Origin of the sequence: Corynebacterium sp. MSK297 (assembly GCF_030232885.1) — a bacterium.
In the GTDB taxonomy this organism is placed as follows: Bacteria; Actinomycetota; Actinomycetes; order Mycobacteriales; family Mycobacteriaceae; genus Corynebacterium.
The window spans coordinates 115343-161599 of record NZ_JASPGD010000005.1 but is presented as its reverse complement, the minus strand read 5'-3'; the positions used below and the strand labels follow the sequence as shown (position 1 = coordinate 161599).

Below are 46257 nucleotides of genomic sequence, written 5' to 3'. Positions count from 1 at the left end.
CCATATCTTTCTGACCTGGTCGGTCGTTATGGTCTCCTATGTTAAGTCATCCGGTCCGAAAAACCCCGCCCACACCACCTGCCCTAGTCGCCTGCCGACTGGAAAATTATTCCCGCGGCCAATATAATATTGAATTTCGCGATGCCTTTCCAGGAACACGCCGCCCATATTCCCCAACCGTCATTTCATACAAGTCACCGCCATTCTTAAGCATCACGTCCCCGGGTTTAATTGGTTGGCACTCGAAGCCTCTCAGCGTATCCTGCCCTTCAGTTTTATTCTCCCACGAATCTGGAATTATCTTAAATAAACCTCGAGTAACCCCTTTATGGACAGCAACTACATATTGGATATCATTTTTCTTAATCTTATTAATATCTATTCTCCACCATCCACAGATGGATTTGCTCATAGCATCAAAGCTGCACTGTCTCACAGCGCTAGTAAGCCATTCCTTTTTATACCCATACCCGTCCCGCGTTTTACCCACAGGCATCCCGTCTCGAATTTCCTCTCCAGGAATATCTTCAGGACACTCCTGCCAGTCTCCAAGTATAATCAGTAGCAACGGAATTCGAACTTGTAATTCTGGCGCAGTTTTGTCCCGGATTAGATCATCTAGCAAACTAATACCGTGACCCCTCGCAGCTTCACGACGAGCATTTGTCAATTGCTTTTTGTAAGAATCTGGAAAATTCACTGCTTCCTGGCTGATGGCAAACGGAAATGCACGAAGCAAATCTATCGCCGCAGCCTCGACTGCCGTATATTCGTTAACTGAATTCATTCCGTATCTCAGAATCCAGATCTTCGGTTCCAGGCCAGCTTCCCTTATTTGTTTAATGCGCTCGATTTTACGACTCTGATCTTGAGGGGCATCGGCGTCTTGAGGAAACTCAGCTTCTAATCCGTGGTCAGCAAAACGGCTTCCTTCGCCTTTGCCAACATAAAAAGGTAGGCCACATCGAGGATCAACCAGCATATACACATAGCGCCCGAGTTCCGCCCCGACTTGCTGCTGAATAGCCATACTCATTGAGTTCGAACGCAATGCGCCATCTTCATTTTCCACGTTAAAATCCATTTTTGACCAAATTCTCCCTTTAACCAATGAGTTTTGTCAGTCCTAGCATTCTTCTAGCCAAGACGACTACCGATTTCTTCACAAACAGAGTCACTTTCACCGTAAATAGCGTAAGTTTCATATCACCTTCCCCTCACCGCTCCGGTGGGACGTTTCCGGACATAATGACTTTCTGCTGGGCATCATCCCAGCGGAAACCGGCTTCCGTGGTGCCAGAACGATTCGCATTTCCCTCCCCCTCCCGCGGCCAGTGGTAGGTCACCGCTATTTCCGAGCTATTCACCCGCTGGACCGTCGGCATGAACCCATAGGCTTTGGCAGTCGCGGTACCAAGGAACTCACCATGATGAAACAACATAATGTGAAATGGTGACGAAGAAGTACCGCCCTCAATCATCACAGTCTGCCAAGACAGCGCAGCACACGGGTCATAGCCAGAAGAATCTATCAGCTCCCAGCCGAAACCTCCCCAACGATCTAACTGGGGCTCACCGATAGAAAACGCAGTTTGTGCATCGTTGCTACCGCAGGAATCACCGCCTCCCGATTTGTTGCTTGCGCAAGAATTCGAGTTTCGAGACTCCGAACAGCCTGCACCATCATCGGAATCAAGCACGACGTTCGGTGGAATCGGCTTAGAGTCGCCATCATTAAAACCGTCGGTCGAGGAATCCCAGGCCGTGCTGTGGGTTTCCGATTTCTTAGTTTCGTTCTCGTCGGTGCCAGAAGACTCTGCTGCTTCGATGTCTGAGGTGGGCTCAGACGTAGCAGACTGAGCACTAGAATCCGCCTGCTCGTCGCTACAGGCAGCCAACAGCGTGCACGACAGTGCAACACCCGCCATGAGGCCAAAGGCGCGTCGTCGACAAGCCTGTAAAGATTTAACCTGCAGCATTATCGCCGCTATTCCTTTCACTTAGTACACCGGATACGCGGGTGTTTAGCACGGATCCGAAAAATCTGCGTTGTTGTTTAACGATCGGGCATTTCCGCCATACTGGGATTTCAAACGACACGCCTCGTTCACGTCATTGCCAGCATCGAAATACACCGCGTAGACATCCTGGCCTTCATACTGCGAACGCATCGAACTACACGCATCACCCTTGATCACCTTAGAACCAGGGAATTTCTGCTGCACACGGTCCGTCTCCGGGTTTGGGTTTCCTCCCGGTGACACAAGGACTGTTTCCGCGATCATGATCCAACGGCCGTCACACCGCATGTTCGCGTAGCCAGCATTAGAGTTTCCGCTACCGGATGCGTTCGTCTGCTGACCCGATCCAGAATCTGCACTGCACATTTCTAACTGCGCCATTAGCTCTTTGGGGGCACCAGCATCTTTCAACTTGCTCCTGTCATAGCAATGCGCGGGGCCAGGGCCTGGATTTCCATCTGCGCTATACGCTTTCCACCCATTATCTTTGACCCAATAAAACACACCACGATTAGCCGAGTTATCTTCCGCTGCGTAGAGCCATTGCCCATCGCAATAAACTTTCAATAAATCCTGCCGAGAAATAGCAAGTTCATCCGCGTAGCGGCCACACTTTTGCTCGCGGGTAAGCACAATCTGCGCTGGCTCTGAAGATTTCGATTCCGAAGTATTTTCCGCAGACGATCCCGTGCTGGAGCTTGTAGATTTTTCATTAGTCTCGTCGGCGGGTGTGGACTCTTTAGTCGTGGAATCCGCAGCACCGGCGGCAGAATTATCCTCGCCATCCGAATCATTGAAGCCCACCGCAGCCCAAGTGATACCGCCAGCCAAAACCAGCACAGCAACAATGACACCGACAATCACCGCGATGCGCTTCCCCTTGCCCGCGCCCTGCGCATCATTGTTTTCTGCAAACTGCTGCACAGACGCTTTCCCAGAGGTGGCAGGCGCAAAGACGTCGGTTTCTGGGTGCGTCTGCGACGGGGCTGACTCGCCCCACGAATTGTTATTCGAGGACGGTCCAGACTGACCCCAGGAATTATTATCAACCAACAGCGGGCTCCTTCATGCGAAATTGACCTAGAAAACTTCTAAACATTTATTTTTGCTGCGCGTGCCTTAGCTGGAATACCCCACATCAGGCTTCGGTATTTCCCATGATTTTGCGGATCGTCCACACAAACTCCCCTAAAAGCAACAACAAAGGCGTCAGAAGAACTGCCCGTGCAGCGGAAACTCTGAAAGCATCACCCTTCTCCTCAAGCGGAGACGCACCACCAAGCTCGCCTACGATTTCAGCAAATACATCAGCCTCACTCGCCGCATTCGCAAGAAGCCAACCGCGAATACCGGCAATGATCCACATGAGCAGCAACAAACCCCACACCACTGCCCACATAATGGACTGGCAGCGCTGACGACGCGGAGCAACAGCAAAAGTCTTCGAGCTAAAGTCCACGGTCAGTTGCTTTTTTGACATATTGAGACTGGTATTACGCTTTACAGGTTCGCTGGTTGTCGATGTCTGCTGTGCATACTGCTGCCAACCAGAAGCCGAATCATCTGAACTGGAATTTTCACTGGCAGGTACAGCTTGTGCTGACTGCGTCTCATCCGGTAACTCAGCGATATCTTTGATTCGCGCTATGTTGACTTCCGGCCCAGAAGAATTCGCAATTTCTTCGTCATAATGTTTCCTGCGGTTGTGCGAAGCGAAAATCTTGCGCGCTGTATTTAACTCATCCCGCGCTACCTCGTCGTCAGGAGAAGTCTGCGCCAGTTTTCTATCGATTTCAGCTGTCAGCTCCGCAGAATCCGCCGCGGCATCCAGGGACAGGGAATCATAAAGGTTGTAATGCGGCATAAAAAGCCTTTCTAAAATCGACAACGTGTTTGGGTTATACGGTGTGTGGTCTATACGGTGCTTGAGCTATGCCATTCTCAGGCGTCAGCCCAGCACACACCATCGACAAGCATCAGGGATTAGCAAGGGTCAGAAGAATCAGAATCATTATTCAGCGAGCGGGCGTCACCTCCATATTTCGCTTTCAGACGGCACACCTCTTTCCGGTCATGACCGGCGTCAAAATAGACCGCATAGGTATAGCCACCATCAACATTGCCTTGTATCGAGCTACAAGCAGACCCGTTCACCACTTTTGATCCCGGGTATTCTTGCTGCACAGGCCGCGTTTTTAAATCTGGATTACCACCCAGCGGGACAATCACTGATTCCACAATGAGGATGTAACGACCATCGCAGCGCACGCCCCAGCCGCCATCAAGAGTATTTCCACCATCCGCCTCATAAATCTCGCCGCTATATTCGGTCGTGTCACACGCAGGAAGTTGCTCAATCAGCCCCTGCGGCGCTCCTGCATATTTGAGACTTGGGATGTCATAGCACCCAAAATTGGTCTGTTGCATGGTCCCATCCGGGTCATACAGTTTCCACCCGTCGGAAACCCAATAAAAAAGGTCATAAACAGCGCTCTGTTCCTTCGCTACAAACAACCAGGAAGAATCGCAATACTTTTGCAACATCTGGTCTGCATACTCTGTAGCCACTGCTGCATAGCGGTCGCATTTTTCATCCACAGAAACGGCATTCATCCTACCGAGACCCAACGAATCATACGACTTCGTGGGAAGAGTCTCCGAAGCCGCGGCAGTGCTTTCTACCGGCTGAGACTGAATAGTAGGGATTGAGGTAATAGGGCTTGAGGTAGTAGGCATCGACGAAGTGGAGCTTAAAGAACTTACGGCAACAGCATCTGGAGACTCTGTTTCACCGCCGCTAACAGCCACTGCCGCCCACGCAAGACCGCCGGCTAGTGCAACAACAGAAGCAATTGCTACAGCAATCACCCCAGCACGTTTACCCGCGCTGGTTTCTTTACGAGGCGCCAGACCCGAACCTGCGTGACCAGCAGTCCCCGGCGCCGCACCCCAAGAATCGTTTCTGGGCTGGCCACCCCAAGAATTGCGGTCAGTCAACTTCGAGCTCCTTCATGCACAACAACTACCGACACCGACGACAACCCCCATGAGAAACCAACATTGGCCTCTACAGATTATGCGATATTATTTCCCTGCGATTGACATATCTCATTGTAAAGATGCCGAATCAACAGGCAAACCCCAGAATCACTCTTATTTTTTATGTCACTCGTTTGTATTAATGGTGACATTTCCACGGCGGAATGGTTATCCTAAAATTGGCCATTACCAACAATTGAAACCCCCGCTGGAGTACTTTTAGCCAACTGTGTCTACACTGCACACCATTTTCGGACCATGCCGCACCCACCTCGTGTGGCGCTTAATCCCAGGCTTAGCCCAGCCCCCCCAAAAAACGCCCCACCCCCAATTAAGGGGGAGTACACAAGAAAGATACCCACATGCCAGTCAACCGCAACCTCAACGCAGCCGAATTGCACGCAACGAGAAATCGCATCAGCGTATCGCCGGATATCATCAGACGGCTAGGGGCCGCACTGGGTTACGCAGGCATCGAAGCATTCACCCCGGAAACCACTGCTCAACTCAGCACGGTCGTCGACTTGGGAGACATCATCGACCTGCAATTACTCAACCAATTACCCACCCTGGAAGTAGCGCCAAGCATAGAACAGCAACGTGAAGCAGATACTGCGCACCAGCTGCTCCACCGAATAAGCGCCGGAGATTACCTCACCCGGCAGCAAGCCCACGACCAACTGCCCCGCACCAACGTCACGCTGTTTCGAATGGGGCATCCACGATTATGGGCCTTTGCTGTGCGGCAACGGTTGCCACAAAATGCAGACCAGGCCATCCCCGCATCCTTCCACCGCGATATCACCGGCCCGTACACCACACCGGAAGAAGCCTGGTTGGGCACCTACGTCGCCGACGCGACAAACCTGGGCGAACTCACCACCCGGGTCGACGACGCAGGCCTCGACGACGACCGGCAACAACGCCTACGGCTAGGCATGAGCTTGGCCGATACTTACCGGCAAGTCTGGAGCTCAGCACGCGGCCACTGGAGAATCAGCCCCAACACGCGGTACATCGTTCCCTCACGCTTCGGTTACTGCCCATTCGTCTTTCGCGTGGCCGAAAACGGCTGGCGAGCCGATGCATTCCCCGGCAGTCACGACCGCCTGATGGCCACCGAAGGGTACTGGATCGACGTCGAGCGCAAGCGACTCATCCACCTCGGCGCACCCGACCCGAACGATGCATGGTTGCCTACGGTGCACGTCGCCAAGCAGGCCCCAACGGAAGAGGACCTGGCAGTGGCACGAGCCCTCTCCGGACAAATTATTGCGCTGGGTGCCGGGCAGAAAAACATTACGATCCGGCTGCGGCAAAGCAACCGGAGGTTGTCCTTCGACCAGTAGCCGTCGGCAAGCGGATAGCCACAGCTGCCACAAACCCGCCGAACCTAGTCCAGGATCTGCTCCCGCAGAATCGACATCGGGATCGAGCCATAGCTCAACGCCTCCGCGTGGAACTGCGGCACGCTCATGCCCTGCGCCACCACGGCATCGCGCAAATCCGACCACATGCGCTGGCCCAACGCATACGACGGCGCCTGCCCCGGCCAACCCAAATACCGGTCCAGCTCAAACGTCAACGTGGCCTCATCCAACGCGCAGTTATCACGCAAGAAGTTCTTGGCGTAACACACATCCCAGTGGCCCGGACCATCCGGCACCTTCTTGCCCAGGTGCATACCAATATCCAGCACCACACGGGCCGCACGCAGACGTTGCGCATCCAACATGCCCAGACAGAAGCCCGGATCATCCAAATAGCCCAGGTTCGCCATCAGCTGCTCGGCGTACAACGCCCAGCCCTCACCGTGGCCAGAATTCCAGCACGCCACGCGACGCCACAGGTTCAGGTTCTCCCGCTCCATCAGCGTCTGCCCCAACTGCAGGTGGTGGCCCGGAACGCCCTCGTGGTACACCGTCGTCAATTCCTGCCAGGTGTGGAAGGTGGTGGTTTCCTTTGGCACCGACCACCACATGCGGCCAGGCCGGGCGAAATCATCCGACGGCGGGGTGTAGAAAATGCCGCCGGTGCCAGCTGGATCAATCTTGCACTCGATGGTGCGCACCGGCTCTGGGATATCGAACTCCGTGCCGTGCAGCGCAGTGATCGCAGCATCGGCCTTCTCCTGCATCCACTCAACCAACGCGTCGGTGCCACGCAATAGGTACTTCGGATCTTGATTCAGCCGACGGAAAACCTCGCGACAATCCGTCTCGTCGTCGTAAATCTGCGCTGCAGTCTTGCGCTGCGCCTCGCTGATCTCCCGCAACTGCTCCAGGCCCCACTGGTAGGCCTCATCCAAATCCACGCTATCGCCGACGAACAACCGGGAAAAACGCTCATAGCGCTCACGGCCCACCCCATCGCGGGAACTGGACTGTGGCACCACTTCCAGCGTCAACCAATCCGCGAACTCACCAAACGCAGCCTTGGCATCAACCACTTCTTGGCTGTGCGAATCCAGCCCCAGCCCCTCCAACAGCGAACCCGGCTGCGCCAGATCCTCACACTGGTTCACCACAGCATCCACCTGGCGGTACTTCGGCGCATGCCCATGCGCGCAAGCATCCTTCAGCGATTCGCGGTACCCATCCAAACTGTTGCGCACCGAGCTCAACCGGGAACGCAGATTATCCAGATCCTCGGTGGATTCATGAGGCATGAGCACCAAGGTGTCGCGGATGGTCTGAACCGGCGAAGCGATATTGTTCAGCGCCGCCTCAGTCTCACCGGCATGGTGCAGGTCCAACTCCAACAGCAGCCGATCGCGCAATACATTCGCGGTAACGTAATCGACTTCGTCGAAATCATCGTCGTCATCCGACTCATCCGTGGCTTCATCGAGTGCGTTGACATCCTCGATCATTTCGCGGGTGCGGTCAGCGACAGCCTCGTAATACTCCGGGGAGAAATCCTCCAACTTGTCGTCGTAGCCCGCAATGCCCCACGCGGTGGCGTCAGTGGGGGAAAGTTCTGCTAAGTCATAGACAAAATTCTCGCAGGAAGCATCCAGCAAGGACGGCGGACGCGGCTGGGTGCGGTCCTGGGTCCACTGCTGCCCGGCGCGGTTTTCGCGCACGTCTGCGGTCGATTCGCTAGTCATAGCAGGTGAGTCTAAACCCATTTGCCTGTAAGTTTCCACCCAGGTTGGTGTTAGTCATCCCACCGTTTGACCTAGTAGCTCACCCATCGATTAACCCAGCCGGGGCTTTGTGGTGTTTTCCCCTGGTCAGTAGGCGCTTGGCAGGGTATTCATAGTATCCTTTACTGCCATGGATGCACCCGGAAACGCTACTGGTAAAGCGACTGGCAACGCTAGCAACGCTGGCGGAAGCACTGGCGAAAATGACGGCGGAGATGATGTCGCCGCGGCCCGCTCCGCAGCGGAATCTTTCCCGCAACCCCAAGCATTTGGCCAACCTGCCACCCCGGCTGCAAAATGCCTGTATGTGATCCGGCAGAACTCGGTGATCAGCCGCGCGGACTTGATCACCGCCACCGGTCTTTCCCAGCCGACGATCACCCGCGCGATCACCACCTTGATCGCCGAAGGCTACGTCGTCGCCCGGGAAGACCTTGCCCGCTCGCATGGCCGCGGCCGGCCCACCACCCCGGTGGAACTCGCTAAACCACAGTGGATGCTCGCGGGCATCGCGGTGGGCACGAAAGAGACGTTCCTGTCTGTTTTCGATATCCGTGGCCGCACGATCCGCGAGTCCACCATCGACACGCCCGTCGCCCAGTTGAGCGAAAGCGACTTCATTCAGCACATCATGGCTGGGCTACACCGCTTGGTCACGGGCTTGGAGCACACGTTGTTGTCCGTGGGCGTGACAACATCCGGCCAGGTCAGCCGCGACGGTGTGGTCAGTGCGCCGAACCTAGGTTGGGAAAAGGTCGACGTCGCCGCCGCGTTGCGTTATCAGTTCTCGGTGCCGGTTTCGGTCTCGTCGGCGGTGCCAGCAATCCTGGGTTCCGAGATGCAGGCGGGTGACCTATTAGTGACGGACGACGCCAACCGCACCCTGGTGCTGTTTGCCGACGACTCCCTCGGGGCCGCATCCACCAACACCTCGGGCGTGCACCCCATCGAAACCTTGCCGACGCTCAGCGATGACACACTCGGGTTCGCGCAAGCCGCACCGGAAAAATCGCTGATCACAGGCTCCATCCTGGCGCGCATCACGGAGAAATTCCCGGAGTTAGATCCCGCACCGACCACCCTGGCGCAGGCTGTCGCCATGGCGGCGGACAACGAAGGTGTGCGGGAAATCCTGGATGCCCGCGCTAGTGCTTTGGCGCGGCTGACGGTGGATTTGGTGGAAAAATACAGAATTTCCACCGTGGTGGTGGCTGGTTCGGCTTTTGTGGATGATTCACGTGCGCCGAAGCTCTTTGCCGCCACCGTGCGCGAGATCATGACCACCGCCCAAGCCCCGAAGATGCGCATGATCCCCACCCACGAAGAGGTGGTGCGTTCGATTACGCGGGCGGCTGCGCTAGACCAGATGCTGCGTGAACCGCTGGATCTGGTGCCGAAAGACAACGTGAACTAACACAGCCGTCGGGCTAATTAGCTGTAGCGGACTTCCTCGAGCGAGAGCCCAGTGCCCTCACCGTTGATGTCCTTGTGCACCGCGGCGGTCTCGACATATTTCGCGGCGTGCGGGATAAACGCTTGGGATTCGTCGTCGGCAAGCTCCCGGCGCACCTTCGCGGGTACGCCGGCGGCCAGGACTTTGTCACCAATTTCGGCACCTTCCAGCACCACTGCACCAGCGGCGATGAGCGAACCCGCGCCGATCACGGACCGCGATAACAGCGCGGATTTCATGCCGATCAGCGTGCCGTTACCCACGCGCGAGCCGTGCACCAGCGCCATGTGACCGATGGTGACGTCGTCGCCAAGCACGCAATCAGCGTGGGCGTCGACATGCAGCACCGAATTGTCCTGGATATTAGTGCGTGCCCCGACCTTGATGCGGTTGACATCCGCGCGCAACACACACCCGTAAAACACGGACGCATCCGGGCCGATCTCCACATCACCGATCAGGGTGGCATTCGGCGCGATGAACGCAGACTCATGCACGCGCGGGGTTGCGCCGTTGAAAGGGAGAATAAGTGCCATGCCACTATGCTAATGGGGCTGTGCTTGCCGACGCCGGGCCGTCGCACACCTGCCGGAGGACTCCCGCTTGCCGACGCCATGTTTAACGTGAAACATTGTCCACTAGCTCGCAGAACTGGCCCACCCCCAGATACACCCGCGCGCGCATCCCGAGACCCGAGGCAGCCGCCAGGTGCCCCTCGTTGGAGCTAATAAACATGGTTTCGCGGGCATTGGCGCCCATCGCGTCGACGGCGACTTCCAGCATGCGTTCGTCGGGAAGCGCCACCCCGATATCGCCGGAAAGCACCAGCGCATCCAGCTCTTCCAACTGTGGATACTGGCGACGCAGGTTCTGCGACTGGCTCAAAGAACAATTCGCGGTACCACCGACGGAAATGTCGGCATCCAGCAGGCTATCGATGCAGCCCCAAACCTCGGTATCCAGCTGGCTGCGCGGGTGGGTATCAGCGGCGATGGCCTCGGCAATATCGCAGTCCTCCAGGCCCACGCGGGCGATCATATACTGCCAAAACCGCTGGTCGCCAAGGTCGCCACTGAAATATGCGGGGCGGAGCTCGCTGAAAACCTGCCAGAATTTTTGTGCCTGCGGGGCGGCTAGATCGTAAATACCAGCAGCGCGCAGCAATGCTTGATCGCGAGGCTCACGCGGAGTGCGCACCAGCGTGCCTGGCAAATCCACCAGCAGTTTCATCTGTGCCATGCCCTCCCAGTATAGAGCGGCAAGAAAACAGGCGCCGAGGGCACTTAGTCATTGCGGGGTTGGTACAGGGCTAGTGCAGGTCCCTGCCTCTGCCCTGGTGGGTGGGCCCACCTTCTGCATTGTCTTGCGTAGGATGATGCAGAAAGGATCTGTGTAATGAGTATCGTCGATATTTCCGGCCTGAGTGTGAAAATTGGCCATAAGACCTTGCTGCGCGATATCAACGTGCACGCAGAAGCCGGGCAAGTTACCGGCCTGATCGGCCCGAATGGTGCGGGTAAATCCACGTTATTGGCCGCAATGTGCGGTGATCTGGAGACTACAACTGGCAGCATCAGCTTGGCAGGCGTCGATCCGGCACAGGCTTCACCTAAGGAATTGGCGCTGATCCGTGCAGTGATGTTGCAGGATGTTTCAGTTTCTTTTGAGTTTTTAGTCCGCGATGTGGTGGCCATGGGGCGGCGCCCATGGGCAAAGCAGGTGGAGCCGCACGTCGACGAGCAAGTCATCGATGCCGCACTTGCAGCCACGGACACCACGCACCTTGCAGAACGCGATATTTCCACGCTTTCTGGTGGTGAGCGGGCCCGGGTGGCATTGGCACGCGTCTTGGCGCAGCAAACTCCCATCGTGTTTTTGGACGAACCCACTGCCGCGCTGGACATCAGCCATCAAGAACAGGTGCTGGCGTTGGTGAAGAATCTGGCGCATGAGGCCAATATCGCGGTTTTTGTGGTCATGCATGATTTGAATGCGGCCGCGGCCTATTGTGATCGCATCATTTGTCTTGCCGACGGCACCATAGCTGCCAAGGGCGAGGTTTCTGAGGTCTATACCGATGAAATTTTATCTTCTGTCTATCAGTGGCCTATCGAAGTCACCTCGCACAATGGGCACTATCTGGTGAGTCCGGCGCGCCAACACCCCGCCCCCGAGCAGGATGATTTGGTCCGGTTATTGGGTGCTCGTTAAACGCTTGCCGACGGCGGTTGCGGCATGGTGAGCTTGTGTAAAAACGAATACTATTTCCAGGGTCTATTCCAGGGAAATCTAAAAATCCCAGTCATCATCTTCAGTTTCCTCGGCCTTGCCGATGACATACGAGGAGCCAGAACCAGAAAAGAAATCATGGTTTTCATCCGATCCCGGGGTGAGCGCGGCCAGGATCTCCGGCTTCACAGTAGATTCTTCATCACTGAAACGTTGCTGCAACCCCAAATTCATCAGCGCCTTATTCGCGTTGTAGCAAATGAACTTTACGACGTCGTCGTAAAGATCCAAAGGACGGTAAAGTTCCTCAGAATAGCTTAGTTCCAGCTCATAGAGTTCGTCGAGAAGCTCATACACAAACCCTGTAACCTGCGCTTGCGTCGCAGCATCGTAGGTTTCTAGGCCCCGCTGGAATTTATAGCCCGAGTAATAGCCATGCACCGCCTTATCGCGCAGAATGAGCCGAACCATGTCTGCAGTATTGGTCAGCTTGCCGCGGGCTGCGAAATACAGTGGAAGATAGAACCCGGCATACAATGAAAACGACGACAACAGGGTGGCGGCCGCCTTGCGCTTGAGGGTGTTATCGCCGTAGTAGTGCTTGAGCACGGCTTTCGACCGGGCCTGCAACACGTCGTTGTCCACGGCCCACTGATAAGCCGCATCGATTTCTGCAGTGTTCGAGAGCGTGGAAAACACGGAAGAATAGGATTTCGCGTGCACGGCCTGCATGAACGCAATATTGGTATAAACAGCCTCTTCGTGTTCGGTGCGCGCATCCTGAATCTGGCTGACTTCCCCGACCGAAGCCTGCACGGTATCCAGCATGGTCAAACCAGTAAATACCTTCATCGTTAATTCACGCTCAAGCTCGCTGAGATTGCGCCAATCAGAATGATCATTGGACAGCGGCACCTTTTCTGGCAGCCAAAAATTGGAGGTCAGACGGTTCCAGACTTCCAAGTCCTTCTCGTCCTGGGTCCGGTTCCAGTTCACCGGCCGTAGGCGCACCTTGGGGTCGTCGCGAAACGCCGTTGGGGTGGCGGAATAGTCATAAATGGTCATTAACTACTGCTCCTTCCAGAATTTATCCAGGCCTTCGCGCACGACTGCAGCGTCGCGGTCTGTACCCAACAGCTCATAGTGGTAGAGCTCGGGGACCTGGCATTTAGATGAAATGATTGCTCCGGCAATGCAAAAATCGGAGCCAAAATTGGTGTTTCCCGACGTGATAACACCGCGGATGAAGCCACGGTTGGTTTCGTCGTTAAGAAACGCAATAACCTGCTTGGGTACGGCGCGACGACGATCGCCGCCACCGTAGGTCGGGGTGACCAGGACAAACGGACGCGAAACCCGAATCATGCCCTCTTTGCGTGGGTGTACGGGGATGCGTACTGCAGGACGGCCTAGTTTTTGGATGAACCGGTGCGTGTTTTCGGAAACACTGGAGAAATACACCAGGTCTGGCGATTCCTCCGGGGCGAGTTCGGCGAAAGTGAGTGGTACTTTCGCTGTGGAAGCCACGAGAAAACCTCCTCGAGATAGATATATAAGAATTTACTTACTAGTTTTTTGGTTTATGCAATAAGTATGGCAGACGTCGCTTGCATGCCACAAAAGCCCAGGCTTAGCTATCCCGAATAAACCGTCAAAGGGTTGCTGCCACAACTGTCATGCCGTGTCATACCCGTGCGATGCCCCTCACCTATTGCTCATGAACACAACGTAGCTGTAGAAAACATGGCAAGCAGCAGCAGAAGTTGTACGAGCTGGTAATTATTGGCCAGCTAAAGGCCAGGTAATATCCGCCTTAGTGGTGGCGTTAACGGTGTCCAGCCTGATACGTACTCAAATGGATATTCTTAGAGAGGAGTTATATGTCGTCTCGAAAAATATTCGTGCTAGCTTTCGCAGTGATATATACCGCTATTACCGGAGGCTACAGCGGTACTAAGTGGATAGATTCCTCTGGCCTTCACGAGGGCCTGCACCTCATTCTGTTTGCATGTGTAATTCTGACAGCGTCAGTAGCGGTATATCTGATAAATAAAAACCGACTGCTGCAGTGCTTTCTCGTCTCGGGTACAGCATTATCGTTTATTTATGCAGGTATTGCTGTGCTCTCCGCAGACTATAAAGGCTTGATTCTTCCTGCAGTGGTAGCCGTGGTATTTCTTGTGTTCCCCCAAGAAAGGCAGTGGATAGAGGCACGTTCTACAACGAGCGAGAACTAAACGTCAGGCTCAGTCCTTCTACACCGATAATGCGTACAAAGCGGGTCATACGACAAAAAGTGTGTCTGGTCGGGGCGTCGACCAGAATATGGTCCCGTTTTACAAATAGACCACCTGAAACCGGCCTTTTTCGTTCACTATTTGCAAAAGGGGCCACAGACATGACTACCGGCGACGGGCTACGCGGGTAACGAAGCAAAAAGCGGGGGATATGCGACAGCGTACAAAGCACACAAAAAGAAACAACCGCCGACTTACGCCGACGGTTGTTCCTATTCCCATGACTGATTATTTTAGATGGTTGAGCCGGAGCCTGCCCCTCCATCACCCCTTGAGGTAATCCTTACTTTAGACCCATAACTTAGGGTTGTCAACCCCTACTACTAAAACTTTCGTACTTTTTATTCAGCAGCAGGCTACACAAGGTGGACTCAGCACGTTTCCCCAGGCCAGCGCCATGACGAATGGCAGCTGCCTGCTTTCCGCACTTCGCACTACGCTCGGAACCTCGACCTCCCCCAAGCCTAAACGCACCCAAATCCTGACACCTTAAGCCTCGACACCGCCGAGCCTAACCGCACCCGAACCTAGCCACACTCGAACCTACAATGGAGCCATCTGCAATCCCAGGAAGATGGATATTCGATATGGCACACGCGGAACACAACACGGAATCCTTCACCGAATCCGTCAGCAATTCACTCACCCGGCTGAAAAACTCGCTGCGCAGGCACCTTAGCCAACAATGGACGGAACTGACCTCCCCGTCGTTCAGCGTGCCCGCCTCGAAACTCCCCGAACCACTAGCGCATCACGCCACGGAAGTCAGCGCCAGCAAGATCCCCGAAAGCGTCGTCACGGAGATCGCAGAATCACTCAACCTGCGCGGCAAACACGGCCACCATCACGCCGCCACCGACCACAAATCAGGAAACGCTCCAGAACCAGAGGATGCCTCACAACATGCAGAGGAATCCGACTATAATTTCGATACCTCCCGCCACCTGCCACTCGGTGCGCGCTTCAAACCACGCGGCGTCTTCGAAGACGATTGGTCTGACCGCCCCACCGCAGACAAGCCCTGGCCGGTGATCCTGATCCACGGCACCGTCGACACGAAAGGCGTGTGGCAAGAACTCGGCACCGAACTGCGTGCCGACGGCTGGTGCGTGTTCGCCCCGGACTACGGCAAGCGCGGCACCGCCGCCATGGAAGAATCCGCGGTGCAGCTAGGGGCCTATATCGAAGCGGTACGCACCATCACCGGAGCGGAGCAAGTCATCCTCATCGGGCACTCCCAAGGCGGCCTGCTCGCCCGCTACTGGATGCGCACCAGTGGCCACGCGCACTACGTCAAACACCTCGTGAGCCTCGGCGCACCGAACCACGGCACCACCATGGGCGGAATCTTGAGCCCACTGGTGACCAACAATCTGACAGAAAACATCATGCACTCACTGATTCAGCACTGGTTCGGGCCAGTTGGGTTTCAGCAGATCACCGGATCGGAAATCTTTGCGGTCTTCAACGACGGCGACGACGGCGGCGACGGCAACAGCGATGACAGCAGTCGCGCACATGAAAACGACAGCAGCACACACGGCAGCGGCGAGCTAGAAGACGGCGTCGACTACACCTGCATCGCCAGCCGACAAGACACCGTCGTCCATCCACCAGAAACCTGCTTTCTCAACGGTCCGGCACACCAAGTACGTAACGTCTGGGTGCAAGACATCATCCCGCGCGCCAATGTGCAGCACCAGGACCTGCCCATGAACAAACACGTCCGGGCGATCATCCGCACCGGACTGAAAAAGGGCGCCAGCGAGGCAAACCTAAAGCGCACAGCCCCAAAGCACGAAAACTAACCCCGGAATCTAGAGCCCAAGCGCATCCAATAGATCATCAAACGCCGGGCCCACCTGCGTGCGCCACAAAACGTTCACGCGCGCATCAGCCCTGCCCGGCCCACCATTGATCACCGCCACCGGGCGGCCCGATGCCAGCATGTCCAACACAAACCGGTAACCGCTCATCACCGCCAACGACGAGCCGACCACAAGCAACGACGCCGATTCCGCCGCCATCGCCCGCGCCTGCTGCTTGCGCGCCTCCGGAACAGCCTCACCGAAATACACCACATCCGGTTTCAGACGCACCGAACCACAACGCAGGCAGCCCACCATCTGAAACTGCTGCACCGCAGACTGCGGCAAATCAACGTCACCATCGGGGTTTACCTGCTTAACCTGCGATAACAACGCCTCCAAATACCCCGGGTTTGCCGCTTCCAAGCGCGTATCCAACCCGTCACGGTGCTCGCTAAAACCACAATCCAAGCACGACACCGTATCCAAATTCCCGTGCAACGCCACCACATTGTTGTGCCCCGCTTCCGCATGCAGCCCGTCGACGTTTTGCGTCAATACGCCGCGGACAAACCCGGCGCGTTCAAGTTCCACCAGCGCGTAATGCGTGCGATTGGGTACGGCCCGGTCCAGCTGCCGCCAACCAATGAAGCTGCGCGCCCAATACCTGTGCGAGGCCGCCGGATCGTGGCAAAACTCCTGGTAAGTCATCGGCCGGTGCGTGTTCATCTTGCCTTTGGGCCCGCGATAATCCGGGATCCCAGAATCAGTAGACACCCCTGCCCCGGTCAGCACCATGGCTGGGCCAAGGCGTAACTGGTCGACGATCTTGTCGACGACGTCTGGGTAGGGGTGTGGGGTGCCGGTTTCTTCCACCACCCGCTCCATTGAGCGAACCGCGCCACGGTGGGCGCGGTTGATGGCTTCGGAAACGAAGGCTGGTTGCGGGCGGAAATCCTGCGATAGTGAACTCACGCCCGCTAGTCTAAGGGCTAGTGCTGGATGCTGGAACACTCACGCATAAACAGCGGCTAATTTATCTCAGGCTGAAATCAGCCGCCGCTGTCCTGCACCTAGTATCCTGCACCTAGTTTGCGGCGCAGTTGGGCTTCGAAGATCCACTCGGAATCGACCAGCCCGTGCCGGGAGCATTCTGCATGCCAACCGTCCGGACGAATCTGGACCTTCATCCGCCGCCCGCACAGCTGGCAAAAACGGGGAGCATCGTAGCCGGCTTGCTGTGAGGGGCTCAGCCGGATTTCTTCGCCGCTGGCGATCTCCGTGCCGGTATTCGGGTGAAAGATCGGCTCATCGTCGCCACACATCGCCACCGCGAGCGGCGAGTTTTTCGTCTGCAGCGCGGGGTCTTTTGCTCGTGCCATTGTTGTTCGTGCCTACAACTCTATTTTCGGCCTACAGGGCCTTGATCGGCAGGTCGATGCGGTTCAAGGTTTCCATATCGGTTTCGATGCGTTCACCGAGCGTCGTCAAGTAGTTACCAGCGATGATCGCATTGATTCCGCCGAGCAAGCCCTTCTCGAAGCCTTCGGTGCCCAGCGAAAGCTCACGACCACCGGCGAAACGGATGACGGTGCGTGGCATGGCCAGGCGGAACATGGCGACAGCGCGCAGGGCTTCGCCGAGTGGAACCAGTGGGTAATCAGCAAACGGGGTGCCTGGGCGTGGATCCAGGAAGTTCATGGGAACTTCGCGTGGCTCGATTTCCGCCAGCTGGGCAGCGAACTCGGCACGCTGTTCCAGGCTTTCGCCCATGCCGATGATGCCGCCGGAGCACACCTCCAGGCCAGCGTCGCGCACGTTTTGCAGAGTCTCACGACGCTCTTCCCAGGTGTGGGTGGTCACGACGTTCGGGAAGTGCGAACGCGCGGTTTCCAGGTTGTGGTTATAGCGAGTCGCACCCGCGGCCTTGAAGCGTTCTACCTGCTCACGGGTGACGGTACCCAGCGAACACGAGATTTCGATATCGACTTCTTCTTTAATGCGTGGAATGGCGCGTTCTACCTGGCGCACCAGGTTTTCATCCGGGCCCTTCACGGCGGCGACGATGCAGAATTCCGTAGCGCCCACCTTTTGGTTGCGCTTGGCGGCTTCAATAAGCTCATTAATATTCAGCAGCACCGCACGCACGGGCGACTCAAACAGGCCAGACTGCGAGCAGAAGTGGCAATCTTCTGGGCAGCCGCCGGTTTTCAGAGAGATAATACCTTCGACTTCGACGTCGGGGCCGCACCATTTCAGGCGGGTTTGGTGGGCGATGTCAGCGATTTCTGTCAGAGTCTCATCATCAACCTGCAGAACCTGCAGTAACTCGTCCTGGCTCAGGCCGACGCCTTGCTCCAGTGCTTTCTCCCGGGCGATATCAACAATGCTCATGTCGTTATCCTAATCACATCCCTTAAACACCGTTCAATTCACACGCCCACTAGCCGTCGTAAAGCACCCCCAATTGTGTCCTAGAACAACTCAGGCGCATCTTACGTAAGCTAAATACTCATGAAATTAAAGAGCATTATCAACCCCGGAAATCGCACCGCAAAACCACTTTCGTTACAAAAACGATTGGTTAAACGCATGATGTCCAGCCCCGACAGCCTGCGGCGCATTCTCAACCTCTGGCCACCCCTCCGCGCCTCCGGAATCCGCATCGAAGAAATCACCGCCGATGCTTCCTATGCCAAGATCGTCTGGAATCGCACCTGGAAAAACGTCAACATGCACGGCGTTGCCTTCGGCGGCACCCTCTTTTCCATGGCCGACGTGATGGTCGGAACCCTGCTGCAACGTCGCATCGGCAACGGCTTCGAGGTCTGGACTCGCTCCGCATCCTTCCAATACCTCAAGCCGGGGCGCAACGGCGTCAGCATCGACGTTGAGCTTTCCGACGAGCTCGTCAACTGGGTCAAGCAGACCATCGACGAAGACGGCTACTGCAACCTGCCGTTTAGCTGCATGCTGAAAAACCGCGACGGCGAAGTTGCCGCCATTAGCCACCAAGAACTCCACGCCCGCCCGAAAGGTGGTGGCAAGCGCTCATCCAAACCGAAACACGCCAGCCAGCCACGCGGCTACATCCTGGAACACATGGCCACCGCCATCGCTTGGGCCGCCTTCCACGACACGCCAGAAACCTTGACGACGCTGCTTAGCCGCATGCGCCGGATGCCCAGCCAGGAAAAACAGCTAACCCACGTCTGCGCCACAGCGAAAGTCGAGGCCTCCTGGAACAACGAACAGCTGCAGAAATTCGGCGTACCAAGCAAATACCTGGATTAACCTGTAACCGCTACCCTGGCCCCTATGAGCCTGTACAACGACACTTTCACCCTGCTGCAAGAACTAATCCGCAACGGCTGCGTCAATGACCTCACCGCCGATTCCGGCACCGAGGAACGCAACGTCGCCACCCTGGAGAAGTTCTTCGCCGACACCCCCGGCATTTCCACCGAGAAATTCGAACCACACCCGCACCGGACATCCCTGGCAGTGACAGTGAAAGGCTCCGATCCGAACGCCGAGCCGCTCACCCTGCTCGGCCACATCGATGTCGTTCCCGTCGACGAGCCGAAATGGGCCACCAACCCGTTCGGCGCAGAGGTCATCGACGGTTTTATCTACGGCCGCGGCGCGATGGACATGCTGTTTATTACCGCCACCATGGCGGCAGTTACCCGGGAGATCGCCCGGCGCGGTCAACCCACCGGCACCCTGACGTTTGTGGCGCTTGCCGACGAAGAAGCCCGCGGTGGTTTGGGTGCCAAGTGGATTTCCGAGAACCAACCCGAAGCGTTTTCTTGGAAAAACTGCTTATCGGAAACCGGCGGTTCGCACCTGCCGGTGCGTGATGGCACGGATGCCATTGTCATCAACGTCGGAGAGAAGGGCGCCGGCCAGCGTCGCGTGTACATCAGTGGCGATGCCGGTCATGGTTCCACGCCGTATGGCAAGGACTTCGCCGTCGTCAAGATCGCCGAAGTTGCCCGTCGCATTGCCGCCATTACCCCACCGATGCTCGATAGCGAGACCTGGCAGGGTTTTGTGCGCGCGTTCCGTTTTGATCCGGACACAGAAAAAGCGCTTCTTGCAGGCGCTTCCGAGGAAGCATACGAGGCTTTTGGTGATCTCGCCGGTTATGCGCATGCGTTTTCGCACACCACCATTTCGCAGACCGTGCTGCGCGCCGGCGGTGCCATCAACGTTTTGCCTTCTGATGCCTACTTAGAGATGGATATCCGCCCATTACCCGGGCAAACCCAAGAAGATATCGACCAGCTGCTGCGGGAAGGTTTGGGTGATCTTGCCGACGACGTCACCATCGAGCACCTGATCGTCGAACCAGCCTCAGAATCACCCGCCGAGGGCCCATTGTGGGAGGCCATCGTGGAGACCATCGGCGAGTTTTTCCCGGATGTTCCGGTGATCCCGGTGTTGGCCACCGGCGGTTCTGACCTGCGCTTTGCCCGCCGATTGGGCGGGGTTGGTTACGGCTTTGCACTGCACGGGCGCGAGCGCACCCTGTTCGAGGCGAACAGGCAGCTGCACTCACACGACGAATGCTTGGCGGTGGAAGACCTGGACCTGACGGTGCGCGCGTACTGGTCGCTGGTCTCGAAATTTCTTGGTTCTGCTGTTTAAGCCATGCTGGCCACCAATCATTACGCTTGGCCCCTCCGCATCATCGCACGCAACAAAATGAAAAACGTCGGCCCGCCTACCAACGCGGTGAAAATGCCGATCGGCAGGTCCGCGAAAGCAATGATGCTGCGTGCAGCGGTGTCGGCCAGCACGATCAACACCGCACCACCGAGTGCCGAGGCCGGAAGCACAATCCGATTCGATGGCCCGGCCACCGTGCGAATGATGTGCGGTACCACCAGCCCAACAAACCCGATCAGCCCAGCATAGGCAACCGCACCAGCGGTCAGCAGCGTCGCCAACACCAGCGCATAATACCGCAACCGGGACACATCAATTCCGGTGTGCCCAGCCGCGCGATCACCGAGTGCGAGCACATCAAGCTTGCCGACGAGCAACAACGCCAAGGCAATACCAGCGGCGGTCAGCACCGCGACGACGGAAACATGCGCCCACTTGGCCCCGGACAACGAACCCATCTGCCAAAAGACCACCTGCTCACGCGAACTCGTCGGCGCGATAAAAATGAAAAACGAGATCAACGCCCCGGCCACCGCATTGACCGCGATGCCCACCAGCACGAGGTTCACTACCCGTATGCGTCCGCCCATTCGGGCTAGCTGGTACACCAACCAAGTGGTCAGCAACCCGGTCACAAACGCGAACGCCGGGACCGTCGTCGCACCAAACCACGTAATGCCCAGCACGATCGCCACGGATGCACCCACGCCGGCACCGGCGGTGACACCAATCACGGACGGTTCCGCCAGCGGGTTCGCGAACACGGCCTGCATCAGCGCGCCACCCACCCCCAGGGCAGCACCCACCAGCACACCAAGCAACAAGCGCGGCAAGCGGATCTGCCAGATCACGGATTCATCCATTGCCTGCGCACCCAACGGGCCCACAGCCAGAATGCGCGGCAGTTCAGCAAGCGGCACCCGGTATTGGCCTATCGCCAACGAGGCCAGCATGCCGCCGACGAGTACAACCGCGAGCACGACAAACAACAGCACCCGGTTACGGTGCCGGGTGCGCAAAACTTGGTGCGTGTGCTGACTATCCATCACTATTCGTCATGATAGATCGCCTTCGCAGTGGCCAACAGCAACTGCCCTGATTGTGGACCAAAAGCCAACGCCTGCCCGTCGGGAAGCGCAATCACTCGCTGTTTTTGCCCCGCGATGGTTTGCGCCACGCCCGGGCGATCCAGCAAGCCCTCAATATCGCCAATGGAGCGCAAACTGCCAGACATCATGATGTAAACCTCCGGGTTTAACTCCGCGAGGGCTTCCGGGCTGGCCGGAGACTGCGAACCAATACCGTTCGCCGTGGCCACATCAACACCACCGATACCTTCAATCAGATCATCGGTGCCGGAATCACGGCCCAAGATATAAAACACGCCGCTTTCCCCGCGGGCATACAAAAACGCCATACGCAGCGGGTCTTTCGGAGCAATCTGCGCGATCGCAGTTTTGGCGTCGTCCAGTTCTTCCTCGCTGCGCTGGGCGAGCGCCACACCTTCGTCGGCAACACCCAAAACCTCACCCATCCGGCGGATCTGCGCGCCCATGGCTTCCAGGCTGCGATCTTCTGCCAACACGACGGTGGTCACTCCGGCCGCGCGCACCTGGTCAATGACTTCGCTCGGGCCGATCGAATGGTTAATCACCAGCACGCTCGGGTTCAGCTCTAGGATCGCTTCGGCATTCAGCGCGTGCGCACCATGGGTGACCACCGGCAGTTCAGCCAGGGATTCTTCCTGCGACGCAACGGTGCGCCCGACGAGGTTATCTGCCAAGCCCAGCCCACGAACAGTTTTGGTGAATGTACCATAAAAATCTATCGCCAAAATGCGGGAAACATCCTCGACGACGACGTCATAACCATCCGCATCGGTGACCGAAACCGGAAGCTGTGGTGTCGGAGAATTAGTCACCGGGACTACTTCATCAAGGTCCGAGACGATAGTGCCGCCCTGAAAACTGCGCGGGTCGGCCGCACTGCCATTATCGACGACGTCTTTTGTGAGGTTCTGGTGCGCCGAAGGCTCATCCCACGATGCGCATGCCGAAACCCCCAACCCGGCTACCGCGAAAGCTGCAGCATAGGCGGGGGCGAGAAACCAGCGGCGGCGGATACTGTGCGTACTGTGCGGCCGGTTGTGGGCTACATTCGTGGAGAAATTCTTGGAACGATTGTTGGAGTTATTCTTGGAATTATTCCCAGCCATACTAGTTTTTTACCGGAACCTCACCGGGAAACCGAGCCGACAGGGCAGCAAACAGGTCAAAGTTGCACTGGAAAGCGGCGACGGCCTCGTCGAGAAGCTCTGTGCGCTGGGCATCCGTCAGCACCAGAGAGTCGAGCATTGAGCGATAAGAATCGCGGTACGGCTTGGGTTTTCCGAGAGCGGAAAAGTCGTAAAAACTAAGCTCCTGCTCACCCATGCCGTAGTGGCGCTGCAACATACGCGCGATAACTTGACCACCAGACACGTCGCCAAGATAACGCACGTAATGGTGTGCAAGGATGCGGACTTCGTTGCCGGGCACGTCCATCTTTTCGATGCGCTCGACATATGCTGCGGTCGCTGGCATGACGCGCACCCGTTCGCCCCAGTCATGTCCAGCCATGCTAACCAGGTCAGAATCCAGCGCCATGCGGCGTTCCAGGCGTGGGTCTGCATAATTGGCACCGATTGGGCTGCCTGCCACGGTGCGCACGGCGTGCTCAAGAGCATCGTAGATGAACCACATTTGCGCGTGGTATTCAGCGATCGCGTCTCGTCCGAGTTGGCCTTTCAGCAGCCGGTGCATGAAATCCGAGGTCTCTGCATCTTCGTGGGCCGCAAGGGTGTATTCGCGCAACTGCTTGGACAATGGCTGCTGCGTGGTGTGCTCAAAGAGCATGGTAGTCGCGGTAGGCATTAGTATTTCCCTTCGTCGTCAGACTCTGGCTTCGTGGCTTACGTGGCTACTGCGATCAGCATGACCTGTTGTCTATATGATCCACCGTCAACATGATCGGCTGTGATCTGCGTGCCGACGCCTGAGTCTCACCTTATTAAGTTAGCCTTAGCCTAACTGGAATGACGTGGGTAAAACAAGGTTTGCCACACCAAAATCGGAAATTTCGACCGAAAGTATGATGGCTTTCTAAATGCCACGCTCTCGTCTAATCATTTCTTCAACGTCACGAAGAGGCCGTGGCAGTCTGAGATCTCGATCTTTCCTGATAGTAAGGATGCCCCGAACCGCTCTTTCTTCAGCTTCCTCATCATTGAGTTCCTCCCACATTTCTAGGTCACTAAGTTCCGAACTAGAAAGCAAGTAATTAAATGCTTGGTTTTCGGATTTCGTTAGCCCGCGATTGGCGTAAACAGTCGAGCAAGCAAAAAGGGCAATTGCATCGCGTAAATGCCGCGAAATATCAGCACTTGGCTGCCGGTAGGCTCTCCCCTTCAATGCAATAGCCGACCAAATATTCGGGACCTTAAATGGAAAACCGCTAGTTCCGACCAATTCAATGACTTCTTTATCAGTCCCATCATTGTAGACCCCCAAAGCCGAACTTGAACCAGGGCATTGAATTGTGCGATAACCATCCCACTTCAATTCTCTCTGACGGTCTTTCACCAACACATCAACATAACTGCCATCTAAACGACGAAATCGGTGCAGGGTAGTCCCTTCAAAGTTTGGCTGCGCTACAAATCCAGAGCCTTCGAGCCGCGCCTTTATCTGTGGTAATGATTCCGGAGCGGATTCAACCAATACATCAACGTCAGAAGTAGACCGAGTGTAGGAAACCTCAGCTAGTAAACAGTGCGCATGGACCATCATTCCGCCAACAAGGAGCCAGCCAGTTCCGTCTAAAATTTGGGAAATCTCGGACACAAGAGGAAGGTCGATACGTCTCATTTACGCAGCCTGGTCTCCTATCAAATTTTCCTTTCGCATCTTCTGTGCGATCGCATGCTTCAAGCGGCCGTCAGCCAGAAAATACGCATCCATGAGCGCTCGCTCAAAAGAAAGGTCAGTTTCTCGAATTAGCACAAGAGTCGAAGACGGTTTTTCGCTAAGTGAAATCCCAAATTTCTCCTCAAATACTGCTTCCGATTCAGACTGGAGCGTACAGCGTCCTCGCGAAAGCAGGCCGTAAGAACGCAGATCTAACCGCCATTCTCCGACGTAACTATCTCGATCAAAAAGAGATGATTCACAACCATGAGCGAACAAGATCTGCCTAGCCGGGAAAAGGAATTTAGGCCCGAAAAGTTCGCGGGCTTCATCTGAGAAATACCTGATAAGAGCTATAGCCATACGCTTATCTATTGCACCATCTGAACCAAAGATGATGCCCAAATCTTGGATGGTCTGCTTGAATACTGCTTCATCTACGGCAATCTCTGCCAGAAGCTCGCTTTCTGTTAGCCTCATCTGCCCTCACCTCCCCATTCCGGAATATCAATTAAGTTACCGGAACGATGCCGAAAGTAAAGAGGAAAGATAAATACCGGTTATAGAGGGGTAATAGACGCAACGTCCCCTAGAGTCCACAACCAGGCCACTAGATTGCTAGTGCAACCCTGCGACCTGGTAAAATACTGTGCCCGGGGCGGGACTTGAACCCGCACGTCCTATAAGGACACTGGCACCTGAAGCCAGCGCGTCTGCCAATTCCGCCACCCGGGCTGGGTGTCAATTGTGCCAAACACGCGGTGTCTGACTTGGCGACTTAATGAAGATAACACGATTCCCGAACTAATTAACAAATCGGCAGCTCAATCGCAGTATTTTCCAGGTAGAAACTCCGGAAAAATCCTGCAAAAACCCGCTGACCACGCCGGACTGACTTACATTTTTTGACCTAGGACACTTTATACTGGGAGACACTTGGTTTTCAGCCAGCTTCTATCAATCGCGGATACCCGCAAGGTTGACTGAAAGAAACACCCAGTATTCAAATCCAGAAAGGAGGGCTCGCGCAATGGCATTAATGTCCCGGTTTGCCAAGCTCGACAGCGCCATGCAGCGCGGCCTCGACAACGGCATCGCCCTGATTTTCGGCGGCAAGGTCGTGCCCGCGGAAATTGAGGAGCTTCTCAAACAAGAAGCCCAAGATAATCTTTCCGCGACCGCCCGCGGCTATGTTCCCAATGTGTACGCCGTAGGAGTTTCCTCGAAGGATCTGGAGAATCTTTCCCAAGACAGGCAACTACCCAACAGCCTGGCGGACCAGCTGGCGCGTTTCTTACGCAATGAGGGCATGGAAACCTTTGGCCCCGTGATCGTGCGCATCGCCGAAGAATCCGGCCTGCGCACCGGTCAGCTACGGGTCTCATCTTTTGCTGATGCGCAGCCGGTAGAACACTCCGGCTTCGACGCCATCATCACCCATGACGATAACGATAATCCCGAAAACGATGGCACTGGTCACCGCACCAGCAGCCAACAGGAGGAATCCCCTGCCATGACTAGCTCCCCGTATTCCGACGGATCGAACCAACCGGCCGCACAGGACGCCACGACGACGATGTTCCGGAGCGAAGACGTCGACAAGCAAAACCGTGAAAGCCAGGATCGGCAGCCGGAAGAGGAAACCACCCGCGTCTCCCTGATGCTGCAAGATGGTTCTTCCCGCAGCTACTTGGTGGAAGAAGGCTCCAACGTCATCGGACGCAGCAACGACGCTGACCTGCGCATCCCAGATACCGGCGTGTCCCGACAGCACGCAGAGATCACCTGGGACGGCCGTGATGCCATCCTGGTAGACCTGCAGTCGACCAACGGCACAACTGTGAATGACACACCAATCGAAAACTGGCTTCTAGCTGACGGAGACGTCATTACTGTGGGACACTCTCACATTGAAGTCCGTATTACTTACCCTAATTCTTAATCCCCCGACTCTTAGCGAAGGAAGGCCACCATGGATTCAGTCCTCGTGTTTGGGCTACGCATCGGCCTACTAGTGCTGTTGTGGCTGTTCATTCTGGTGGCGCTTAATGCCATGCGCCGCGACGCCAAGTTCGCTGCGGCGGGCACCGCACCAAAAGCCGCAGCCAACTCTGGTTTTGTGGCACCGGCTCCGCGTTCCCGCAAGCCAGCCGCCCAAATCACGGTGATTGAAGGGCCTTTGCGTGGCTCGCACATGCAGATTAGTTCGCTAGAAGAGTTCACCGTCGGCCGGGCACCAGATTGTGATTTCGTCGTCGGTGATGATTACGCCTCGTCGCGCCACGCCCGGCTTTTCCGCCGTGGCAGCGAATGGTTCGTCGAGGATTTGGACTCTCGAAACGGCACTTTCGTCTCTGGCGCCCGCATTGACCAGCCAGAACGCGTCGCCGTGGGAACTGATATTAAACTGGGGCGTTCACTACTGAGGCTGGTGCCATAGATGTCTCCATCGAAAAATTCACTGAAACTGAACTACACCGCGGCCTCGGACCGCGGTCTTGTTCGTACTAACAACGAAGATTCCGCCTTCGCCGGCCGGAATCTTTTGGTGCTCGCCGACGGCATGGGTGGCCACGCCGCCGGAGAAGTTGCCTCCCAGCTGCTGGTCACCACCATGCAGCGCCTGGACCGCGACCCAGGTGACAATGACATGCTTGCCCTGTTGGGCACAGCTGCCGATGATGCCAACGCAGCCATCGCGGATACTGTGCGGCAACGCCCCGAAACCGAAGGCATGGGTACCACCTGTACCGCGCTGATGTTTAACGGCACCACGTTTGGCATGTGCCATGTGGGCGATTCGCGCGGCTACCGTCTCCGCGACGGCAAGCTAGAGCAAATCACCATCGACGACACCTATGTGCAGTCCTTGGTGGATTCCGGCAGCTTGAAGCCGGAAGACGTGTCCACGCACCCACAAAAATCGTTGATCTTGAAAGCCTATACCGGTCGTCCGGTGGATCCGACGCTGCGGATTCTCGACGCCAAACCTGGGGATCGTTTATTGCTGTGCTCGGATGGATTGTCTGATCCCGTCACCTCCGACACCATCGAAACCACGCTGCAGGAAGGCACCCCGGAGCAGGCTGCCACGCGCCTGATTGATCTGGCGCTGCGTTCTGGCGGTCCGGATAACGTCACCGTCGTGGTGGCTGATGTTGTCGCTGGTGATGACGACACTGCCACGTTGCCAGACGCCCCAGTAAGCGCCGGTGCACTGGCATTACCGGAGTCTGAACGCGCCCACCCGGATACCGCCGCGGGCCGGGCGGCCGCATTGAGCCGTCGCCCGCAGGTGGTAGAACCACATGCGCAGGGCGTGAGCAATAAGGACGCCCACGACGCAGGTAAAAGCAGCGCAGAAGCCAACGGCTCTGGTGCTCACGAATCCGCCGATCATCCCAGTAAACGAGGGCGTAATTGGGCGCTGGCCGTCGTGGTGTTAATCCTCATCGCCGGCGTAGTCGGCGGCGGTTGGTGGGCGTATTCGTCATCACAAAACAAGTACTACATCGCCACCACCGATTCTGATGAGCTAATCATCGAACGCGGCGTGGATTTTTCCCTGTTCGGGCAAGACTTGCATGAGCCCTACCAGCGCGTGTGCTTGACCGCAGAAGACGAAGTACGCACCACCGATTTTGGCGAGAAACCCGCCGGGGATTGCCACCCATTTTCGCTGACAGATCTGCCGGGTTCCGTGCGTGGTTCAATCAATCACCTGGATTCCGGCTCCTATTCCGAAGTCACAGACCAACTGCAGCGGTTATCCGATAAGGCGTTGCCAGTTTGCGTGAATCGCGCGGACAAAGCCGAGCAGGAAGGCTCAGATTCTGCCGACGACGGTGGGCTTTCCACCCCCGGCGTGAACTGCAGGGAGGTGTCCTAATGTCCCGAGTATTCATTCGCTCGACAGAACTAGGCTTGCTCATCGTCGCAGCCATCGCGTTTGCCGCCACTCTGGCCAGCTTCGAGTTATCTCAGGGCTCGACGTTGTCGGTGCATTTTCTGTATTACGTCGGCGGGTTCATCGGCGTGTTTGCCGTGGCGCATATCGCGCTGACAATCTGGGCTCCCTATGCCGATCAGGTCATGTTGCCGGTGGTCAGCCTGCTCAACGGTCTGGGTTTGATCATGGTGTACCGCATCGATGCGGCAAAAGACTTGGGCCTGGCCAACCGCCAAATCATGTGGTCGGTGGTTGGTGTCGCACTCTTGATCGCGGTGCTGATCATCGTGCGGGATCACAAGGTGCTCACCCGTTATTCCTATCTGCTGGGTGCATTCGGCTTAGTCTTGCTGGCGCTGCCGCTGGTGTGGCCAACGTCCATCAACGCCGATGCTCGCATCTGGATCCAGATTGGTAGCTTCACGCTGCAGCCGGGTGAATTCTCTAAAATCCTGTTGTTAATGTTTTTCGCCCAATTGCTGGTGCAAAAACGTGCGCTGTTTACCGTCGCGGGCTACCGAGTTTTCGGTATTTCTTTCCCGCGTCTGCGCGATCTTGCCCCGATCTTGCTGGTCTGGGCAATCGCGATTTTAATCATGGCGATATCCAACGACTTCGGCCCTGTACTGCTGCTGTTTAGCACCGTGCTGGGGATGCTGTTTATGGCCACCGGTCGCTGGTCCTGGCTGATCATCGGCTTGGGCCTGACCGCCGTCGGTGGAGCTTTTGTGTACTCGCTATCGGCGAAAATCCAAGATCGTTTTTCGGCTTTCCGGAACCCGCTTGCCGACGTCGACGGCAGCGGTTTCCAGCTGTCCCAATCCCTATTCGGCTTGTCCTGGGGCGGGGTCACCGGCGCCGGTTTGGGCGAAGGGCACCCCGATATCATCCCGGTGGTGTGGACGGACTTCATCCTCGCCGCCATCGGTGAAGAACTAGGCTTGATTGGCCTGGCAGGCGTGTTGATCTTGTTTGCGCTGCTGGTCTCACGTGGTTTCCACACCTCGCTGAAAGTCCGTGATTCCTACGGCAAGCTGCTAGCCGCCGGCCTCTCGCTGACGATGGCTATCCAGATCTTCGTCGTCGTCGGTGGCATCACAGCGCTGTTGCCGATGACTGGTCTGACCACCCCATTTATGTCTGCTGGTGGTTCTTCGTTAATGGCTAACTACGTGTTGCTAGCTCTGCTGCTGCGCATCTCCAATGCTGCGCGTCGTCCAGCAGAAGAATCCAGTACCACTAACATGCGCGCTGGTGGGGGTGCTGCGGCACCCGCGCAACCGGGTACACATAACGCACCGGGCATGGGCCAAACCGGGCTTTTCCGCATGCAGCAATCCGCACAGTCACCGCAGTACTCGCAGGAGGCGAAACGATGAACCGATCTATTCGCCTAGTCGCCGTTTTTGCCATCATTCTGACCATTATTTTGCTGGTAAATCTCACCGTCATCCAGGCATTCCAGGAAGACAAATACGCCAACCACCCCGCCAACCAGCGTGGTTTCTACGATTCACAAACCATCGCGCGTGGACAAATCTCTGCCGGTGGCCAGGTATTGGCGGAATCACTACCGAACGCGGATGAAACCTATACGCGCAACTACCCCACCAACCCCCCTGCATTTAGCGCTACTGTTGGTTATCTCTCGGACCAGTTCGGCGCCTCCCAGTTGGAGCAATCGCACAACGAAATTCTGAATGGCACGGATTCGTCGCTGTTGAGCAGCAACTGGCGTGACATCATCACCGGTAAACAACCCAATGGTGCCAACCTGGAATTAACCATCGACCCGAATATGCAGCAGTTCGCCTACCAGCAGCTGGCAGAGATGGGTTACCAGGGAGCGTCGGTGGCTATCCAACCGTCGACCGGTGCGATTAAATCCATGGCGTCGACCCCAAGCTTCGACCAAAACGCCCTGGTGGGCGAGGGAGCAGAACAAGCCTGGGCGGAGCTGACCAGCACCGAGGGTAACCCGCTGCTGAACCACGCCACCCAGGAAACACTGCCTCCGGGTTCGATCTTCAAGATCATCACCACCGCCGCCGGTATCGAGGCTGGCTATGGGCCGCAATCAACCCTGACCGGTGCTCCGGCGATCACGCTGCCGAATACCACCACGGAGTTGACCAACTACGCCGGTCAAGCGTGTGCCGGTTCGGATGCGGTGAGTTTGCTGACTGCGTTCCAGTATTCGTGCAACACTGCCTTCGTCGAAATGGGCATCGACATCGGAACCGACGCGCTGCGTGATACCGCGCACGCCTTCGGCATCGGAGAAAACTATGACCTGGGCATTCCGACCTCACCAGGAGCACTCGGCGACCTTCCGGATGAAGCCGCCCTGGGTCAGTCCTCGATCGGACAGCGCGACGTCACCATGTCCGCGCTGCAGGCAGCTGTGATGGCAGCAACCATCGCCAACGACGGTGAACGCATGAAACCGTACGTCGTCGACAAGATCACCAGTTCCAACCTGCGCGATATCAAAACCACTAAGCCGCAATCGCTCAACCGCGCGATCCCGGAAGAAACCGCAGCAACCATCGAGGAAATGATGCGGGCCTCGGAACAGCACACCATCGGTGCTTCTGCTGGCGATGTGGCATCCAAGACGGGTACCGCAGAACACGCAGAAGGCTCCGCCCCGCACACCTGGTACGTGGCTTATTTGCCGGATGCAGATTTGGCGGTGGCTGTCGTCGTCAAGAACGGTGGCGGCCAAGGCGCAGGTGCTACCGGTGGCTCTGTTGCCGCACCACTGGGCCGGGCTCTGCTCGACTTTGGTAGGGGGCAATAACGTATGGCTGATGTCAATAATCGCGAAATCATCCAAACCCTTGTCGGCGACAACTATGAGCTGCAATGGGTCATTGGCCACGGAGGCATGTCCACGGTGTGGCTTGCCGACGATCACCGCAACGACCGCGAAGTGGCCATTAAAATTCTGCGGCCGGAGTTTTCCGATAACAATGAGTTTTTGGATCGCTTCCGCAACGAGGCCGATGCCGCGCGTTCCATCGAGTCGGATAATGTGGTCGCCACCTACGATTACGGTGAGGTCACAGAAGATAATGGCCACACGTTCTGCTTTATCGTCATGGAATACGTCCGCGGTGAATCGTTGGCGGATCTACTGCAGCGCGAAGGCAACCTGGATGAATCGCTCGCACTCGACGTGCTGGAGCAGGCCGCACATGGCTTGTCCATCATCCACCGCATGGGGTTGGTGCACCGAGATATCAAACCGGGCAACCTGCTGGTCACGCAAAACGGGCAGGTAAAAATCGCCGATTTTGGTATCGCGAAAGCCGCCGAGGCCGTCCCGTTGACCCGCACCGGCATGGTGGTCGGTACCGCGCAATACGTCTCGCCGGAACAAGCGCAAGGCCATTCCGTAACCCCGGCATCGGATGTATATTCGCTGGGCGTTGTGGGCTACGAGATGCTGGCAGGTAAACGCCCTTTCCACGGTGATTCTTCCGTCTCCGTGGCGCTCGCACACATTAACCAGGCACCTGAGGCCTTGTCGACGCAGGTCAGCGCCCCGGCGCGCGAGTTGATTGGGATTGCGCTGCGCAAGGATGCCTATACGCGGTTTGCCGATGGCAATGAATTTGCCGTGGCTGCGTCCAGGGTGCGGTTGGGCCAGCGCCCACCAGCACCGAAATCTGCAGCCTTGGCGGCGGTGGCGCAAGAACCAGCACCGTCGGCCTCGACGCAACAACTGAGCCAGGTGACGAACGCGCGCACGGCCAGCCCGTCAACTGCGCGTCCGCGTACCCCGCAACCGGTTCCAGCTCCGGCTGCCCACGTTGCGCAGGTACAGCAACGGGCCGTCGGCCAGCCATACACGGGCACCGGACAAGCGGTTCCGGTACAGACGGTGCACCGAAAGAAAAGCTCGGGTGCCGGGGCTGGTTTTGGTTGCGGAATGTTTGTCGCCGTCGTTATCGCTGGTATTGCCGCTGTTGCTCTGTGGTTCATGGCTACCTATAGCAATGCCTTGGACGGGATTTTGGATCGCGACCCGCGGCCGGCATCGTCGACACCGGCCACCGAAACCGACCCGGTGATCGTGACCGAATGGGTGGATCCACCAGCCAACCGGGGTGGTTCCAGCGGTTCTGGTAATTCTGGCGGCTCCGGGCAAGGTTCGGGTGCTGGCGGATCGGGTGCTGGCCAAGGATCCGGTGGCCCAGGTAATGGCCAAGGCACCAGTGGCGGGTCTGGTCACGGCCGTGACAACGGAACCGGTGCTGGTGATGGCGCTGGCAACAGTGGCGGTGGCGGCAACGCGCCGCAGGGACCGAATCAACAGCCGGGCCAGCAAGGCGGCCAGGGTGGTCAAGGCGGTCAGGGTGGTCAAGGCGGTCAAAGTGGTCAAGGCAGCGGCAATGCCGGTAACAATTCCGGTGGTAATGCGGGCACTGGTGGCGGCCAAAATACTTCCGATGCCACCTCAGGCGTGGGCCAGCGTGGCGGGCAATCCGGCCTCGGCACAAACCACGGCACAAACCAGGGTGCAGGCAACGGCACCGGGAACGGCCAATCTGGGCAGGGTAACGCCAGAAACGGCCAGCAAGCTGGTGGATCCCGCCCACAGGGCGCGGCTGAGCAGGAGACAGAATAACAATGAATTACAGCTTGGCGCAGCGCTATGAATTAGGCGAGATCATCGGCAGCGGCGGCATGTCCGACGTGTACGCGGCACAAGATACGTTGTTGGGCCGCGATGTAGCGGTGAAGATGCTGCGTTCCGAAATGGCACGGGATACGAACTTCCGTGAGCGTTTCCGTCGCGAAGCCCGGAATTCATCGAAGTTGAACCATCCGAATATCGTGGCGGTCTATGACACCGGTGAAGAAACCATCGATGGTATCGGCATTCCGTATATCGTCATGGAACGTATTCACGGCAATACGCTGCGGGATTTATTGCGCAACGACGGACCAATGAGCCCGCACGAAGCCGCCGAGATTCTGCAGCCGGTGTGTTCTGCTCTGCAGGCCAGCCACGATGCTGGCATCATCCACCGTGATATTAAACCGGCGAATATTATGCTCACCAACACCGGAATGGTGAAGGTGATGGATTTCGGCATCGCCCGCGCGTTGGACGATTCCACCTCGGCGATGACGCAGACTTCTGCCGTGATTGGTACAGCGCAGTACCTGTCGCCGGAGCAAGCCCGGGGCAAGAATGCGGATGCACGTTCCGATGTTTATGCGTTGGGTTGTGTCCTCTACGAGGCCATTACCGGCAATACTCCTTTCCAGGGAGAAACCCCGTTTGCCGTGGCGTATCAGCACGTGCAAGAAGACGTCACCCCGCCGTCGGAACGCATGACAGATGTGGATCTGTCGCCGACATCATTGCTCAATGTCGATGCCGTGGTCATGACGTCCATGGCGAAACACCCGGGGGATCGCTACCAGTCCGCCGCCGAGATGGGCCAGGATCTCGAGCTATTGTCCCGTGGTTCCGTGACTCAGGCGGCCCGCACGCATGTGGCACCGTCGCAGGAACAATTCCCCACCCACACCGTCGGTTATCCAGAAACTCGTGCTGCACAACCGCAGCAGGCGTACCCAGAAACCGCGATGGCCGGTGCGCCAGGTCCAGCCAGTGCGGCTGGGATGGCCGCCGGAGCAGCGGGAGCGCTACCGGCCACTGCCCGGGGCGCGCACGCAGCACCTCCAACGGCGACAACGGCGAAACCGTCAAGCCATTTACGCTGGTTAGTCGCATTTATTGTGATTGCACTGCTGCTGATTGGCGCTGGCTATGCCTGGAGTGTGCTCAACGACCGGGACTCGCGCAGACAGTCGGATAACGTCGCGCAATCCGAGACCGTGTCATTACCAAATATCATTGGCTTGGAACGCAACGAGGCCATCGCGAAGCTGGAAGAGGTTGACCTGCGTCCAGAAATCGTCGACGCGCCAGATCCAGAGATTCCAGAACACCACGTCGTGCGCACCAATCCGAGTGTAGGTTCGCAATTGCAGCGCAACACCACGGTGACCGTGACGGTGTCGACGGGTAAGGAAGATACCCAGGTTCCACGTTTGGTGAACATGACCCCACAAGAGGCCTCGGCTGCGCTTACCGACGCCGGGTTGCAACTGGAACCGGATGTTGACGAGGAGTTTTCAGATTCCGTGGAACAGGGCCGGATTACCCGCCACGAACCAGCCGCTGGCGCAAGCTTGCCGAAGGGTTCCAAGGTGCGGGTGACGATCTCGCGGGGCCCAGAAATCGTGGATGTGCGCGTTCCTAGTCTGACCGGTATGAACTGGAATCAGGCACGAGAAACCCTGGAATCGTTGGGCTTTGTAGCAAAGCCGCAGTTCGTCGATTCTTTGGAACCATCCGACCGCGTACTCACCGTGGATGGTGCGGGAGATAAGCGTCCGGAAGGTTCGGATGTGCGGGTGGAAGTGTCCAATGGCGCGCTGATGCAGATGCCGGATATCACGCATAAAAATCGTAGCCAAGCGCTATCTGCCCTGCGTGATGCTGGTTGGGAAGGCAGCGAATCGAAGCTGATCGCTGGGGAACCGGTTGATACCGCACTGGTAACCGATCAAGGCTTGGTTTCGGTCACCGACCCGGCGCCTGGCGAGACGATCCGCAAGGATCAAGAGGTCCGAGTTCGCTATTACGAGTTCAACCTGCGCGCACTGGTTCGATAACCGAGCACAGCAAATTCCGTAACCGAGCACGACCAACAGCGTAGAGCCAACAGCGTAGAGTCAACGGCTTAGAGTAACGGCGTCGTCCTGCTGATCAGGCGGCGGCGCTGTTACACTAAACAGCATCAAACTATCCCTAACCCAACGACGATTTTGATGAAGGTGCATCATGCCTAAGGCAAAGGTCTCACAGTCTAGTAACCAGTTTTCCGGCCAGTCGTCCAGTGCCAGCCGCACCCCGGTCAAGATCAACACCGGCGGCACCCCCAAGTGGTACAAGGGCCTGATGTTTTTCTTCATCCTGGGTGGGTTACTGTACCTCGTGATCAACTACCTGGCTGGCCCGTCGATTCCGTTCATGCGGGATTTGCAGGCCTGGAACTACGGCATTGGTTTCGGCTTGTTCATCATTGGTTTGTTGATGACGATGGGATGGCGCTAGCCGCACGCACCACGCTCGCCACCACACCTTTGCTACCAGTGCAAACAATGCCAGCAAAACTCTTTCTCTCCGCGTGTAATAACTCCGGGTGTAGCGACACAAACAAGACGTCAGCACTTCCCGCCCGTGAGTTAAGGAGAAACAACATGAAAACTCGTGGCACTGCTATCACCGCCGGAATCATCGGAACCATAGCTATTGCCGGTGGCGGCATTGCACTGGCCACCTCCGCTCAGGAGCCATTCAGCGAAAATGCTTTTGAGGTCACCGGCGAAAACGAAAACTTGGATGTCACCGTCGACGGCATTGTGCAGCCGGGCGAAGAGCTTCTGATCGCAGCCACCTGCCCAGGCCAGGACGTCCGCGCCGATCTGAACACCAGTTTCGGCGAGGCCACCACCATGTCTCCAGGCGCAGACGTCGGCAAGCTGATCGGCTATATCACCCTGCCGGCTGATTTCACTGACGACGGCGCCACCGCCACCATCACCTGCTCGTCGGGCGTGGCTGATACGGTTGCCATTAACTAGGCAACGGATCTTCCGGAATCCCACCCGGCGGATCCACCACAGATCATCCAAAAACCACCCGCATAATCACCCGCGCAGTAGGACTTATTTGTGACCAGTGATTTGAGGTCGCCGCACGATCAGGCGGCTTTCACCACGATCTACCGGGAGCATTACCCGCAGATTTTGGCTTATCTTCGCCGGCGCGTAGCGGCTGAGTCCGCAGAGGAATACTGCGCGGATGTGTTCGGGCGCGCATGGGCGAATTTTTCATCACTGAAAGACCCGCAGCGCCCCTTGCCGTGGCTGTATGGCATCGCCGGCAATGTGGTCAAGGAATATTACCGCGGAAAATCCTCCCGCCAGGATCACGTGGAAGAAGAAGCAGAACTTGATCAGATTGCTGCCGACGACTTCAGCCAAGTCGCGGATTTATCGCTCGATATCAACCGCGCATTGAACACACTGCCGTTTGCGGATCGCGACATCATCACCCTGCACGCGTGGGAGCAGTTGAGTATCCCGGATATCGCTGCCAGTTTAGGCATCACCGAAAATAATGCACGCGTGAAACTGCACCGTGCACGCACCAGACTCAAAGAAGCGTTGGAACCAGAAAATTTAGGTCGGCCATAATGACACACTTTGATGATGAGCTCACCCGGCAACTTGCCGACGCCAACCCGGTACGCAACCCCGAGCTGACCGAGCTGGAACGACGCCGCAGCGAAAAGCACCTGCAGGCGATTCTGGGCGACGGCTCTGGCTCTAGCGCTAGAGCTGGCCGTAGCAACCGCGGGCGCTGGGTGCTGGGTGCTGCCGCTGCCGTCAGCGCGATCGCACTGGCTACCGGCCTGCTGCCGAGCCTGTTCAACGGCCAAGAAACCACGGCCACGGCAGAAGAATTCTTGCACACCGCTGGAGAATCCTCCCTCCACGCCGCCGATGCCACTGATATTGCCGTCACCGCGCAGGAATACCTGGAACGCACCGACCGCTTGGGCGAGGAATTCGTCTCTACCGCGTACGAAATCTCCGGCGATGGGCAAGTGCGTACCACCACGACGCAGAGCAATAGTGCCCCCGCCGAATTGCAGAACGCAGACCGGGACTTGGCCGTGGATCCAGTGCAGCTGCAGGCAACTGGCTCGGATGCCGACAGCCTGCGGGCGCTCGCAGATTCTGTGGATGATTCCACCGCACGTGGTGTGCTGAAGCTGCTGTTGCACCCGGCGCTTTCGAGTGCCCAACAAAAAGCATTGTATGAGCTGATGGCCTCGCTCGACGGAAATGACTTGGCTGGTGTGGAACAATCTGCGACCGGCGGCGACGATGAAATCGTGACCGTGATCCGTGATGTGGATCAGCTGAGTTTTTCGGTAATTCCGGCAACCGGTCAGTTAGTACGCGTACACGGTTTGGTGGGGCCGGAGATCACTACGGAAGTTGCTGCTACCGCGATTGTGGATTGTGTCCACGTCACCGGGTTGGAAGGCCCAGAAATGATTTCCACTGCGTGCGCGGACAACAACTACTATGTGGAAGATCTCGAGTGGGAGAACTGGGGCGCTGATATCGCAACTGCCACCGGCACCGCGTGGATCAATGATTGCGATCCGCTGTGCGCCGACGGTGAATTCGACACTTTCCCGGTTCGGCTGACGCTGGATAAGCGCGAAGAATGTGGTTATAACGCCCGCATTTACTCCCGTATGGTGCTCGACTACCCAGAAAACCCGGAGCGTAACGAGGAGTTTTCTATTGGCTGCGCGCAAACAAATGACCTAGCTTAGTCGACCCAGTTCGTCCGCAGAATCAGCCGACCAGCCAGTTTAATTACGCCCAGAAAGCAGCGCCCGTACTTTCCCGGAGTACCGTCCCCGGATTTCCATAATCCCCGTAATCCCGTAATCCCCATGGTGTCCACAGTGTGTGAATTGTTGTGGATAACCATGGGGATTTTTCTGTTGTGAAATCACAAGTTGCCGACAAAGTTATCCACAAGCTGTGGACTAATTTGTGAACAACGTGGATTGTGAACAAACCACACGCGGTAATTTCACCGGCTGTGAACAAAACCGCGGAACAAAATCTGGAAATCTGCGTCTTCAGCTGCATAAATAACATTCAAGTGAAACTTGAGGTTCGAAATTACAATCATGGTTTTCCACATTATCCACAAGTCTTGTGGATAACTTGCCAAGGTTTGTCCACAGTACATTTCGGTGGATAACTCCGTGAATAAACAGTGAATAAGCGGTGAATACTGTTCATAAGCCACGGTGCGGTGCCAGAGCGAGGTAAAACCGCACAGAAAAACCCGGAGCCGACACACTGTGTGTGCCAACTCCGGGTAACGAAGTACAAGCAATAAAAAGCAGCGAAAGCTAGAGCTTATGCAAGCTTATGCTCCCTCGGAAATTTCCACGGACTCGATCACGACGTCGTCATGCGGACGATCCATGCGGTCAGTAGAAACCTGAGCGATCTTGTCGACAACCTTCTGCGAATCCTTATCGGTGACCTCACCAAAGATGGTGTGCGCACCGGTCAGGTGTGGGGTCTTGCCGACGGTGATGAAAAACTGCGAACCGTTGGTGCCCGGGCCAGCATTCGCCATGGCCAGCAGGTATGGACGGTCGAAAGAAAGCTCTGGGTGGAATTCATCACGGAACTGGTAGCCCGGGCCACCACGGCCGGTGCCGGTTGGGTCGCCGCCCTGGATCATGAATCCGTCGATGATGCGGTGGAAGATGGCGCCGTCGTAGAACGGACCTTCTTGGCCACCCTGTGCGTTCTGGGTGGAGTATTCCTGGGTTCCTTTGGCCAGGCCGACGAAGTTTTCGACGGTCACTGGTGCGTGATTGCCGAACAGCTCAATCACGATATCGCCATGATTAGTGTGCAAAGTTGCCTTGGCAGTGGATTTACTCATGCCCACCACTATAGACGAGACCACGGCCTGGCTGGTCGCACCGGCGGCTCTCCTTCGGGTTTCCTGCCCCAGAGCTCATTTCCTTTCCCGCCCCGCTGCCACCAATCACACGAGCTTTTCAGTACACTACGGTGGTCCCCTCAGCCCCCAACATCGTAAGGACGCTACCACCATGGCCGGCGCCCACCGCGCAGAACCCGTCACTCCCCCGCCACGGCCGCAACTGACCCGGCTCGGCTGGTGGTATACGATCCGCCGCATCGTGGTGCAATCACTCCGGCTGCAAATCCCAGACATGGGCGCAGGGCTCACCTATTTCACACTGCTGGCACTGGCGCCGACGTTGCTGGTTTTTTATGGCATCGGTGTGCTCATCATGGCGAATAACCGCGAGCTCCTGGAAAACCTGTTGTGGGATTTCCTGGGCGGAATTTTGCCGGTCAACCACACCGAAACCGTGCTCAACACCGTCGACACTGTTTTATCCAGCACGTCGACAAACCTGCTCGGCCTGCTCGCCGGTGTAGTCTTAGCCGCAATCTCCTCATCCGCCTACGTGCGCGCCTTCGCCAGGTTTTCCACCCGCGTGTACGGCGATATCGACGGTCGGCCGCTCCTACACGTCTGGTCATCCATGGCGTTGTTATCCGTAGCCATGATTTTGGGCGTGTGCCTGATCTTCTTGGCACTCGTCGTCAATGTCACCGTCGTGGAAACGCTGATCCAACCCATCGCAGGGCCACTGGGCATCTATGAAGAAATTGAATTTCTCACCACCGCCATCTTGCCCATTTGGGCGTGGCTGCGCTGGCCAGTCATCGTGATCATGGCCGCGGGCCTTATTTCCGTGCTGTATTACTATGCACCGAACGTGCGCCCGTACCGGTCCAAGTGGCGGATCTTCACGCTTGGGGCATTCGTCGCCCTGGTACTGATCTTCCTCACCGGCGGCGGCTTATACGTGTATTTTGTGCACCTATCGTCGCTGAATTCTTATGGTGCGCTAGGCTCAATCGTGACGTTTTTCTTTGGCTGCTGGATCGCCAATACCAGCCTGGTCTTCGGCGTCGTCATTGATGCTGAGGTCGAACGCACCCGCCAAATCCGTGAAGGCATCTTGGATAATGATCCCACCGATAACACTCGGTTAGCCGAACAAACCCCACACCTAGAGCACCGGTCGACAAAACAGCAAGAAAAAATGGAGCGCATCCTCGGCTCACTGGAAGATGATGCCCAGCAGCTCAAGGACGCGCCCCAAGATTAAGTGGTAGCGCCTCAGGCCAGCTGTCAGCACCGCCCGATTGTGCTTGGCGACGCCGACGCTAACCGTCTCGCTGTTAGTTCAGTGATTCCACCACGTTGTTGCGCGCGGTAACCATGTTGCGCAGCGACTCCTCGGTCTCTTCGTAACCACGGGTCTTCAAACCACAGTCCGGGTTGATCCACAGGCGCTTCTCGTCGACGTTCTTCAACGCCGCACGAATCAGCTCTTCCATCTCTTCCACCGACGGGATGCGTGGCGAGTGGATGTCGTAGATGCCCGGTCCGATTTCGCTGGTGAAGGAATCGTTGAGATCCTCCAGCAATTCCATGCGGGAACGTGCGGCCTCGATGGAGGTCACGTCGGCATCCAGTGCGGCGACCGCGTCGATGATCTGGCCGAACTCGGAGTAGCACAGGTGGGTGTGGATCTGTGTCTTTGGCTTCGCCTCCAGCGAGACCAAGCGGAAGGCACGTACGGCCCAGTCCAGGTAGGAAGCGCGGTCGGATTCGCGCAGTGGCAACAACTCGCGCAGGGCTGGCTCGTCGATCTGGATGATGTCGATGCCAGCTTCTTCCAGGTCAGCAACTTCGTCGGCAAGCGCGACACCGATTTGGTCGGCGGAGACGGACTGGTGGACGTCGTCACGAATGAACGACCACGCCAGGATGGTCACCGGGCCAGTCAGCATGCCCTTGACGTGCTTGTCGGACAGCGACTGCGCGTACTTCGCCCACTCGGTGGTCATGGCCTCCGGGCGGGAGACATCGCCGACCACGATTGGAGGACGGGTGCAGCGGGAACCGTAGGACTGTACCCAGCCGTTTTCGGTGACCACAAAGCCGTCGAGAAGCTCCGCGAAGTACTGCACCATGTCGTTGCGCTCAGGTTCTCCGTGTACCAGCACGTCGATGCCCAAGTCTTCCTGCAGCTTGATCACCGAGGCGATCTCCCCGCGCAGCTCTTCCACGTACTGCTCGTCGGTGAGCTTACCAGCGCGGTGATCGGCGCGGGCACCACGGATCTGCTTGGTCTGTGGGAAGGAACCGATGGTGGTGGTCGGCAACTTCGGCAGGCCCAGTTCCTCTTGGATTTCGGTGCGCTCGGCGAACTTCGGTTCACGAGCAACCTGGCCTTCTGGCAGCTTGGCGACGCGCTGGGCGACGGCCGCATTGTGCGTACGCTCGGATTCCTTGCGGGTGCGCAGGGCGCGCTCTGAGCGGGCGAAAGTCTGCTCTACCTCATCGCGCTTGCCGTCCAGGGCTGCGGCGATGGCGACGACCTCGGAGATTTTCTCGTCAGCGAAAGAGAACCAACCAGCGACGTCGACAGGCAGGTTCTTTTCTGCCTCGACGGTGTGTGGCACGTGCTGCAGCGACACGGAGGTCGTGACGTGCTTGACGCCGAGTTCTTCCGCGGTTGCTACCAGCGAGTTCAGGTCGCCAGCCCACACATTGCGGCCATCGACCAGACCGGCCACCAGGGTGGTCTGTGGTGACTTGGCTACAGCTTCTTTGATGCGGCCCAGGTAGTTCGAATCCAGCGCCTGGGTTGGGCGGGAAACATCCACCTGGAAGGCCTCTGGGGCGGCGGCCAGCAACTTGTCCAGGCCAGCCTGCAGCGAACCATATGGGGTGGTCAGGTACACCTGCGGGCGGTTGTCGTTGCCCAGCAGTTCCGTCCAGATGGCACCGGCGCGATCGGCGAGTTCAGCATCGGAGATTCCGGTGTGGTCCGCAACCAAGGCAGGTTCTGCAACCTGTACCCACTCCACGCCGGCTTCCTTCAGTGCCGCGAACACCTTTGCATAGGATTTCGCGAGGTCATCCACGCGATCCAACGGGTTGGTGGTGCCGTCGGCTGCCTTGGAGAGAGCCAACACGGTGACTGGTCCCACCAGGTATGGGCGGATGGTGTGTCCGGCTTCGCGGGCTTCATCGACCAGCTTCAGCAGGCGCTGCGGGCGGGCAGTAAAGGACTGCTCAGCGCTGATTTCTGGGACGATGTAGTGGTAGTTGGTGTCGAACCACTTGGTCATTTCCAACGGGGCGGTATCAGCATTACCGCGAGCCAGGGTGAATTCCTCGTCCAGGCTAACTTCTTCTGCGTCGCCGCCCAGAGCACCGACGGTCAGTGCGGTTTCCAGCACCTGGTCGTAATACGCGACGTCGGCGGGGATGGCGTAGTCGTCGGCAAGACCCAGATCCTTCAGGCGGGCGTAGGTATCAATACGCAGCGAGTGTGCTGCGGATTCAAAAGTAGGGCGGTCGATGCGCCCGGCCCAGTAAGATTCCAGAGCACGCTTGAGCTCGCGGTTGGCGCCAACGCGGGGATAGCCCTCGATGGTTTTTGTTGGAAATGGTGTCTGCGACATGTCTGTCGTGTCCTTCCTCAAGGCAGGTGGGGTTTGTGTTTTGCGTGTTGATTGTGTTTACGGACTATGAAGTTGTGGGTTCTGTAGGGGTGCGGCGGGCCTAGCCAGAAAATCAGCCGGGCGCGCTTGGGCTGGGCGCGGTTGGCGGGCGAATCCCGACCGCGTCCAGGAGCTCTTGGGTGACCTCCGCGTTGTTGTGGGTGTAGATGTGCAGGCTGCCGACATCGTTGTCCACCATTGCTTGCACGAGTTCGGCGGTGATCGCGATGCCCTCGGCGCGCTCGTCCCGGGCGTTTTCTAGTCGGCGCACCAGGTGCTCCGGTACCGGCAGGCTGGAAAATTCCGCCATGCGGCGCAGGCGGCGCACGCTGGTAATCGGCATGATTCCCGGGATCTGTGGGATGCGCACGCCAGCCAGTTCTGCGCGACGACGGAACTTTAAGAAATCTTCGGCTTCGAAAAACAGCTGGCTGATGGCCAGATCGGCGCCGCTGCGTTGTTTGGACAGCAGCACGTCGAAGTTCTCGTCGTCGGTGCGCGCCTGGTAATGGCCGTTCGGGTAACTGGCCACGGCAACGGCCAAGCGGCCGGCGGCAAAACGAGCTGCCTGTTGGCTTTCCACTTGGCGGATCAGGCGCACGAGTTCGTCGGCGTACTGCAGGTGATCTGCTGGCAGCTTCACCTCGCCTTCTGGCAGGTCACCGCGCAGGGCTAATAAGCCACGCACGCCGGAATCGATGAGGCGGTTGATCCATGCGACCATCTCTTGCTTGGTGCCCGCCGTGCACGCGAGGTGCGCCAGGGTGCGCATGTTGGTTTCGCGGTCGATGCGGGAGATAAATTTTGCGGTGCCGTCCAACCAGCCGGAACGCCGTGAGCTGGTGACCGAGATATAGTCCGGCCGGTAAGATTCCAGCGTTTCCAGCAGATGGGAAATCTTCTTCTCGTCTACGTCATGGCGCGGCGGGATGACCTCGAAGGATAGTGCTGTGCGCTCTGATGCGGTACGTGGCTGCGTGTTTTCTGCGCTATCCAGGTTATCCGGATTAGCGCTGGAATCATCCAACGGTGCAGAGGCAGATACTCGTGGGGCCATTATTTGTCACCTCCTTCCGGCGGTTTGTGTCTTGATTGTGTACCAAGCTGTCTAGTGTTGGCATCAATCTAATGCTTACGCAGTTAACAAGGAAGAATCCGGAAAGGTATTACCATTCGGTGGGGCGTTCATGCTGGAAAAACAGTACTTGAGGGAACTGAATATAATTCGCCGCCAATCGGTAAAAATGAACCAAGCTGTCTATGGTATTACCATTAAGATGTGCTGGAAATACTTTATTTTCGCTGTTATCCCCCACATCAGCTTTCACAGCAACTATCCTTAGAACTAATAACTAGCGACAACCGTGTGATTAACGAGGTGAACACACCATGAGTTCTGCAAACGTCAACCTGCGCATCGCGCGGGACCTCAGCTCAACTGGCTGGGAAAAATTCAAAGATTACCGGGATAAAAAGTCCCAAGAGGCATTCGAATTCCTGGAAAGCGCGGCGAAAACCGTCGACAAGAGTGCAGAAAAGCACTTCCCGGAAGCACGCAAGGAAGCTGGCAAGCTCACCAAAGCTGCGCACGCGCGTCTAGACAAAAGCATTGAAAGCCTGCAGGATGTCGGCCGGGAACTTACCGACGGCGACGTCTCCGAAACGGTAGAAAACGCCCGCGAGGCCGCCAGTGAGAATTTCTCCAAGGCCACCAAAAAGGCTCAAAAGCAGGCGAAGAAGCTGCGCAAGAAAGCTAATAAAAAGCTGGGCCGGAAAAACCGCAAACGTCTATCTCGCGCAGAGAAAAAAGCCAACGCTGCTGCGCAGAAGGTCAAGGACAAAGCAGCCAAGAAACTAGATAAGAAGAACGCGAAAAAGGCTGCGAAAAAAGCTTCTAAGACCGTGCAGAAGCAGGCCGGCGAGCTGGCTGATAACGCACCACAGAAGCTGAAGAAAGCCCAGAAGCAAGCCGAAAAGACGGCTAAGCAGCAGGCCAAAAAGGCGCAGAAGCAGTTTGACAAGAAGACAAAGTCTCAGTCGAAATCCCGCGGCTTCGGTTTCTACGCCCTGTGGGCCGCTGTTCTCGCCGCAATCGTTGGTGTTATCGCCTATGTGCTGAACAAGCGCAACTCCGGCGCGCAAGAACAGCCACCAAAGGCTAGCGATTACAGCTCGAATACCACCAGCACGCTGGTGTACTCCTCGACCAGCGAAGATGACCTCGAAGCACCAAACGCGGATGCTTCCGAGGAAAACCACAAGGCAGAAAAGAAAGCCGGCGAGTTGGCCGAGGATCCAGCCGAGCGTGACGAGGAGTTGCTGGCAGACATTGACGAGCAGCTGGCCAAGAATCTTTCCCAGGGTGCTGCGGAAAACCTGGCTGCTTCCGAGGCCACCCGCGCTGTGGCTCACGACGATGCCGACGCCGCCGAAAAGGCAGCGCACATCGACGAGCAGCTGAAGGACAAGTTGGAATCGGATTCTGATTCGGATTCTGCGGCTGAAGCTGAAGGCGGTTCTGAGTCCGGCGACAAGTAATCGTCGGCAAGCTGGGTGCCGCAAGCCCGGCGTCGGCAAGCGGCGTCGTAAAGAGACATATGCCATAAAGTCGTTACGTGAGCTAAGCCATCTGCTTCGATAGGGTTTGTGGTGCAAGGGAATTATCAACACCACAGGCCCTATTTCTATGGCTGCAGCTGGTTATCAGCCAGCCAACAGGCGGTAATCAGCCGGTTATAGGACACAGCGGTGTGAAAGACGAGGAGGAAATTGCTTTGGGCGTGCAAGAACTGTCAGTGAAACTGGACAACGGCGCAACTTACTATTTCCCCGCCGGAATTGCCCCAGGTGAGCAAGGCAACCGCATCGAGATGCTGCGCGAGGCCATCGAAAACGATTCCGTGTTCCAGAGCGTCGATATCAACGGTGAAGAGCGCACCATTTATGGCAGCGAAGTGAAAAACTATCACCTCAGCGACGCGCTATAACCACCGACCATGCCGAAAACACTGCTGGTCACCAATGATTTCCCTCCGGTAATCGGGGGGATTGAATCATATCTACGGGATTTCGTTTCTCTTCTGAACCCCAACGAGATCATCGTTTTTGCGCCCACACGGGATAAAGCTGCCTGCGAGAACTACGATGCACAGCTGAAATACCCAGTGATTCGCTGGCCACACTGCCTATTACTGCCGACGCCGGGGGCGGCAAAGAAACTCCGCGAAATCATCCGCACCCACGATATTGACACCGTGTGGTTTGGTGCGGCTGCTCCCCTGGCGTTGCTGGCGAAGACCGCAAAAAAAGCCGGGGCGAAGAAAGTCATTTCCACCACGCACGGCCATGAAGTCGGCTGGTCCATGATCCCTGGAGCGCGCCAGGCGCTGCGCGTGATTGGCAATAACTCTGATGTGCTGACGTATATCTC

General features: G+C 57.0%; 43 protein-coding genes, 1 tRNA gene and 1 pseudogene (1 of these 45 running past the window's edge). 21 read left to right on the top strand and 24 right to left on the bottom strand.

Going from position 1 to position 46257, the window contains the following annotated elements; all coding sequences use genetic code 11:
* Positions 1-106: 106 nt before the first annotated feature.
* The 5 genes from QP888_RS07135 to QP888_RS07115 all read right to left on the bottom strand — a co-directional run bounded on the left by QP888_RS07135 (position 107) and on the right by QP888_RS07115 (position 5018).
* Positions 107-1072 (bottom strand): GIY-YIG nuclease family protein, encoded by a 966-nt coding sequence (locus QP888_RS07135; RefSeq protein ID WP_284812835.1) that lies wholly within the window; start codon positions 1070-1072, stop codon positions 107-109.
* A gap of 145 nt (positions 1073-1217) precedes the next feature.
* Positions 1218-1979 (bottom strand): LppP/LprE family lipoprotein, encoded by a 762-nt coding sequence (locus QP888_RS07130; protein ID WP_284812834.1) that lies wholly within the window; start codon positions 1977-1979, stop codon positions 1218-1220.
* A gap of 45 nt (positions 1980-2024) precedes the next feature.
* Positions 2025-3074 (bottom strand): hypothetical protein, encoded by a 1050-nt coding sequence (locus QP888_RS07125; protein WP_284812833.1) that lies wholly within the window; start codon positions 3072-3074, stop codon positions 2025-2027.
* Between the two features lie 85 nt (positions 3075-3159).
* Positions 3160-3885, bottom strand: a complete 726-nt coding sequence (locus QP888_RS07120; protein WP_284812831.1) for a hypothetical protein — start codon at positions 3883-3885, stop codon at positions 3160-3162.
* 119 nt (positions 3886-4004) lie between these two features.
* Entirely contained in the window at positions 4005-5018 is a 1014-nt protein-coding gene (locus QP888_RS07115; RefSeq protein ID WP_284812829.1) for a hypothetical protein, read from the bottom strand.
* A 404-nt stretch (positions 5019-5422) separates the two neighbouring features.
* Here QP888_RS07115 and QP888_RS07110 point away from each other — a divergent pair, with 404 nt between their 5' ends.
* Positions 5423-6409, top strand: a complete 987-nt coding sequence (locus QP888_RS07110) for a hypothetical protein (protein ID WP_284812828.1) — start codon at positions 5423-5425, stop codon at positions 6407-6409.
* Positions 6410-6453: 44 nt separating this feature from the next.
* Here QP888_RS07110 and QP888_RS07105 read toward each other — a convergent pair whose 3' ends face one another.
* Entirely contained in the window at positions 6454-8169 is a 1716-nt protein-coding gene (locus QP888_RS07105; protein WP_284812827.1) for a DUF885 domain-containing protein, read from the bottom strand.
* Positions 8170-8338: 169 nt separating this feature from the next.
* On the opposite strand from QP888_RS07105, the gene QP888_RS07100 reads away from it, so the two are divergent.
* Entirely contained in the window at positions 8339-9622 is a 1284-nt protein-coding gene (locus QP888_RS07100) for an ROK family transcriptional regulator (protein WP_284812826.1), read from the top strand.
* 17 nt (positions 9623-9639) lie between these two features.
* Here the strand turns inward: QP888_RS07100 and QP888_RS07095 are convergent, their stop codons facing one another.
* Both QP888_RS07095 and QP888_RS07090 read right to left on the bottom strand, forming a co-directional pair.
* Complete coding sequence (locus QP888_RS07095; protein ID WP_284812825.1) at positions 9640-10197, bottom strand: gamma carbonic anhydrase family protein; 558 nt, start codon at positions 10195-10197, stop codon at positions 9640-9642.
* A gap of 82 nt (positions 10198-10279) precedes the next feature.
* Complete coding sequence (locus tag QP888_RS07090; RefSeq protein WP_284812824.1) at positions 10280-10900, bottom strand: HAD family hydrolase; 621 nt, start codon at positions 10898-10900, stop codon at positions 10280-10282.
* Positions 10901-11056: 156 nt separating this feature from the next.
* Between QP888_RS07090 and QP888_RS07085 the strand changes: the two genes are divergently transcribed.
* Positions 11057-11872 carry a heme ABC transporter ATP-binding protein gene (locus QP888_RS07085; RefSeq protein ID WP_284812823.1) on the top strand — a complete coding sequence of 272 codons (816 nt, stop codon included), beginning with the start codon at positions 11057-11059 and terminating at the stop codon, positions 11870-11872.
* A gap of 78 nt (positions 11873-11950) precedes the next feature.
* On the opposite strand, the gene nrdF is transcribed toward QP888_RS07085, so the two are convergent.
* Positions 11951-12955, bottom strand: coding sequence for a class 1b ribonucleoside-diphosphate reductase subunit beta (nrdF, locus tag QP888_RS07080; RefSeq protein WP_284812822.1), 1005 nt, complete (start codon positions 12953-12955; stop codon positions 11951-11953).
* Between the two features lie 3 nt (positions 12956-12958).
* On the bottom strand, positions 12959-13417 hold the full coding sequence (nrdI, locus tag QP888_RS07075) for a class Ib ribonucleoside-diphosphate reductase assembly flavoprotein NrdI (RefSeq protein ID WP_126844007.1): 459 nt from the start codon (positions 13415-13417) through the stop codon (positions 12959-12961).
* Between the two features lie 1357 nt (positions 13418-14774).
* Between nrdI and QP888_RS07070 the strand changes: the two genes are divergently transcribed.
* Positions 14775-15995, top strand: coding sequence for an esterase/lipase family protein (locus QP888_RS07070; RefSeq protein ID WP_284812821.1), 1221 nt, complete (start codon positions 14775-14777; stop codon positions 15993-15995).
* A gap of 9 nt (positions 15996-16004) precedes the next feature.
* Here QP888_RS07070 and QP888_RS07065 read toward each other — a convergent pair whose 3' ends face one another.
* The 3 genes from QP888_RS07065 to bioB form a co-directional block, all read right to left on the bottom strand.
* Positions 16005-16970 carry a Sir2 family NAD-dependent protein deacetylase gene (locus QP888_RS07065; protein WP_502869140.1) on the bottom strand — a complete coding sequence of 322 codons (966 nt, stop codon included), beginning with the start codon at positions 16968-16970 and terminating at the stop codon, positions 16005-16007.
* Between the two features lie 98 nt (positions 16971-17068).
* The gene (gene bsaP, locus QP888_RS07060) at positions 17069-17320 is read right to left on the bottom strand and encodes a biotin synthase auxiliary protein BsaP (RefSeq protein WP_502869145.1); all 252 of its coding nucleotides are present in this window, start codon (positions 17318-17320) and stop codon (positions 17069-17071) included.
* Between the two features lie 88 nt (positions 17321-17408).
* Entirely contained in the window at positions 17409-18389 is a 981-nt protein-coding gene (gene bioB / locus QP888_RS07055) for a biotin synthase BioB (RefSeq protein WP_284812819.1), read from the bottom strand.
* 120 nt (positions 18390-18509) lie between these two features.
* On the opposite strand from bioB, the gene QP888_RS07050 reads away from it, so the two are divergent.
* Entirely contained in the window at positions 18510-19289 is a 780-nt protein-coding gene (locus QP888_RS07050; protein ID WP_284812818.1) for a PaaI family thioesterase, read from the top strand.
* A 24-nt stretch (positions 19290-19313) separates the two neighbouring features.
* The gene (locus QP888_RS07045) at positions 19314-20648 is read left to right on the top strand and encodes a M20/M25/M40 family metallo-hydrolase (protein ID WP_284812817.1); all 1335 of its coding nucleotides are present in this window, start codon (positions 19314-19316) and stop codon (positions 20646-20648) included.
* A gap of 20 nt (positions 20649-20668) precedes the next feature.
* On the opposite strand, the gene QP888_RS07040 is transcribed toward QP888_RS07045, so the two are convergent.
* From QP888_RS07040 to QP888_RS07015, 6 genes are all read right to left on the bottom strand, one after another.
* Positions 20669-21715 (bottom strand): FecCD family ABC transporter permease, encoded by a 1047-nt coding sequence (locus QP888_RS07040; RefSeq protein ID WP_284812837.1) that lies wholly within the window; start codon positions 21713-21715, stop codon positions 20669-20671.
* 2 nt (positions 21716-21717) lie between these two features.
* Entirely contained in the window at positions 21718-22884 is a 1167-nt protein-coding gene (locus QP888_RS07035; RefSeq protein ID WP_284812816.1) for a heme/hemin ABC transporter substrate-binding protein, read from the bottom strand.
* 1 nt (position 22885) lies between these two features.
* On the bottom strand, positions 22886-23581 hold the full coding sequence (locus QP888_RS07030) for a biliverdin-producing heme oxygenase (RefSeq protein ID WP_284812815.1): 696 nt from the start codon (positions 23579-23581) through the stop codon (positions 22886-22888).
* A gap of 228 nt (positions 23582-23809) precedes the next feature.
* Positions 23810-24574: a hypothetical protein gene (locus tag QP888_RS07025; protein WP_284812814.1), complete on the bottom strand. Its 765-nt coding sequence runs from the start codon at positions 24572-24574 to the stop codon at positions 23810-23812.
* Entirely contained in the window at positions 24575-25093 is a 519-nt protein-coding gene (locus tag QP888_RS07020) for a hypothetical protein (protein WP_284812813.1), read from the bottom strand.
* A 170-nt stretch (positions 25094-25263) separates the two neighbouring features.
* Positions 25264-25348, bottom strand: a tRNA-Leu gene (locus QP888_RS07015).
* A 295-nt stretch (positions 25349-25643) separates the two neighbouring features.
* Between QP888_RS07015 and QP888_RS07010 the strand changes: the two genes are divergently transcribed.
* From QP888_RS07010 to QP888_RS06960, 11 genes and pseudogenes are all read left to right on the top strand, one after another.
* Complete coding sequence (locus tag QP888_RS07010; RefSeq protein ID WP_284812812.1) at positions 25644-26555, top strand: FHA domain-containing protein; 912 nt, start codon at positions 25644-25646, stop codon at positions 26553-26555.
* Positions 26556-26585: 30 nt separating this feature from the next.
* Positions 26586-27053 (top strand): FHA domain-containing protein FhaB/FipA, encoded by a 468-nt coding sequence (locus QP888_RS07005; RefSeq protein WP_284812810.1) that lies wholly within the window; start codon positions 26586-26588, stop codon positions 27051-27053.
* Positions 27054-28502, top strand: coding sequence for a PP2C family protein-serine/threonine phosphatase (locus tag QP888_RS07000; protein WP_284812809.1), 1449 nt, complete (start codon positions 27054-27056; stop codon positions 28500-28502).
* Positions 28502-29941: an FtsW/RodA/SpoVE family cell cycle protein gene (locus tag QP888_RS06995; RefSeq protein ID WP_284812808.1), complete on the top strand. Its 1440-nt coding sequence runs from the start codon at positions 28502-28504 to the stop codon at positions 29939-29941. The genes QP888_RS07000 and QP888_RS06995 overlap by 1 nt, the downstream gene beginning before the upstream one ends.
* Positions 29938-31365: a penicillin-binding transpeptidase domain-containing protein gene (locus QP888_RS06990; protein ID WP_284812807.1), complete on the top strand. Its 1428-nt coding sequence runs from the start codon at positions 29938-29940 to the stop codon at positions 31363-31365. The genes QP888_RS06995 and QP888_RS06990 overlap by 4 nt, the downstream gene beginning before the upstream one ends.
* Positions 31366-31368: 3 nt before the next feature.
* Positions 31369-32344 (top strand): annotated as a pseudogene (locus tag QP888_RS11275) (serine/threonine-protein kinase); the annotation flags it as partial.
* Positions 32345-33200: 856 nt separating this feature from the next.
* The gene (pknB, locus tag QP888_RS06980) at positions 33201-35264 is read left to right on the top strand and encodes a Stk1 family PASTA domain-containing Ser/Thr kinase (RefSeq protein ID WP_284812805.1); all 2064 of its coding nucleotides are present in this window, start codon (positions 33201-33203) and stop codon (positions 35262-35264) included.
* Positions 35265-35433: 169 nt separating this feature from the next.
* Entirely contained in the window at positions 35434-35706 is a 273-nt protein-coding gene (crgA, locus tag QP888_RS06975) for a cell division protein CrgA (RefSeq protein ID WP_284812804.1), read from the top strand.
* A gap of 146 nt (positions 35707-35852) precedes the next feature.
* Positions 35853-36236, top strand: coding sequence for a hypothetical protein (locus QP888_RS06970; RefSeq protein ID WP_284812803.1), 384 nt, complete (start codon positions 35853-35855; stop codon positions 36234-36236).
* Positions 36237-36326: 90 nt separating this feature from the next.
* Positions 36327-36851 carry an RNA polymerase sigma factor gene (locus QP888_RS06965; protein WP_284812802.1) on the top strand — a complete coding sequence of 175 codons (525 nt, stop codon included), beginning with the start codon at positions 36327-36329 and terminating at the stop codon, positions 36849-36851.
* A complete protein-coding gene (locus QP888_RS06960; RefSeq protein WP_284812800.1) occupies positions 36851-38008 on the top strand; it encodes a hypothetical protein in 1158 nt (385 codons plus the stop codon). Before QP888_RS06965 ends, QP888_RS06960 begins: the two co-directional genes overlap by 1 nt.
* Here the strand turns inward: QP888_RS06960 and QP888_RS06955 are convergent.
* Both QP888_RS06955 and QP888_RS06950 read right to left on the bottom strand, forming a co-directional pair.
* Positions 38005-38169, bottom strand: a complete 165-nt coding sequence (locus QP888_RS06955) for a hypothetical protein (protein ID WP_284812799.1) — start codon at positions 38167-38169, stop codon at positions 38005-38007. The two genes, QP888_RS06960 and QP888_RS06955, sit on opposite strands and share 4 nt — an antisense overlap.
* Before the next feature lie 450 nt (positions 38170-38619).
* On the bottom strand, positions 38620-39150 hold the full coding sequence (locus tag QP888_RS06950) for a peptidylprolyl isomerase (RefSeq protein WP_284812797.1): 531 nt from the start codon (positions 39148-39150) through the stop codon (positions 38620-38622).
* A 172-nt stretch (positions 39151-39322) separates the two neighbouring features.
* On the opposite strand from QP888_RS06950, the gene QP888_RS06945 reads away from it, so the two are divergent.
* A complete protein-coding gene (locus QP888_RS06945) occupies positions 39323-40417 on the top strand; it encodes a YihY/virulence factor BrkB family protein (RefSeq protein ID WP_284812796.1) in 1095 nt (364 codons plus the stop codon).
* A gap of 73 nt (positions 40418-40490) precedes the next feature.
* Here the strand turns inward: QP888_RS06945 and metE are convergent, their stop codons facing one another.
* The 3 genes from metE to QP888_RS06930 all read right to left on the bottom strand — a co-directional run bounded on the left by metE (position 40491) and on the right by QP888_RS06930 (position 44155).
* Positions 40491-42788 (bottom strand): 5-methyltetrahydropteroyltriglutamate--homocysteine S-methyltransferase, encoded by a 2298-nt coding sequence (metE, locus tag QP888_RS06940; protein ID WP_284812795.1) that lies wholly within the window; start codon positions 42786-42788, stop codon positions 40491-40493.
* 112 nt (positions 42789-42900) lie between these two features.
* Positions 42901-43884 carry a methylenetetrahydrofolate reductase gene (locus QP888_RS06935; protein WP_284812794.1) on the bottom strand — a complete coding sequence of 328 codons (984 nt, stop codon included), beginning with the start codon at positions 43882-43884 and terminating at the stop codon, positions 42901-42903.
* Positions 43885-43993: 109 nt separating this feature from the next.
* Positions 43994-44155 carry a hypothetical protein gene (locus QP888_RS06930; RefSeq protein ID WP_284812793.1) on the bottom strand — a complete coding sequence of 54 codons (162 nt, stop codon included), beginning with the start codon at positions 44153-44155 and terminating at the stop codon, positions 43994-43996.
* A 61-nt stretch (positions 44156-44216) separates the two neighbouring features.
* On the opposite strand from QP888_RS06930, the gene QP888_RS06925 reads away from it, so the two are divergent.
* The 3 genes from QP888_RS06925 to QP888_RS06915 form a co-directional block, all read left to right on the top strand.
* The gene (locus QP888_RS06925) at positions 44217-45365 is read left to right on the top strand and encodes a hypothetical protein (protein WP_284812792.1); all 1149 of its coding nucleotides are present in this window, start codon (positions 44217-44219) and stop codon (positions 45363-45365) included.
* A 212-nt stretch (positions 45366-45577) separates the two neighbouring features.
* On the top strand, positions 45578-45814 hold the full coding sequence (locus QP888_RS06920; protein WP_284812790.1) for a hypothetical protein: 237 nt from the start codon (positions 45578-45580) through the stop codon (positions 45812-45814).
* Between the two features lie 9 nt (positions 45815-45823).
* Positions 45824-46257, top strand: partial view of a glycosyltransferase family 4 protein gene (locus QP888_RS06915; protein ID WP_284812789.1) — the beginning only. The gene runs 709 nt beyond the window's last position; only the first 434 of its 1143 coding nucleotides appear in the window; the start codon lies at positions 45824-45826; its stop codon lies beyond the right edge, outside the window.

Excerpts from the sequence above, each read along its gene's own strand:
- QP888_RS07130 (WP_284812834.1), bottom strand. The coding sequence starts at position 1,979 with ATGCTGCAGGTTAAATCTTTACAGGCTTGTCGACGACGCGCCTTTGGC.
- QP888_RS07120 (WP_284812831.1), bottom strand. The coding sequence starts at position 3,885 with ATGCCGCATTACAACCTTTATGATTCCCTGTCCCTGGATGCCGCGGCG.
- QP888_RS07110 (WP_284812828.1), top strand. The coding sequence starts at position 5,423 with ATGCCAGTCAACCGCAACCTCAACGCAGCCGAATTGCACGCAACGAGA.
- QP888_RS07105 (WP_284812827.1), bottom strand. The coding sequence starts at position 8,169 with ATGACTAGCGAATCGACCGCAGACGTGCGCGAAAACCGCGCCGGGCAG.
- QP888_RS07100 (WP_284812826.1), top strand. The coding sequence starts at position 8,339 with ATGGATGCACCCGGAAACGCTACTGGTAAAGCGACTGGCAACGCTAGC.
- QP888_RS07095 (WP_284812825.1), bottom strand. The coding sequence starts at position 10,197 with ATGGCACTTATTCTCCCTTTCAACGGCGCAACCCCGCGCGTGCATGAG.
- QP888_RS07090 (WP_284812824.1), bottom strand. The coding sequence starts at position 10,900 with ATGGCACAGATGAAACTGCTGGTGGATTTGCCAGGCACGCTGGTGCGC.
- QP888_RS07085 (WP_284812823.1), top strand. The coding sequence starts at position 11,057 with ATGAGTATCGTCGATATTTCCGGCCTGAGTGTGAAAATTGGCCATAAG.
- nrdF (WP_284812822.1), bottom strand. The coding sequence starts at position 12,955 with ATGACCATTTATGACTATTCCGCCACCCCAACGGCGTTTCGCGACGAC.
- QP888_RS07070 (WP_284812821.1), top strand. The coding sequence starts at position 14,775 with ATGGCACACGCGGAACACAACACGGAATCCTTCACCGAATCCGTCAGC.
- bsaP (WP_502869145.1), bottom strand. The coding sequence starts at position 17,320 with ATGTGTGGCGACGATGAGCCGATCTTTCACCCGAATACCGGCACGGAG.
- bioB (WP_284812819.1), bottom strand. The coding sequence starts at position 18,389 with ATGAGCATTGTTGATATCGCCCGGGAGAAAGCACTGGAGCAAGGCGTC.
- QP888_RS07050 (WP_284812818.1), top strand. The coding sequence starts at position 18,510 with ATGAAATTAAAGAGCATTATCAACCCCGGAAATCGCACCGCAAAACCA.
- QP888_RS07045 (WP_284812817.1), top strand. The coding sequence starts at position 19,314 with ATGAGCCTGTACAACGACACTTTCACCCTGCTGCAAGAACTAATCCGC.
- QP888_RS07040 (WP_284812837.1), bottom strand. The coding sequence starts at position 21,715 with ATGGATAGTCAGCACACGCACCAAGTTTTGCGCACCCGGCACCGTAAC.
- QP888_RS07035 (WP_284812816.1), bottom strand. The coding sequence starts at position 22,884 with ATGGCTGGGAATAATTCCAAGAATAACTCCAACAATCGTTCCAAGAAT.
- QP888_RS07030 (WP_284812815.1), bottom strand. The coding sequence starts at position 23,581 with ATGCCTACCGCGACTACCATGCTCTTTGAGCACACCACGCAGCAGCCA.
- QP888_RS07025 (WP_284812814.1), bottom strand. The coding sequence starts at position 24,574 with ATGAGACGTATCGACCTTCCTCTTGTGTCCGAGATTTCCCAAATTTTA.
- QP888_RS07020 (WP_284812813.1), bottom strand. The coding sequence starts at position 25,093 with ATGAGGCTAACAGAAAGCGAGCTTCTGGCAGAGATTGCCGTAGATGAA.
- QP888_RS07010 (WP_284812812.1), top strand. The coding sequence starts at position 25,644 with ATGGCATTAATGTCCCGGTTTGCCAAGCTCGACAGCGCCATGCAGCGC.
- QP888_RS07005 (WP_284812810.1), top strand. The coding sequence starts at position 26,586 with ATGGATTCAGTCCTCGTGTTTGGGCTACGCATCGGCCTACTAGTGCTG.
- QP888_RS07000 (WP_284812809.1), top strand. The coding sequence starts at position 27,054 with ATGTCTCCATCGAAAAATTCACTGAAACTGAACTACACCGCGGCCTCG.
- QP888_RS06995 (WP_284812808.1), top strand. The coding sequence starts at position 28,502 with ATGTCCCGAGTATTCATTCGCTCGACAGAACTAGGCTTGCTCATCGTC.
- QP888_RS06990 (WP_284812807.1), top strand. The coding sequence starts at position 29,938 with ATGAACCGATCTATTCGCCTAGTCGCCGTTTTTGCCATCATTCTGACC.
- pknB (WP_284812805.1), top strand. The coding sequence starts at position 33,201 with ATGAATTACAGCTTGGCGCAGCGCTATGAATTAGGCGAGATCATCGGC.
- crgA (WP_284812804.1), top strand. The coding sequence starts at position 35,434 with ATGCCTAAGGCAAAGGTCTCACAGTCTAGTAACCAGTTTTCCGGCCAG.
- QP888_RS06970 (WP_284812803.1), top strand. The coding sequence starts at position 35,853 with ATGAAAACTCGTGGCACTGCTATCACCGCCGGAATCATCGGAACCATA.
- QP888_RS06960 (WP_284812800.1), top strand. The coding sequence starts at position 36,851 with ATGACACACTTTGATGATGAGCTCACCCGGCAACTTGCCGACGCCAAC.
- QP888_RS06955 (WP_284812799.1), bottom strand. The coding sequence starts at position 38,169 with ATGGTTATCCACAACAATTCACACACTGTGGACACCATGGGGATTACG.
- QP888_RS06950 (WP_284812797.1), bottom strand. The coding sequence starts at position 39,150 with ATGAGTAAATCCACTGCCAAGGCAACTTTGCACACTAATCATGGCGAT.
- QP888_RS06945 (WP_284812796.1), top strand. The coding sequence starts at position 39,323 with ATGGCCGGCGCCCACCGCGCAGAACCCGTCACTCCCCCGCCACGGCCG.
- metE (WP_284812795.1), bottom strand. The coding sequence starts at position 42,788 with ATGTCGCAGACACCATTTCCAACAAAAACCATCGAGGGCTATCCCCGC.
- QP888_RS06935 (WP_284812794.1), bottom strand. The coding sequence starts at position 43,884 with ATGGCCCCACGAGTATCTGCCTCTGCACCGTTGGATGATTCCAGCGCT.
- QP888_RS06925 (WP_284812792.1), top strand. The coding sequence starts at position 44,217 with ATGAGTTCTGCAAACGTCAACCTGCGCATCGCGCGGGACCTCAGCTCA.